This window comes from Okeania sp. KiyG1, from assembly GCF_014132355.1.
In the GTDB taxonomy this organism is placed as follows: Bacteria; Cyanobacteriota; Cyanobacteriia; order Cyanobacteriales; family Microcoleaceae; genus Okeania.
Genome location: NZ_BLZO01000070.1, coordinates 1 through 57,671, shown reverse-complemented (window position 1 = coordinate 57,671; position 57,671 = coordinate 1). Strand labels below are relative to the sequence as shown.

The 57,671-nt window shown below is 38.2% G+C and carries 49 protein-coding genes, 1 tRNA gene and 1 pseudogene (1 of these 51 running past the window's edge); 31 read left to right on the top strand and 20 right to left on the bottom strand.

Going from position 1 to position 57,671, the window contains the following annotated elements; genetic code table 11:
• The 5 genes from SAGCYANO_RS14800 to SAGCYANO_RS14780 form a co-directional block, all read left to right on the top strand.
• Nucleotides 1–93 carry the end of a hypothetical protein gene (locus tag SAGCYANO_RS14800; RefSeq protein WP_202220778.1) on the top strand. Its footprint begins 612 nt before the window's first position, so 93 of the gene's 705 nt are visible here — the last part of the coding sequence; its start codon lies off the left edge, out of view; the stop codon is at nt 91–93.
• A 153-nt stretch (nt 94–246) separates the two neighbouring features.
• Nucleotides 247–1,296, top strand: coding sequence for a hypothetical protein (locus tag SAGCYANO_RS14795; RefSeq protein WP_237396178.1), 1,050 nt, complete (start codon nt 247–249; stop codon nt 1,294–1,296).
• A gap of 27 nt (nt 1,297–1,323) precedes the next feature.
• On the top strand, nt 1,324–1,590 hold the full coding sequence (locus tag SAGCYANO_RS14790) for a DUF4031 domain-containing protein (RefSeq protein ID WP_255502564.1): 267 nt from the start codon (nt 1,324–1,326) through the stop codon (nt 1,588–1,590).
• Between the two features lie 69 nt (nt 1,591–1,659).
• Nucleotides 1,660–1,791: a hypothetical protein gene (locus tag SAGCYANO_RS47580; RefSeq protein WP_255502563.1), complete on the top strand. Its 132-nt coding sequence runs from the start codon at nt 1,660–1,662 to the stop codon at nt 1,789–1,791.
• Between the two features lie 89 nt (nt 1,792–1,880).
• Nucleotides 1,881–2,594 carry a hypothetical protein gene (locus tag SAGCYANO_RS14780; RefSeq protein ID WP_237396177.1) on the top strand — a complete coding sequence of 238 codons (714 nt, stop codon included), beginning with the start codon at nt 1,881–1,883 and terminating at the stop codon, nt 2,592–2,594.
• A gap of 666 nt (nt 2,595–3,260) precedes the next feature.
• Here SAGCYANO_RS14780 and SAGCYANO_RS14775 read toward each other — a convergent pair.
• A tRNA-Val gene (locus SAGCYANO_RS14775) sits at nt 3,261–3,334 on the bottom strand.
• 655 nt (nt 3,335–3,989) lie between these two features.
• On the opposite strand from SAGCYANO_RS14775, the gene arsB reads away from it, so the two are divergent.
• The 7 genes from arsB to arsJ all read left to right on the top strand — a co-directional run bounded on the left by arsB (nt 3,990) and on the right by arsJ (nt 10,277).
• Nucleotides 3,990–5,222, top strand: a complete 1,233-nt coding sequence (arsB, locus tag SAGCYANO_RS14770) for an ACR3 family arsenite efflux transporter (protein WP_202220773.1) — start codon at nt 3,990–3,992, stop codon at nt 5,220–5,222.
• A gap of 148 nt (nt 5,223–5,370) precedes the next feature.
• On the top strand, nt 5,371–5,994 hold the full coding sequence (arsH, locus tag SAGCYANO_RS14765) for an arsenical resistance protein ArsH (RefSeq protein ID WP_202220772.1): 624 nt from the start codon (nt 5,371–5,373) through the stop codon (nt 5,992–5,994).
• A gap of 2 nt (nt 5,995–5,996) precedes the next feature.
• Nucleotides 5,997–6,446, top strand: coding sequence for a dual specificity protein phosphatase family protein (locus SAGCYANO_RS14760; RefSeq protein WP_202220771.1), 450 nt, complete (start codon nt 5,997–5,999; stop codon nt 6,444–6,446).
• 411 nt (nt 6,447–6,857) lie between these two features.
• Nucleotides 6,858–7,868 carry an ArsJ-associated glyceraldehyde-3-phosphate dehydrogenase gene (locus SAGCYANO_RS14755; RefSeq protein WP_202220770.1) on the top strand — a complete coding sequence of 337 codons (1,011 nt, stop codon included), beginning with the start codon at nt 6,858–6,860 and terminating at the stop codon, nt 7,866–7,868.
• 391 nt (nt 7,869–8,259) lie between these two features.
• Nucleotides 8,260–8,454: a hypothetical protein gene (locus SAGCYANO_RS14750; RefSeq protein ID WP_202220769.1), complete on the top strand. Its 195-nt coding sequence runs from the start codon at nt 8,260–8,262 to the stop codon at nt 8,452–8,454.
• A 2-nt stretch (nt 8,455–8,456) separates the two neighbouring features.
• Complete coding sequence (locus SAGCYANO_RS50325; protein WP_202220768.1) at nt 8,457–8,906, top strand: PIN domain-containing protein; 450 nt, start codon at nt 8,457–8,459, stop codon at nt 8,904–8,906.
• Between the two features lie 114 nt (nt 8,907–9,020).
• Complete coding sequence (arsJ, locus tag SAGCYANO_RS14740) at nt 9,021–10,277, top strand: organoarsenical effux MFS transporter ArsJ (protein ID WP_202220767.1); 1,257 nt, start codon at nt 9,021–9,023, stop codon at nt 10,275–10,277.
• A gap of 507 nt (nt 10,278–10,784) precedes the next feature.
• Here the strand turns inward: arsJ and SAGCYANO_RS14735 are convergent.
• The 3 genes from SAGCYANO_RS14735 to SAGCYANO_RS47575 form a co-directional block, all read right to left on the bottom strand.
• On the bottom strand, nt 10,785–11,036 hold the full coding sequence (locus tag SAGCYANO_RS14735) for a hypothetical protein (RefSeq protein ID WP_202220766.1): 252 nt from the start codon (nt 11,034–11,036) through the stop codon (nt 10,785–10,787).
• Between the two features lie 186 nt (nt 11,037–11,222).
• The gene (locus tag SAGCYANO_RS14730; RefSeq protein ID WP_202220765.1) at nt 11,223–12,143 is read right to left on the bottom strand and encodes an FAD-dependent oxidoreductase; all 921 of its coding nucleotides are present in this window, start codon (nt 12,141–12,143) and stop codon (nt 11,223–11,225) included.
• On the bottom strand, nt 12,143–12,427 hold the full coding sequence (locus tag SAGCYANO_RS47575; RefSeq protein ID WP_202220764.1) for an FAD-dependent oxidoreductase: 285 nt from the start codon (nt 12,425–12,427) through the stop codon (nt 12,143–12,145). The genes SAGCYANO_RS14730 and SAGCYANO_RS47575 overlap by 1 nt, the downstream gene beginning before the upstream one ends.
• A 600-nt stretch (nt 12,428–13,027) precedes the next feature.
• Between SAGCYANO_RS47575 and SAGCYANO_RS14720 the strand changes: the two genes are divergently transcribed.
• Entirely contained in the window at nt 13,028–13,819 is a 792-nt protein-coding gene (locus SAGCYANO_RS14720; protein WP_202220763.1) for an aspartyl/asparaginyl beta-hydroxylase domain-containing protein, read from the top strand.
• Between the two features lie 694 nt (nt 13,820–14,513).
• Nucleotides 14,514–16,055, top strand: a complete 1,542-nt coding sequence (locus SAGCYANO_RS14715; RefSeq protein ID WP_202220802.1) for a GMC family oxidoreductase N-terminal domain-containing protein — start codon at nt 14,514–14,516, stop codon at nt 16,053–16,055.
• A 678-nt stretch (nt 16,056–16,733) separates the two neighbouring features.
• Here the strand turns inward: SAGCYANO_RS14715 and SAGCYANO_RS14710 are convergent.
• Together SAGCYANO_RS14710 and SAGCYANO_RS14705 are read right to left on the bottom strand one after the other, a co-directional pair.
• Nucleotides 16,734–18,464 (bottom strand): calcium-binding protein, encoded by a 1,731-nt coding sequence (locus SAGCYANO_RS14710; protein WP_202220762.1) that lies wholly within the window; start codon nt 18,462–18,464, stop codon nt 16,734–16,736.
• Nucleotides 18,465–19,520: 1,056 nt separating this feature from the next.
• Entirely contained in the window at nt 19,521–20,558 is a 1,038-nt protein-coding gene (locus tag SAGCYANO_RS14705; RefSeq protein WP_202220801.1) for a DMT family transporter, read from the bottom strand.
• A gap of 515 nt (nt 20,559–21,073) precedes the next feature.
• Here SAGCYANO_RS14705 and sppA point away from each other — a divergent pair.
• The 3 genes and pseudogenes from sppA (at nt 21,074) to SAGCYANO_RS14690 (ending at nt 23,371) form a co-directional block, all read left to right on the top strand.
• The gene (gene sppA, locus SAGCYANO_RS14700; protein WP_202220761.1) at nt 21,074–21,892 is read left to right on the top strand and encodes a signal peptide peptidase SppA; all 819 of its coding nucleotides are present in this window, start codon (nt 21,074–21,076) and stop codon (nt 21,890–21,892) included.
• A gap of 38 nt (nt 21,893–21,930) precedes the next feature.
• A pseudogene (gene aroH / locus SAGCYANO_RS14695) lies at nt 21,931–22,307 on the top strand (chorismate mutase).
• 605 nt (nt 22,308–22,912) lie between these two features.
• Nucleotides 22,913–23,371 (top strand): hypothetical protein, encoded by a 459-nt coding sequence (locus SAGCYANO_RS14690; RefSeq protein ID WP_202220760.1) that lies wholly within the window; start codon nt 22,913–22,915, stop codon nt 23,369–23,371.
• A gap of 91 nt (nt 23,372–23,462) precedes the next feature.
• Here SAGCYANO_RS14690 and SAGCYANO_RS14685 read toward each other — a convergent pair whose 3' ends face one another.
• The 3 genes from SAGCYANO_RS14685 to upp form a co-directional block, all read right to left on the bottom strand.
• Nucleotides 23,463–23,747, bottom strand: coding sequence for a YggT family protein (locus SAGCYANO_RS14685; RefSeq protein ID WP_202220759.1), 285 nt, complete (start codon nt 23,745–23,747; stop codon nt 23,463–23,465).
• A 127-nt stretch (nt 23,748–23,874) separates the two neighbouring features.
• The gene (locus SAGCYANO_RS14680) at nt 23,875–24,198 is read right to left on the bottom strand and encodes a hypothetical protein (protein WP_202220758.1); all 324 of its coding nucleotides are present in this window, start codon (nt 24,196–24,198) and stop codon (nt 23,875–23,877) included.
• 911 nt (nt 24,199–25,109) lie between these two features.
• Nucleotides 25,110–25,760 carry a uracil phosphoribosyltransferase gene (gene upp, locus SAGCYANO_RS14675; RefSeq protein WP_202220757.1) on the bottom strand — a complete coding sequence of 217 codons (651 nt, stop codon included), beginning with the start codon at nt 25,758–25,760 and terminating at the stop codon, nt 25,110–25,112.
• An 878-nt stretch (nt 25,761–26,638) separates the two neighbouring features.
• Here upp and SAGCYANO_RS14665 point away from each other — a divergent pair.
• Entirely contained in the window at nt 26,639–27,820 is a 1,182-nt protein-coding gene (locus SAGCYANO_RS14665; RefSeq protein ID WP_202220756.1) for a trypsin-like peptidase domain-containing protein, read from the top strand.
• Nucleotides 27,821–28,111: 291 nt separating this feature from the next.
• The gene (locus SAGCYANO_RS14660; RefSeq protein ID WP_202220755.1) at nt 28,112–28,834 is read left to right on the top strand and encodes a PPC domain-containing protein; all 723 of its coding nucleotides are present in this window, start codon (nt 28,112–28,114) and stop codon (nt 28,832–28,834) included.
• A 100-nt stretch (nt 28,835–28,934) separates the two neighbouring features.
• Here SAGCYANO_RS14660 and SAGCYANO_RS14655 read toward each other — a convergent pair whose 3' ends face one another.
• A complete protein-coding gene (locus SAGCYANO_RS14655) occupies nt 28,935–29,123 on the bottom strand; it encodes a hypothetical protein (protein ID WP_375339933.1) in 189 nt (62 codons plus the stop codon).
• A gap of 56 nt (nt 29,124–29,179) precedes the next feature.
• A complete protein-coding gene (locus tag SAGCYANO_RS14650; protein WP_202220754.1) occupies nt 29,180–30,208 on the bottom strand; it encodes a succinate dehydrogenase/fumarate reductase iron-sulfur subunit in 1,029 nt (342 codons plus the stop codon).
• A 630-nt stretch (nt 30,209–30,838) separates the two neighbouring features.
• Between SAGCYANO_RS14650 and SAGCYANO_RS14645 the strand changes: the two genes are divergently transcribed.
• The gene (locus SAGCYANO_RS14645; protein WP_202220753.1) at nt 30,839–31,111 is read left to right on the top strand and encodes a hypothetical protein; all 273 of its coding nucleotides are present in this window, start codon (nt 30,839–30,841) and stop codon (nt 31,109–31,111) included.
• 741 nt (nt 31,112–31,852) lie between these two features.
• Here SAGCYANO_RS14645 and SAGCYANO_RS47570 read toward each other — a convergent pair.
• A complete protein-coding gene (locus SAGCYANO_RS47570) occupies nt 31,853–31,978 on the bottom strand; it encodes a hypothetical protein (RefSeq protein ID WP_255502458.1) in 126 nt (41 codons plus the stop codon).
• Between the two features lie 619 nt (nt 31,979–32,597).
• Between SAGCYANO_RS47570 and SAGCYANO_RS14640 the strand changes: the two genes are divergently transcribed.
• The 4 genes from SAGCYANO_RS14640 (at nt 32,598) to SAGCYANO_RS14625 (ending at nt 35,823) form a co-directional block, all read left to right on the top strand.
• Complete coding sequence (locus SAGCYANO_RS14640; protein ID WP_202220752.1) at nt 32,598–33,131, top strand: RDD family protein; 534 nt, start codon at nt 32,598–32,600, stop codon at nt 33,129–33,131.
• A 33-nt stretch (nt 33,132–33,164) separates the two neighbouring features.
• A complete protein-coding gene (rpmG, locus tag SAGCYANO_RS14635; RefSeq protein WP_202220751.1) occupies nt 33,165–33,353 on the top strand; it encodes a 50S ribosomal protein L33 in 189 nt (62 codons plus the stop codon).
• Between the two features lie 74 nt (nt 33,354–33,427).
• Nucleotides 33,428–33,646 (top strand): 30S ribosomal protein S18, encoded by a 219-nt coding sequence (gene rpsR, locus SAGCYANO_RS14630; protein ID WP_202220750.1) that lies wholly within the window; start codon nt 33,428–33,430, stop codon nt 33,644–33,646.
• A gap of 158 nt (nt 33,647–33,804) precedes the next feature.
• A complete protein-coding gene (locus SAGCYANO_RS14625; protein ID WP_202220749.1) occupies nt 33,805–35,823 on the top strand; it encodes a ribonuclease catalytic domain-containing protein in 2,019 nt (672 codons plus the stop codon).
• Nucleotides 35,824–36,395: 572 nt separating this feature from the next.
• Here the strand turns inward: SAGCYANO_RS14625 and SAGCYANO_RS14620 are convergent.
• Nucleotides 36,396–36,611 (bottom strand): hypothetical protein, encoded by a 216-nt coding sequence (locus SAGCYANO_RS14620; protein ID WP_202220748.1) that lies wholly within the window; start codon nt 36,609–36,611, stop codon nt 36,396–36,398.
• Nucleotides 36,612–37,284: 673 nt separating this feature from the next.
• On the opposite strand from SAGCYANO_RS14620, the gene ppsA reads away from it, so the two are divergent.
• Complete coding sequence (ppsA, locus tag SAGCYANO_RS14615) at nt 37,285–39,726, top strand: phosphoenolpyruvate synthase (protein WP_202220747.1); 2,442 nt, start codon at nt 37,285–37,287, stop codon at nt 39,724–39,726.
• 193 nt (nt 39,727–39,919) lie between these two features.
• On the opposite strand, the gene SAGCYANO_RS14610 is transcribed toward ppsA, so the two are convergent.
• Entirely contained in the window at nt 39,920–40,186 is a 267-nt protein-coding gene (locus SAGCYANO_RS14610) for a hypothetical protein (protein ID WP_202220746.1), read from the bottom strand.
• A gap of 149 nt (nt 40,187–40,335) precedes the next feature.
• Between SAGCYANO_RS14610 and SAGCYANO_RS14605 the strand changes: the two genes are divergently transcribed.
• Nucleotides 40,336–42,162, top strand: a complete 1,827-nt coding sequence (locus SAGCYANO_RS14605; protein ID WP_202220745.1) for an AAA family ATPase — start codon at nt 40,336–40,338, stop codon at nt 42,160–42,162.
• Nucleotides 42,163–42,254: 92 nt separating this feature from the next.
• Here the strand turns inward: SAGCYANO_RS14605 and SAGCYANO_RS14600 are convergent, their stop codons facing one another.
• Nucleotides 42,255–43,370 (bottom strand): D-alanine--D-alanine ligase family protein, encoded by a 1,116-nt coding sequence (locus tag SAGCYANO_RS14600; RefSeq protein WP_202220744.1) that lies wholly within the window; start codon nt 43,368–43,370, stop codon nt 42,255–42,257.
• 766 nt (nt 43,371–44,136) lie between these two features.
• Here SAGCYANO_RS14600 and SAGCYANO_RS14595 point away from each other — a divergent pair.
• The 4 genes from SAGCYANO_RS14595 to SAGCYANO_RS14580 all read left to right on the top strand — a co-directional run bounded on the left by SAGCYANO_RS14595 (nt 44,137) and on the right by SAGCYANO_RS14580 (nt 49,175).
• Nucleotides 44,137–44,514 carry a hypothetical protein gene (locus SAGCYANO_RS14595; RefSeq protein WP_237396176.1) on the top strand — a complete coding sequence of 126 codons (378 nt, stop codon included), beginning with the start codon at nt 44,137–44,139 and terminating at the stop codon, nt 44,512–44,514.
• A gap of 390 nt (nt 44,515–44,904) precedes the next feature.
• Nucleotides 44,905–45,528, top strand: a complete 624-nt coding sequence (locus SAGCYANO_RS14590; RefSeq protein WP_307785898.1) for a tryptophan-rich sensory protein — start codon at nt 44,905–44,907, stop codon at nt 45,526–45,528.
• Between the two features lie 353 nt (nt 45,529–45,881).
• Nucleotides 45,882–46,568 (top strand): lecithin retinol acyltransferase family protein, encoded by a 687-nt coding sequence (locus SAGCYANO_RS14585; protein ID WP_202220743.1) that lies wholly within the window; start codon nt 45,882–45,884, stop codon nt 46,566–46,568.
• Nucleotides 46,569–47,222: 654 nt separating this feature from the next.
• Nucleotides 47,223–49,175 (top strand): NHLP bacteriocin system secretion protein, encoded by a 1,953-nt coding sequence (locus SAGCYANO_RS14580; protein WP_202220742.1) that lies wholly within the window; start codon nt 47,223–47,225, stop codon nt 49,173–49,175.
• A gap of 610 nt (nt 49,176–49,785) precedes the next feature.
• Here SAGCYANO_RS14580 and SAGCYANO_RS14575 read toward each other — a convergent pair.
• From SAGCYANO_RS14575 to ovoA, 5 genes are all read right to left on the bottom strand, one after another.
• Nucleotides 49,786–50,514: a class I SAM-dependent methyltransferase gene (locus SAGCYANO_RS14575; RefSeq protein WP_202220741.1), complete on the bottom strand. Its 729-nt coding sequence runs from the start codon at nt 50,512–50,514 to the stop codon at nt 49,786–49,788.
• 223 nt (nt 50,515–50,737) lie between these two features.
• Nucleotides 50,738–51,532 (bottom strand): class I SAM-dependent methyltransferase, encoded by a 795-nt coding sequence (locus SAGCYANO_RS14570; protein WP_202220740.1) that lies wholly within the window; start codon nt 51,530–51,532, stop codon nt 50,738–50,740.
• Nucleotides 51,533–51,689: 157 nt separating this feature from the next.
• A complete protein-coding gene (locus tag SAGCYANO_RS14565; protein ID WP_202220739.1) occupies nt 51,690–52,484 on the bottom strand; it encodes a hypothetical protein in 795 nt (264 codons plus the stop codon).
• A gap of 524 nt (nt 52,485–53,008) precedes the next feature.
• The gene (locus SAGCYANO_RS14560) at nt 53,009–53,935 is read right to left on the bottom strand and encodes a putative 4-mercaptohistidine N1-methyltransferase (RefSeq protein ID WP_202220738.1); all 927 of its coding nucleotides are present in this window, start codon (nt 53,933–53,935) and stop codon (nt 53,009–53,011) included.
• Between the two features lies 1 nt (nt 53,936).
• Nucleotides 53,937–55,163 (bottom strand): 5-histidylcysteine sulfoxide synthase, encoded by a 1,227-nt coding sequence (ovoA, locus tag SAGCYANO_RS14555; RefSeq protein WP_237396175.1) that lies wholly within the window; start codon nt 55,161–55,163, stop codon nt 53,937–53,939.
• Nucleotides 55,164–55,949: 786 nt separating this feature from the next.
• On the opposite strand from ovoA, the gene SAGCYANO_RS14550 reads away from it, so the two are divergent.
• Nucleotides 55,950–57,302, top strand: coding sequence for a cytochrome 450 (locus SAGCYANO_RS14550; RefSeq protein WP_202220736.1), 1,353 nt, complete (start codon nt 55,950–55,952; stop codon nt 57,300–57,302).
• The last annotated feature ends 369 nt before the right edge of the window (nt 57,303–57,671 follow it).

Below are 57,671 nucleotides of genomic sequence, written 5' to 3'. Positions count from 1 at the left end.
TTCTTGGCTTCTATGTCTCAATACCCGCTTAGCTACAATTTTAACAATAAACTTATTAAAGCTTTAGCTAAACATCGTTCCCGCCACAAGTAATTTTTGATTAATTCTCTCTAGGAGATCCGCTGTTAGGATCTCCTATCCTTTTTGAACGGTAGTTACTGCGATTACCCCAGTAAAAATACAGTCATCTGGGTTCACAAAATCAAACGAACCCAGAAACTGAATATTTTATTGACCATGAGAAACATGAGAAAATTAAAGTTCGTAGGAAATTTTTGGGAGTTGACGGCTACTTACAGCTCTGACAATGAATTAATTTCACTAGAAGGTGAGTCTTTGGTGGCAGAGAATTTAGATTTTTTTGTAGGTACTGAATCACTGAATAGTGACTGGGAGAAGTTCTTCCCGGCGATTTCCTATATAGAATATTTTGAAGTAGAGATAGACCGAAAATGCTTAGAAATGTATGAAGCTGCTAAGTATCCGCAGAAGGCGCGTAAGGTCTTAGTGGAACCATCTCCTGAGAAACAAGCGAAGGGAAAGTCTGAAGAGCGTGAATTAGTCCACAAAACTTTTATTAGCGATGATGGGATTGAGATTATCATTAACACTGAAACTGGAGAAAGCTTTTGCTCTATAAAAGGTTACGCGAGATTGTCAGGCGTAACCCAGGGAGCTATCTCTAAGCGAGTTGTTAAACTTCAGGGGGTTTCCTCAGTCAAAGTAAAAATGGTTGAAGTCCAAACTCCAGGGGGGATTCAAAGGGTTTCCTTAATCCCGGAAAAAATCATTGCAGAATGGATACCTAATGACAACCCAAAATTAACTACTGCAATGCTGATCGCTGGTACTCGCGTCTTCTTCCATCAATTAGCTGGATATCAGATTCGCTCAACTGCTATGGCAGATTCTCAAGATCCTCCTAAGGAAAAGGTACAGGAGAAAAGCAATAACAATCCTCCTGCACCTAGTAAGAGCGCACCTGAAGTATTACACCATGCAATGCTTTTATCATACCCCGTTCAAGAGTATATCGCTGAGACAAGATATTTAAAACCTATCTTAGATTCAACGATTCACCGCTTTCACTTAATCAATTCAAAACGAATTGTCAAAGGCGAGAAACTCGTTGATACTACGATAACTTCGTCAGAGGCGATCGCTTGTTTTAACCGAGGAGTAGTCGGTGGAATATTCCCAAAAACAAACACTGCTAAACGCCACCAAGTAATGAGTTTGCTAGGTTGGGAGTTCATCAAGCTTAATGGGTGCTATTGCTATAGATTTAAAGGATAGTTGCGAACAAAACAATAAAGGACGATTATGATTTACGTTGATGATTATAATGGCAGATTTCGGAATATGGTAATGTGTCATATGAGTAGTGACACATCTACAGAAGAGCTAATTGAATTTGCAGCCAAGATAGGTCTCAAAGAAGAGTGGATCCAAGTTCGTGGTACTTGGCACGAGCATTTTGATGTCTCACAGTCAAAGAAAAAGTTAGCTATCAAACATGGAGCTATTCCTATTAACTCCAGGGGTCTCGTTAAAATGATGAAAGAGCTGAAGAAGAACAAAGAAAGCTAATACTGTAATCAAAATGATTTAATAGAAATAACGTTTATCTAGTGTGTCTTGTACGCACTAGATTTTTTTGTGCAACAAGTTATTTATACAGTTTATTTATACAAAAATGGTGTTGCTGAATTAAAGCATGATTTGGGAAAAGAGCGATCGCCTAAAAATGTTATACTTGCTGTACGGAAGAAAGAAATTTACCCACAATGAATATGAGTTTGACTGAGAGCAAATGTAATTCTGGAGTGAAGCATATTATTTTCTACTCTAGTGGAGCGGCTAGTTATGTTGCAGCAAAAATGGTTGTAGAAAAATATGGAAAAGACAATTGCCTGCTAGTCTTTGCAGACACAAACATTGAAGATGAGGACAATTACAGGTTTCTATACGATGGAGCGTTTTTTCTAGAAACAGAATTAGTCGTTCTAAAAAACAAAAAAACTCCGTGGGATATATACGAAGAAAAAAGATTTGTTAATCATAGAGTCTCTAATTGCTCTATGGAGCTTAAAATCAAACCTTGTCGTAAGTTTGTTTCTTCAAATTTTTCTGCCACTGAATGCGTATTGTATTTTGGGATAGATTTCAATGAATACCATAGGACTGAGAAAATAACCAAGAATTGGGAGCCTTATAGCGTAGATTATCCTTTGTGTTGGGGTGATTGGGTAGATCGAAATCAAATTTTTCAGACGATAAAAGACGATGGTTTAAAGCCGCCAAGGCTCTACGAATATGGTTTTTCTCATGCAAATTGCGGGGGTTTCTGCTCGAAAGCAGGGAAGAAGCAGTTTAGGAAATTGCTAAATCATTTCCCTGAAAGATATATGTATCACGAGAAAAGAGAAAATCAGTTTCTTGAGCTGATCTCCAAACAAAGTGGTTGCATCATAAGGGAGAAAGGAGGTACATTGACTCTCAAGCAATTTAGGGAAAGAATTGAATCTGAATCAATGCAGTCTAACTCATCAGACGATTTTATAGGGGGATGTGGTTGCTTTATTGAAGATTGATTTGTTAAAAAAAAAGATTGGCTTATAAGCCAATCTTAAGCTACATTACCCACCTAGACAAAAAAAACGGAAGACAGGACTTGAACCTGTATCGCCTCGCTTATGCAAGGATTCTTGCTTAGAAGACTCCCGAACCGTAGTATTCTCCTGTTTGTTTTCGCGTTTTGTATAAGGTGCGTGCAAGTTCTCAGAATTACCGTTGCATCGTACAAGCAATCTTGACTAACCTATTTTGTCGAGGATTTAACTAGAGTGAGGCTACCTCGGTCGCTACGTTATGATCCCTCTAGCTGGCATGGCCACCTAATCCTGTTTAATGGCCAAAAGCTCAAAGCAGGAAGCTGAACACTTTTAAGTATACTAGAAATTTTACAAAATGCCAACTTTTGTATTTTACTCGTGGTTGTATGCGTAATATTATTTGTTATACAAATTATTTATATAACTTTGTTTAAGAAAAGATATTACACCTAAAGTTAATATTGATAATCATAAGTGGCCAGCACGAAGAAGTAGGGCGAATATGGCCATCTTCATGACAAATATTTTATTTCTATATCAAATTGGCAGTATACTGGCAGAAGAAAATCAGTGATTATTGATTAGCTCAGTCGAGCTTTAGCGAGTGTTAGAGCAACACCTTTACTGGTGGGGGTTGCAGGACTATGGACGTAACAGGACTCGAACCTGTGACCCCTACCATGTCAAGGTAGTGCTCTAACCAACTGAGCTATACGTCCAAATTTGGATTTGGTATACCCTATGCTTCAAGTATACCAATCCGAGACCAAATGTCTAAATTTTATGAGTGACATATAAATAATACATATATTTTATTAACAAATACATACGAATATCTTATACTCATACATTTTCTCCTAGCAGGGGTATTGCAGGAGAGATTGAACTATCCGACCACAACCTAGGCTATAGGTATAGCTTTTGACTTGATAGGAAATTGCATAAGTTTGTACTTACCTCCACTTTTTTAGTTATACTTGAATTGTCTCAAATATCAATTTTTTTTGAAATATAACAGATATAGCACTACCAGAATTGGTTAGGACATTTTTTAATCCTGTTCACGGAGCATTTCCGCACGAAAAAACCCTTTTACAGTTTGCTATTCCCTGTTCCCTATTCCCATTTCGCGTAGCACTATATAAAAAATATGAACAAAAATACTGCTGAAAAATTTCAAGCAGCAAGATCGTCATCATTGGAGTAGCAGTAATGCTCAATGTCTGTAGCGTCAGCAGTCTACTCTCTTACTAAAAAACTTGCTAAATAATTCAATACCACCGATCAACCAAATATCCCAGTAAATGCAATCTTATTCAACCTAAATATGTATAAAGTTCTCACAAAACGAACAGAATATTAATTACACAAATTATGAGTACAAATTCATCACAAGTAAACACATCTGCTGTGCAAGCAGGGGGTCAACTTAGCTTCTTTGAAAAATATCTCACCGTTTGGGTAGCTTTGTGTATCCTCACAGGTATTGCACTAGGGAAAATATTTCCTGGTGTTGCCAGTGCATTAGATGCCATGAGTATTTATCAAGTATCCATACCCATTGCTATCTGTTTATTTTTTATGATGTATCCCATCATGGTAAAAATAGACTTTACCCAAACCAGAAATGCAGCTCATGCTCCCAGACCCGTCATCTTAACATTAATCATTAACTGGGTAATTAAACCTTTTACCATGGTAGCGTTTGCGCAAATTTTCCTCGGTTGGCTATTCCGTCCACTATTAACAGGTACAGAAATATTGCGCGGTACAGAAGTAGCTTTGGCAGACTCCTACATTGCTGGAACAATATTACTTGGTATTGCACCCTGTACGGCAATGGTATTAATGTGGGGTTATCTTTCCTACAGCAACCAGGGACATACATTAGTAATGGTGGCGATTAATTCCTTGACAATGTTATTTTTGTATGCTCCACTTGGACGGTGGTTACTGTCAGCTAATAATTTAACTGTGCCTTGGGAAACTATTGTTTTATCGGTGCTAATTTATGTGGGTTTACCTCTAGCTGCTGGAATGTATAGCCGTTACTGGATTTTCAAAAATAAAGGAAAAGCATGGTTTGAGCGTAAGTTTCTCAAGTATTTAAGTCCGGTTTCTACTGCTGCTTTGTTGATAACTTTAGTTTTATTGTTTGCTTTTAAGGGAGAATTAATTGTAGAAAATCCCTTTCATATTTTGTTGATAGCAGTACCACTATTTCTCCAGACTAATTTTATTTTCTTGATTACTTATGTAGCAGCTTTGAAAATGAAATTACATTATGAAGATGCTGCTCCTGCTGCTTTAATTGGAGCTAGTAATCATTTTGAAGTAGCGATCGCCACTTCAGTTACTCTATTTGGTTTGAATTCTGGGGCAGCTTTAGCAACAGTAGTGGGAGTATTAATAGAAGTACCAGTAATGTTGATGTTGGTAGAATTTTGTAAACGCACAGCTTTTTGGTTCCCTCGCCAACCAGAAAAGGCAACATTAATTGACCCTCGTTGTTATGCGACTCCATTGGTAGGGAGTAGGGGAGTGGGGAGTGGGGGAGTAGGGGAGTGGGGAGTGGGGAGTGGGGGAGTAGGGGAGTGGGGGGAGTAGGGGAGTAGAGGAGTGGGGGAGAAATCTAAATTTATATTTATGAATATATTGAAACTGCCAACTTAAAATTTGTTCTTGACAACCTACCACCTAAAATCTAAAACCTACCACCTAAATAAAGCATACACTTTGATAACAGAATTCAGAAATGACAAATTTTGACCATCCTCCAAGAATTTTATTCCTATATGGGTCTCTGCGCGAACGTTCCTACAGTCGTTTGTTAGCAGAAGAAGCTGCTCGGATAATTACAGAAATGGGAGCGGAAGTGAAATTTTTTCATCCCCACGATCTACCTTTACGAGGACGAGTAGAAGATTCTCATCCAAAAGTTCAAGAGTTGCTAGAACTGAGTCAATGGTCTGAAGGGCAAGTCTGGACATCGCCAGAAATGCACGGTAATATTACAGGCATTCTCAAAAATCAAATTGACTGGATTCCTTTAAGTATTGGTTCAGTGCGTCCAACTCAAGGAAAAACTTTGGCAGTTATGCAAGTGAGCGGGGGTTCTCAGTCTTTTAATGCAGTTAATACCCTACGAATTTTGGGCAGATGGATGCGAATGTTTACTATTCCAAATCAGTCTTCTGTAGCGAAAGCTTATCAGGAATTTAATGAAGATGGGACAATGAAAGATTCAGCGTATCGCGATCGCGTTGTTGATGTTATGGAGGAATTATACAAGTTTACATTATTATTGCGAGATAAAATTGATTATTTGACAGACCGCTATAGCGAACGTAAAAGTTTGGAGAATAACAGGAAAAACTAACAATGGAACAAGAAACGAATCAACCAATAACAGAAAACTTGTGGTGGGTGATTCCAGATAAACTAGCAGGAGTTCGCAAACCAACTGAAGAAGAGTTACCAGAATTACAGAAACTAGGTATCGGTGCAATAATCTCTTTGATGGATGACCCCTCTAACTTAGAGCTTTACAAACAGGCAAACTTACCTTACTTGTGGTTGCCTATCAAAGGAGGAACTGCACCAAGTCGGGAACAAATTAAACAACTACAGGATTTTATTGATAGTCAAAACAATGGTGTTATAATTCATTGCAGCAATGGCAAAAGACGAACAGCTACTGCTCTTGCGGGGTATTTGATTATTTCTGGTTCATCTTATGATGAGGCAATGGAAATTATTTCAACTGCAAACCCAGAAATTGATTTACGGGAATCTCAAAGTAGCTTTTTACAGACTTTGGCAAAAAATTAACTTGTTTAAGAGGTTAAAAAGCTGGATACTATCATGCAATTTGCCCCTACAGATAGTGTATTATCTAATAATTTGCCTAAGTCCTGAGCTAGTTAAGAAAAAAGAAAATTTGGTGTTGGTGCATTGTAATGGTAGTGCTTTGTAATTATTTTTATTATGAGACACTACAGTGGGAGCATCTTCCTCCCGTACTATGCTATTCACTATTGCTATTTCATTAATTGATAATTGATAATTGATAATGGATAATTGATAATTACCTCTGGTTAAAACTGTTGTTGATTGAATATAAGGAAATATTATTTCTTTATTTCCCCTTAAAAGGGGAGGCTTTAAACCAGAATTATTTAATTATTAATTATTAATTATTCGGTAAAACTATCGAAAATTTAAAGGAGGAAAAATATAGCAATGCGTATCGGAATAAATGGATTTGGTCGCATGGGAAGGTTGGCACTGCGTGCGGCTTGGGAATGGCCAGAAGTAGAGTTCGTTCACATTAATGAAATCAAAGGAGGTACGGCAGCAGCAGCACATTTACTTAAGTTTGATTCTGTACATGGCAGGTGGTCGCCGGAAGTAGAAGCAACAGACGAACAGGTAATAATTGATGGTAAACCTCTCAGTTTCAGTGAATATTCTCAACCAGGTGAGGTGCCTTGGGAAAAATTTGGTGTCGATCTTGTGTTGGAATGTTCTGGCAAGTTTAGGACTCCAAGCACTCTTGAACCTTACTTTCAGCATGGTGTCAAAAAGGTAATTGTGGCAGCACCAGTTAAAGAAGAAGCTTTAAATGTAGTCATGGGTGTTAACGATAATCTCTATGAACCTGAAAAACATCACTTACTCACGGCAGCTTCTTGTACCACTAATTGTTTAGCTCCAGTGGTAAAAGTGATTCACGAAGGATTGGGAATTAAACATGGAGTTATTACTACTATCCATGACAATACTAATACTCAAGTTATTGTTGATGCACCTCATAAAGATTTGCGTCGCGCTAGAGCTACAAGTCTTTCACTGATTCCGACTACAACTGGTTCGGCAACAGCGATCACATTAATTTACCCAGAACTTAAGGGTAAGTTGAATGGTTTAGCGGTGCGGGTTCCTTTGTTAAATGCTTCTTTGACAGATTGTGTGTTTGAAGTGGTTCGCCCTACTTCGGTGGCAGAAATTAACAGTTTGCTAAAAACTGCATCCGAACAAGAACCACTGAAAGGAATTTTGGGTTATGAAGAACGTCCTTTAGTTTCCATTGACTATAAAGATGACCCCCGGTCTTCTATTATTGATGCTCTTTCAACAATGGTAGTAGATGAAACTCAAGTGAAAATTTTGGCTTGGTATGACAATGAATGGGGTTATGCTAATCGTATGGTAGAGTTAGCTCGAAAAGTTGCTCTGAGAGAGAGGGAGTAGGGAGTAGGGAGCAGGGAGTAGGGAGTAGGGAGTAGGGAGTAGGGAGTAGGGGAGTAGGGGAGTAGGGGAGTAGAAAAACAACCGTACCTCAGTAACTTGAGAAACACTATAAATCAATACGGTTTCCTAGGTCATGCTGCGCAAACAGATAATACCAAAACTCATAAATCGATCTATAGACTTATGTATTTTCCTTCTTCCTTCTTTCTTCTTTCTTCTTCCTTCTTCAAAAAACCCTTAACTGAACTGTATTGCACTATAAATCAAATAAATAAGGAGAAAAATATGGCTGAAGTTTCTATTACGATGAAAGATATTTTTAAGCAGAGAGTAATTCCAATTATAGAGAATTTCCTTGCTACTGATAATTTGTTTGAAAATTTAGAAAGAGATGAAACGCAATATATTCGATACTTTTCTGAGAAATTGTTCTCTAAAAGAATTACAAGAAATGACTGAGGAAATACTTAGTGATAGAATCAGACGTATATTGGGAGGACAAGTATTATTTAGATTACTGAGTGATTTAACACCTAAAGAAATAGAAGAGTTTGATGCAGCAATGCGAGATTTGAGGAAAATGTAGTAATGACATATTTATTAGATACAAATATTCTAACTCCTCTTATTAAACAAGATTCTAGACTATTGGTTCGCCTTGATGATGTTAATTATAGAAGAGAAAAACTCTTTATCAGTTGTATTACGTATTTTGAAAGTAAGGGGGGCTTATTAGCAATTAATTCCCAAAAAAAGTTAGCTATTTTGGATAATTTGTGTAAAAGTAATATCAATATTTTGTTTTTAGACAGAATAGAAATAATTAATATCGCCTCTGGTATTTATGCAAATTTAAGGAACAAAGGAACCCCTATACAATTTCCTGATATTCTGATTGCAGCTACCGCAATTCATCATAATCTGGTTTTGGTTTCTAATGATTCTGATATAGCATTTCCCAGTAAGCGTGAGGTACACTTCTGGAGATCCCCCCTAACCCCCCTTGAGAAGGGGGGAACTGGAAGTCCCCCTTTATAAGGGGGATTTAGGGGGATCATTAATGTACCTCACCAGGCTGAAAACTGCTATATGTTAAGAATCGAAGGTTTAATGTTAGAAAATTGGTTACAATAGTTTAAAGTAATAAAAATCATGGCTTCTACTACAAGTGCTAGTATAAAAAATTATGCCCTAGTCACCCTTGCTTACTGGGGTTTCACCATCACTGATGGTGCTTTGCGAATGTTGGTGCTACTCTACTTCTACAACATAGGTTATACTCCCTTGGAAATAGCCTTTTTGTTCCTATTTTATGAAATTTTTGGCATCTTGGCTAATTTTTTTGGTGGTTGGATCGGTTCTCAATTTGGATTAAGAGTCACTCTTTACAGTGGTCTTGGGTTACAGGTTTTTGCCCTAATTATGCTTTCTTATGTAAATCCAAGTTGGGTACAATGGTTAGCTGTATTTTATGTCATGGTAGCACAAGCATTTTCGGGAATCGCTAAAGATTTAACGAAAATGAGTTCTAAAAGTGCTATTCGGTTAGTTATTCCCCAAGATGCTCAATCATCTCTATTCAAGTGGGTGGCAGTGTTAACTGGTTCTAAGAATGCTCTGAAAGGAGTTGGTTTTTTTGTAGGTAGTGCGCTGCTGTCATTATTTGGATTTGTCAATGCTCTGTGGATAATGGCGGGAGGGTTGTTTTTAATTTTGTTCACTGGTTTAATGTTGCCAAAGGGTATGGGCAAAATTAAGCAGAAGGTGAAATTTAAACAACTTTTTTCTAAAAGTCAGGAAATTAATATTCTTTCTGCGGCCCGTTTCTTTTTATTTGGTTCGCGAGATGTTTGGTTTGTAGTAGGATTACCTGTTTTTCTGCAAGGTACTTTGGGTTGGTCGTTTTATGAAGTTGGTGGATTTATGGCTTCTTGGGTTATTGGTTATGGTATTATTCAATCTTTAGCACCAACACTTATACAAAAATTTGGTTCTGGTGAGCCACCACAATCAAAAACTATTCAATTTTGGACGTTTACATTAACTGGTATTCCCGGCGCGATCGCTATTGCATTACAATCAGGTTTACCTGCTAATTGGGTTATTGTTAGTGGACTGATGCTGTTTGGTGTAGTGTTTGCTTTTAATTCTGCGGTTCATTCCTACCTGGTATTGGCATTTACAGATGATGATAAAGTAGCTTTAAATGTTGGCTTCTATTATATGGCTAATTCTGGTGGTCGTCTTGCAGGTACCGTTTTATCTGGGTTGGTTTATCAGATATTTGGTTTAGTTGGTTGTCTGTGGGTATCGATGTTGTTTGTGTTGGGAGCAGCTTTAGTTTCTTTGAAGTTACCCGATCCTCAACCGAGTCAAGCTATTGCTTGGAAAGCTGGTGGGGGAGATTAATCAGTTATCAGTTATCAGTTATCAGTTATCAGTGAAACACAAGTGAGTAGGTTGGGTTAAGCGAGAGCGCAACCCAACAAAAACCAAGATAATCAAGCAAGAAGTAGGTTAAGTATAACGAAGTGACACACAGGGATAATAATGATGTTGGGTTTCGTTGCTGGATAATTTTCGGTTTCGTTTTCTTCTCCTCCTGATATATTCTTTATTTCCCTTGTTTTCCCTCCTGACTCCTGACTCCTCCCTAATTATTTATAACTGTTCATCCAGACATGATATAATAGTATCTATTCTTGTAATGGGTAGTGGTAAACAAGTAATGATTTTTCTGGTCTACCTTCTGACAATTAAAGGGATGTAGCAATTAATATCCTTACATATTAGAGTGAGTTGTTGGGAATTAAGCTAAAAACATGGCTAAAACTTTTATCAGTCAAAGCTCATAGTGTTTTTAAATCCTAAAATCATACAAACCTTATATAGTAAGTATTTGAGCATTTTCACTTTTTATTTCTCAACAACTCTATTTAGGGCTACCGTTGTAATGATACCTTCTTTAGTCATTTTAGGTAGAATATCGTTTTGAATCAAAGACTGAGCATAAATCTTAGCTTTTGATATATCTTGAGCAGGAAAAGAACGAGAATCATAGTGAGTACACTCTAAAACAAACTCCCTAGAAGATCGGGAACCTGCAAGAGAATACAAAGAAAAAACAACACCACCATAAGTCCATTTATCAACTATTTGTTTATTCATAAAACTTTTTAATTGACTACATAAATTATTATACTTAAAAAAATATATAGCAATTCCCAAAAAGCGTGAGGTACAAAATTCCTGATTTTAGGGAACAGGGAACAGGGAATAGGGAATAGGATAAAAATAAAAATTTATAGATGTACCTTACGACTATGGGAAACGCTATATCAGCGCAAAGTAGCACTAAATTTCAGTACCTCTCGCTTCTTCAGCTTGAACGGTATCAGGTGTTAAATGTCGCCATCTAAACCTTTGAGAAAATTGATGTGATTTCCCTTCCACAATATCCGCTGCAATTTCTCCTAATAAAGGTGCCATTTTAAACCCATGTCCGCTGCCACCGCTACTCACAGAAAGACCTTTAATTTCTGGATGTTTATCTATCCAGAAGTGTCCGTCAAGGGTATCAGTATATAAACATCTACGAGTATACACCAAAGGTGCATCTACCAATTCGGGGAAAGTCATCTTCACAAAAGACCGCATCTTCTCTACCTCATCATCCTTAATTCGGCGATCGCTATTTTCGGGATGAAGAGGTACACCACTAGAATGTTTAGCTATTTTGACAACACCATATTTAGGCAAAAAAGGAAAACCATACCAACCAGAATTAGAAATATCGGCTGCAAAAACACTCAAATAGGGCGACGAAAAGTATTTAGGGTTTTGAGGTTTTAACCAAAAAACAGGATGACCAGTCGTTTTCATGTAAGGTTGTAGTTCTGGCAAAAGATAGGGAGTATTCGCACCTGCTGCTACCAGCGCATGACCACATTTAAAAGTATTTCCCTCTCTAGTTTTGATTCCTTGCAACTTCCCATTTTCCACAATAAAACTTTCTGCGGTTTGCCCTTGGTAAATTTCAACACCTAAAGAACAAGCATACTCAGTTAGTTTTTCTACTACCAGTGAAGATTCTACATAACCTGCTTTCGGATTAAAATTAGCATCTATGTAAACCGAGTTATTCACCATTGGAAAACGTTCTTTAATACTTTCAGCATTCATTCTGTCTGGAGAATAACCACTTTCAACGAGATTTTGGTAACTAAATTTTTCAAAGCTATGGCGATCGCTTTCTATTTTATCTTTACACAGCATTAAAAAAACCTACTTCGTGATATAATTCTTCCCCAAAAAAAATCATTCCATTCTTTCCAGCGGTCAATACATATTTCTGCCATGCGGAAATATTCTTTATCAGTACCATATTCCATACGGACAACTTTAGTAATATCAGTAGAAGCTGCTAGATGATGGGGAATGGTATCTGGGTTAATAACTGCCACTTTATATTTTCTTTTGGCTAATTCTACAACAGCAGTAATACCAAAGATGCCGCTACCTACAATTAGAAAATCATATTTTGTATTGGGATTTTTCATTAGTTTCTATAAACTTAAAGATATCTGGATTTTCAACTGATTCTGTTGGAAATATCAATTGTATAATTTTTCTATGTTTGGAATTCAATTAAATTAACTTAAAAATTTCTCCCTCTACTCGATCATTTTTTATGTCAGCTTACAAAAGTTATAGGATATTTTTCTATTTTATCAATATCTAAAAAAACTTTTTAAAATCCGTTGTTTCTGTAACCTGAAAAAATCTACCTAATTGTTTCATTACAAAATCTGGCGTTGCTGATTCTGGATATGATTTTGCCCCCTAGCCCCCCAAAATTGGGGGGAATAAAACTCTAAAAGTCCCCCTTGATCCCCCTCCCGTCCCCCGCAGGATCGGGGAAGCCAGATGTTGCTGCGCTTTTTGTTGAACGGGGATTTAGGGGCTTGACCAGAATCAAACATATGTAGATAATCGTAGGTTTATAAGAACGGATACCAAAAGACGCAGTGCTATAGACAATTTTTTAAAAAAGTTTTAATTATTCTCGACTTCCAAAATATGAGTTTGTGTACTATATTAACTTGGATTGGTTAAATAAAAACTATCCAAACAGCTTAAATTCAAGCAAAAAAAAATCTATGGTGAATCTCTCTTTAGAAACAATCAGGGCAAAATTTAGGAGAATATTAATATATGGTATTGGAGTTAAACTTCTTGCATATTATGAAAAGTTAATTCCTAAATATTCCTTGATTGGTGATACAGCATTTTTTGATTCTAAACAATTTGACTGGACCACTGAGGTAGAAGCAAATTGGGTATTGATTCGGAAAGAATTAGATGAACTCCTCAAATACCGAGATAGTTTACCAAATTTCCAAGACATTTCTCCAGACCAAGCTGATTATACTAGCCCAGATGATTTATGGAAAACATTTTTTATGTATGGGTATGGTATTAAATCAGAAAAAAATTGTCAAAGATGCCCAGAAACAACCCGTTTAATCGAAAAAATTCCGGGGATGAAAACAGCATTCTTTTCTATTTTATTACCTGGTAAACATATTCCCGAACATCGAGGTCCTTACAAAGGAGTTGTTCGTTATTTATTGGCATTAAAAGTACCTGAACCAAAAGAAAAATGTCGCATTCGGGTGGGTGATGAAACACGTCATTGGGAAGAAGGAAAAAGTATGATGTTTGATGATTCTTTTCCCCATGAAGCTTGGAATGAAACTGATGGTGTCCGTGTAGTTTTATTCTTAGACATAATGAGACCAATGCGTTTCCCTCTTTCAGTTTTTAATGAATTATTTATGAAACTAATCGCAATTTCTCCCTATATTCAAGATGCTAATGTTAATCAGAAAAATTGGGCAGACCGTTTAGAAAAATTGTTTGCACAGGAACCTGAAAAAGAGAAAGTTTAAAGTTGAAGAAGGCAGAAGAAGGAAGAAGGAAGAAGGAAGAAGGAAGAAGGAAAAATATTGCTTTGTCTGAGTTTTAATCTCTCGATCTGTCCTAACCTTTCCTTCTATTATTATTATTTATTGATGCTCTAAGCTAAATTAGAAACTTGATAGTATTGTTTTTTAATTCAGAGGTTAAGTAAGGCGATCGCTATTTTTTTGCTAGAGGTAAACTTTAAATTTTCAGCTTTTTTATATTGATAATATTTACTCCCCTTTTTGTTCTAGAAAGGACTTACGCACCAGACTCTAGAAATGGGGAGGGCGAATACCATTCGCCCCTACAAATGGTACTTTAAAAGTAAATTTGTGTAAGTCCTGCTAGGTATAAAATTTTTTGTATCTCAAATAACAAACAATTTATTAGAAATTATTCATATATATTAGTGCGAGCATCTTGCTCGCGTCAAGTGAGACGGGGACTTACGCACCAAGCGCCATATATATAGCAACCGCCAAGGCGGTTAGGACAATTAGTGCGAGGATATTGCTCGCGTCATAAATCATCATAATCACCCGATGTCCTAACTATAGTAGCGCCATATATAGTAGGGGCGAATGGCATTCGCCCCTACTGATAGCGTATTGTCTAATAATTTGCCTAAATCCTGATTTAATCAAAAACAAAACTAAAAAAATATATTTGGAGAGAGTAGTGGGTTACGATTTTGACGCAATAATTATTGGCAGTGGTGCAGGAGGAGGAACAATTGCCCATACTCTAGCAAAAGCTGGTAAACAAGTTCTCCTAGTGGAACGTGGCCCTAGATTTAGTGATGTTGAAGCTTTTCAAGATGAGCAACGAATGCTGATTAATAAAGAAGCTTTTGACGATCGCCAAATTCAAGTCAATGGACGTAACGCCCAACTTCACATCGCAGGAATATTAGGTGGTGGTACATCCCTATATGGAGGAGTACTCATGCGCCCAAGTCCCTACGATTTCCATCCAGGTAAATTTTATGACAAATGGCTACCCCGTCATCTCTGGGATTGGCCGATCGCCTATGATGATATGGCTCCCTACTTCGACCAGGCAGAAGCTTTATTTAATGTCGCCGGGGATAAACCACACAAAATGTTAAATATTGGTACGCCAAGTAATGGTTATCCGGCCACTGTTCCAGCACTCGAACCAATTAACCAACAATTAGAAAAAGGTATAAAAGCTGCGGGACTAACTCCATTTCATCTTGCCTTCGGTATAAACTTCGATACTTGTCTACGTTGTTCTAAATGTCCTGGTTTCTACTGTCCCAATGAATCTCGTGCTTCTACAGTGATGCGTACTATTGATAAGGCAGTTACTAATTATAACCTCAAAGTTCAAACTCTGACAGAGGCAGAATATTTAGTTACTAATACCAGGCAAAAAGTTACTGCTATTCGCCTTCGTTGTCGCAAAACTGGCACAGTTGAAGAACTCACAGCTAAAACTTATATTCTGTCTGCTGGAGCATTGGGTAGTCCAGTTATTCTGATGAAATCTGGTTTAACAGGGCGTAGCGGACAAGTAGGGCGGAATTATATGTATCATTGTGGTGCTTTAGTGGCGGGATTATTCAAACAATCTACTGGTGGGGCGGATAAATTTATTAAACAGTTAGGGTTTACAGACCTCTATCTTGGTTCCAAAGAATTTCCACATAAATTAGGGTTAGCTCAAACTGTACCTATTCCCGGACTTCTTTCTCTACAAGAAAATTTTCCCGTGCCAATACCTCAACCTATCGCCGAATTTCTGTTGAAGCGGATGTTGGTAATAACTGGTATTGTGGAAGATTTACCCCAACAGGAAAATCGGATAGAAGTTGGTAAGGATGGGAAAATTCGTCTGTTCCACAAATTTCATTCCTATGATGTTTTCCGTTCTCGGTATTACATGACCAAGTTAAAACGGGTTTTTCGGTCAGCAGGAGCGGTATTATGTTTTGGGGCAATGGGTCATAAGGATGATATTCATACGTCCCACCAAGTAGGTACAACTCGCTTTGGTAAAGATCCAAATACATCTGTGCTTGACCAAGACTGTCGTTTACATGACCATGAAAATGTCTTTGTTGTAGATGGTGGTTTTATGCCGAATGCTTTGGGTGTTAGTCCAGCTCTGACTATTGCAGCTAATGCTCTGAGAGTTGCAGATACTATATTACCGAAAAGCAACGTTGAGAGCAAGCGTGTTTTAACCGGGGGATGAAAACAAGCGAGTCGTTTAGACAAGACTTCTTTAGTTGTCCTGTGCTATTATCTGGATATACAAAAGTTTAGACAAAAGTAAGCAGCAAAGCATGGGTTAAACTTAAGTCGACTGTGTAGGGGCACCGCGGAAATTGTCCCCAAAGAGTATATCTTTGGTCAGCGCTCGAAAAAACGAAGCAACATGGATTTATCCTGTTGCGTAGTATCAACTTAGAATCCCCTCGGCAACAGCTGCGGGGAGTAGTCAAAAAAAGCCATAATTTGAATTTGTGGCTTCATGGCGATCGCATTTCCCTAACTAGGGTTTGCGCTCAAAAGTCTTATGGGTTAGGGTAGGAGACAGGAGACAGGAGACAACCCACCCTCGCCCCTCCCCTCCCAGGAGCGGAAGACAGGAGGAACGGGGAATTATAGAGGAGGTAGTCGGAAAAATTGTCCCTTGATTTGTCTGCCATAATCCTCCCAAAATACTAGCATGCATGAGCTTTTTCCACTGAAAAGCTGACACTTTTTCAGATAAAAAAAAGCTACAACCAATATCAGTTAATGCTTTGATGTTTAATCAGCAAGTCCTATTTATTCCTATATTCCCTGTTGCCTGTTGCCAGATGAGCTGTTGCCTGTTGCCTATAGCAATAAAACTTTGTACCTCATCCACTAGAAGACTGCTGTAAGATTATACAAAGATGAGGTCACCCTGATTAAATGATCCATTTGTAAACTCAGCAATTAAGTCATTATTAGCACTTAAGAATATTGCGGTGTTATCGGAGTTGAAGAAGTAGTCTCCCGAATTACCAGTCAGTTCAATAGTATCTTGACCCGTTTCAAAATCTTGGATATCTGCAAAGTCGCTACTACCATTGAAGGAGTAGAAAACATTGCTTCCATCACCTAGAACAATAGTATCTCGACCATTATTTCCGTTGATGATATCAATCTCACCTGCACCGGGGTTAGCACTGTTTAGATCGACCCCTGTTAAACGGTCTCGACCTCGACCACCGAAAATGCGGTCATTTCCAGCACCACCAACAAGAGTATCCCTTCCGCCTTCACCCCGGAGTTCGTTCTCTTCGGCATCACCGACTAAGTCATCACCTTGAGAGGTTCCAGTAATATCGACAAAGTTAACAACATTAAAGTCAAGATTTCCTAGTCCAGGAAGATTTTGAACAGTGAAGGTTTCGTTCGCCAAGTTAGCCACAAAAGAAGTTTGACCGCTAATTCCAGTCGAACCATCAATGGCGTTATCTTGTCCTTGCGCCCCAATAATAGTTTCTATTTCTAGAATATTGTCTGTACCTGCACTACCTTTGTTGATGACACCTCCGCGTTCTAGGGTGACAGCTTGACCTAAATCGCTATAATCAACGGTATCATCACCGCCTTGACCATCAAAGGTATCATCTCCCTGGCTGCCTCCAAAGACGTTATTACTCTCATTTCCAACAATATTATCATCGTTGGAAGTTCCAGTGGCATTCACAAAGTTGATAATCTCAAAGGTTTGATTACCCAATTGCGGAATATTCTCAACGGTAAAAGTTTCCTGAGATAAGTCAATATCAAAAGAGGTGACTCCACTGGTTCCCGTCGAACCGTCAATGGCGTTTTCTTGTCCAGTTGCACCAATAATAGTTTCGAGATTGAGAATTTGGTCAGTTCCTGCCGTTCCTTTATTTATTATGCCTGCGCGTTCCAGGGTAATAGCTTGACCTAAATTGCTATAATCTGCGGTATCGTTACCACTTCCCCCATCAAGGGTATCATTTCCTTGGCTTCCACTGAAGAGGTTGTCACTACTGTTTCCGACAATGGTATCGGTGTTGGAAGTGCCAATGACGTTAACAAAGTTTTCCACCGTGAAATTAACATTTCCTAAACCGGGAATACCTGTCACGGTGAGACTTTGTGCCGATAAATCAATATCAAAGGCAGATGTTGCGCCACCGGAAACAGTACCATCAATAACGTTATCTTGGCCTGTAGCACCAACAATGACCTCAATATTCTCAATTTGGTCTGTTCCCGCATTGCCTTTGTCAACCACGCCAACGGCTTGCAGGGTAATGATTTCCCCTAAATCTGCGTAGTTAGCGGTGTCAATGCCATCTCCACCATTGACAGTATCGTTTCCACGACTCCCAATCAGGTCATCATTTCCATTACCACCTCGGAGTAAATCTTGTCCGCCCCCTCCATCAAGCTGGTCGTTGCCGTTTCCACCTCGCAGGGTATCACTTCCTCCGTTCCCATCTAAGGAGTCATTGCCGCCATTTCCTCTAATCAGATCATCACCTGCTCGGCCTCTGATATTGTCATTTCCACCTCTGCCTAAAATTTCATCACCAACAGCAGTTCCGCGAAGGGTTTCACCAGCACTTGTACCAACAATAGTTGCCATAATTAAATTGATCGAAATCTAACTCTACTCATCTTCTAAAGAATATAATAAGTAATAAATAAAAAGTGCTTTGGTTAAAAAAATCAGCCGTATCGCTTACTTCAATTGGATTGGATTCATAGTCTTCAACAATTAATAATTAATAATTAATAATTAATAATTATCTCTCCTTGAAAAGAAGAGGATTGACTCAAAGGAAACATTTTTCTCTCTTGGTCTGATGGATATGGCGAGGTCTCCTCCTCTTAATCTTCTCCTTGCTCTGGCAGAACTCTGGGATTTGAAATATTCAGTAAAATTACTTATAAGTATTTGATAAGTATTTGAATTGAAGAAAAAATCATGGTATTTACGGGCATTTTTATGAATATTCTATCAAGTAATTCAGAGTTAGTAGGTGCTTATTTAAAGATTCAGTAAAGTTATGAATAAACCCTTGTTATTTAGGTAATGTCTATTTCATTAATTGATAATTGATAATTACCTCGGGTTTTAACCGTTACGGAATTGAATATAAGGAAATATTATTTCTTCTCTTGGTTGATTGGATATGGCGAGGGGACCTCGCCATCCCTCAACCGCTTATTTCCCCTTAAAGGGAGGCTTCAAGGCGCGAATTATTTAATTATTAATTATTAATTATTAATTATTCGGTAACTATATAAACCACAGATTTTTAAATTACTAAAAGTCAAGCTACTATAAATTTCAGGAAGGAGAAAAATTTTGAATAATCAAGTAAGCAAAAAAATTTACTAAACTGTTTACGGTCATAGACCGTAAACAGTAAATCTTTCTATTTTCCCTACTCCCCTACTCCCCTATGGGTAAGTCCTGAGATAGTTATCTTAGGGCTAAAGTCCAACTACAAACAAGAACTTAATTATCATCTGCTTACAGCGGTTTTCATATTGATGACCTCAAGTCAAAACTAAAATTTTGTAGGGATGATTCGCTTTTGCCGAGCATAACCTAGGAAATAATCCCTACTATGGTCTACCCAAATGAAAAGCACTTTAGTTAAATTTTCTCTGATATTTAAACTCCAACTTGCACTTAAACTTCCGTTGGTTCTTGTTGAGATTGTATCAATATTTTGCCAGAATTAGTATTTGAAATATCTTCTTGTTTTGAACTACTAAAATTCAACTTCTCGGCTAATACATCTCGTTGATTAATCAGATAAATACTAACTAAAGTCAAGCCCACTCCTACTGACTGTAGCGAACTCAAAACTTCTCCTAAAAAGAAATTGCCAAACAATAAAGCAAAAATTGGAGTTAGAAAAGTTAAAGCACTTAAACTGGTAAGATTTCCAGAAGAAGCAAAATAAAAGAATAAACCATAAGCGATCGCACTGCCAAAAATAGTCGCATAACCCATAGCTATCCAACCATACCCATCAATATTTACCCACTGTCCAGACTCAAACCCTGCGGAAATAGCAAGTAATGGAACACCACCTAAAATCAAATGCCAACCAGTTGCCATAACTGGGTCATTATATTTGCAAACCCAACGTACTAAAACTGTTCCTACTGCCATAGATAGAGACGCTAATAACATTAACCATTCTCCACTTTGAAACAGTGCATCTATTCCCAGAGACGCTTCTATTGTTTCTGGATGCAGCAAACTCCCGATCCATTCATCAGGTAAACCAATTAAACTAATACCAAAAACACCAATACCTAACCCTAACCAACCCCAAAATCTAATTCTCTCTTGAAATAACCACAATGATAAAATAGCTACTGCCAGAGGTTGGGAGTCAATCATCACCGAACCCAAACCAGCACCTGTTCTGACTAACCCTTGAGCCAAAAACCCCTGAAACAAAGCACCATCTACCAAGGCAAATAATAAAATCCACAACCAAGCTATTTTTCCTTGTGGTTGAGGTCTTCCCTGAATCATTCCTACCAGTAACAATAATATACCTGCTGGCAATATACGCATTGCTGCCATAAAGAATGGTGTTGTCTGAGGAATAACACCTTTCATCGCCACCATTGCAGTTCCCCAGAAGAAAAAGGGAGCAATTAATAACAGTGGTGCAAAGGGGAGTTTTGAGTTAGTCAGTTTTAGCTGCATAGTCATTTCAGTTATCAGTTATCAGTTATCAGTTATCAGTTATCAGTTATCAGTTATCAGTTATCAGTTAGCCTCCTATGGTCGGAGCTACGCTATCAGTACCTCTTGCTGACGAAATACTGAAGTTTACTTTCTCTTGGTCTCATGGATATGGCGAGGAAACCCGCTCTTATCAGAGCCGCTCCGAATGGCGCCATCCCACCCTACGGGAAGCTGTGCTACGACCGCTTTTCCATCCCCTTGTAGAGCTACAGCTCGTGGCCCAGCCAAGGAGAGATTATTGACCCTATTTTTTGGTCATTATTTTAAATATTAATATTAAAACTTTATTTACAAATTGTAACAATTTTTCGTAAAAATATGTACGATTAATTTTGTTTAACTAATAATAAGGCAAAATTTCACAATATTCATTAAATCTTATCTTGATTGACAATTTTAATTTAATATGTTATTAAAAGTAATTCAAATAATTTGTGCTATAATTAAATTTGACTTTTGACTGAATACAAAGTATGATTTGGCCATTTAAGCCTCGGTATCGTAAACAAATTGCCCGAATTGAAATTAGTGGTGTTATCGCGAGCGACACCAGAAAAAGAGTTTTAGAAGCACTGAAAACCGTAGAAGAAAGAAAATTCCCTGGTCTGTTACTGAGAATAGATAGTCCCGGAGGCACTGTTGCTGACTCTCACGAAATTTACAATGCCCTGAAAAATTTGCAAGATAAAGTCAAAATTGTGTCTAGTTTCGGCAATATCTCAGCCTCTGGGGGTGTGTATATTGGCATGGGTTCTCAACATATTGTGTCTAATCCTGGGACAATTACAGGTAGTATTGGGGTGATTTTGCGCGGCAACAATGTAGAACGCCTTTTAGAAAGAGTAGGAGTTTCTTTTAAAGTAGTAAAGTCTGGCCCATATAAAGATATATTAGCCTTCGACCGAGAAATGACAGAACCAGAAAAGCAAATTCTCCAAGACTTGATTGATAATAGTTATCAGCAGTTTGTCAAAATAGTGGCTGAGGCGCGGAATTTAGCTGTAGAAACTGTCAGAAGTTTTGCAGATGGCCGAATATTCACAGGGGAACAAGCACTAGAATTAGGTGTGGTTGACCGTTTAGGTACTGAAGAAGATGCCCGTAAATGGCTTTGTGAACTGATCAAATTAGACCCAGAGAAGACCGAAAGTTGTACCCTTGAAAAACCAAAATCTTTAGTAAGTCGAGTTTTGGGTAATAATCAGGTATCATCAAAACTGTCGGCAGCTCAAAGCTGGGTAGAATTTGAAGTCTCTACCAATGGTTTACCTTTGTGGCTGTATCGACCTTAATTTAAAATAATAAAGTTATTGATTTGGAGGACTTTGGCGTGGTGTGGCGAGTTCAAGCAATTGTGGGGCAACTACTGCCTCAGAAAACTCAAAAGAAGCCATTCAAGAGGCAGTAACGGAACTACTAGATGAACTAGAAAACCATAATCAAATAGATCCAGGCCAAATTATTAGTACGACTTTCTCTGTAACTCGTGACTTAGATGCTATTTTTCCGGCTGCGATCGCCCGCCAACGTCCAAACTGGAATAATGTACCTTTATTAGATGTGCAGCAGATGCACGTTGAAGGTAGTTTAGAGCGTTGTATCAGATTTTTGATTCATGTGAATATGCCAGAAACTCAGGCTCAAAAAATTGTTCATACCTATTTGCGAGGGGCAAAAAAATTGAGACCTGACTGGCAGAAGGCATAAAAAAAATAGCAATAGTCTGCTGCGGATTTTTTTACTACGCAACGTTACGCGAATGCAAATTATATTATTAAGACTGACTATACCCAATATACATCTCTAGAAAAGAGGGAATAGGTGAGTAGGGAGCAGGCAGTAGGCTGAAAGAATTGATTTACATAGTGCTATAGATAATCGATCTGATTTTTTACGCTCGCCAGATGTTTAATATACTCAAAGGTTACTTGAGATGCTTAGTATTACTAGACTCAATTTTTTTTGATAACCTGGGGTTGGTAATTTGAGGTATGATATCATGTCCGGATAAGAACGCGATAGAAGTCCATGACCTTTACGCTCCCCGAAAAAACTTTATCCTTCTACTCCTCTTTCTTCTTCTTTCTCCCTCCTGGGAGGGGTTGGGGGTGGGTTTACTCCTGACTCCCTCCTCCTGGGAGGGGTTGGGGGTGGGTTTACTCCTGACTTCCCCTCCCCTCCACGGTCGGGGTTGGGGGTGGGTTTACTCCTAAGTAGTTAAGATTAATATCATGCAATAATTTACCAACGCCGATAACCTTTAAAAAAATAAGCTAGAGTTATTTATAATTCTCAATCTAAATTTATATTATATGAGAGCGCCATTTTTTGCCAAAATTATTATATCTACCCTTGTTGCCATAGTCACTTGGCTCTGGACTAGCCCTGCTTGGGCAGCAATTCCAGTTAAGCTATACGATCTAGATTACAAAGAATGCCCCCCAAGTTTAGAAAAAGGAATGATTTCTAGTGGTTCTAGTATGACAGCTAATTGTTTTATTATCGGTGGTAAAGCTAAAAATACTTCTGATAAAACTTTGTATGATGCTGATGTATATGGGCGTATTTATGACGCTGATAATAATAATGTTATGGAAAATCGTACAAGACTTGGGTCAATTGAAGAAGTCCCCCCAGGTGTCACTGATTTTGAAATCAGAGTTTCTATACCCGCAAATCTACCTACTCCATTGAGACTTAAACAGTTTAAATCATCTGGCTTTTCTCATAAAGTTCGGTGGCAAACTATAGAAGAATTTGATGGCTTTTAATTCTTAAAGGCAGGTTGAGTTTGAAGAATTAATATCTTTTTTCAATCTGCCTTAAAGTTATTTCAAATGAGAGAAAACTATTTGATAAACACTAATAAGCCGCCAAGCCACTTAGTAATCCTGTCAAAATTTGAGCTACAAACTGGAGAGCAAATATAGCAATTATTGGAGAAAAGTCTATACCTCCCAAGGGCGGAATGATAGAACGAAATATATTTAGATAAGGGTCTGTCAACTGACTCAATACAGAGAATGGTGGATCGTACCAGTTAATGTTGGGGAACCAACTTAATAAAATCCTAATGAACATTAAAACTAAATATATTTGTACAAATGTTCCTAAAGTTTCCGCTAACAGTCCTATAGAGGCATTCATAAGTTTTATTATTCTGAAACTACAAACAATTAATAGATTTTAAAGTATATTTTAGCATAGCTTTGTCTTATTCATCTTTCATCCTGAGCCATCTCTAAAATCTATTTCATAAAATCTAGACTTATTCTTAATAATTTGAGGATTCTTCAGAGAGCGATCGCCCAGTATTAGCCAAGCTGCCATTAACACCATTTATTTGTTGGCGCACTTCATCAATTGCTTGATTTAACTGTGCTATTTTACCTTCCAAGCTTTGACGAGTCTCCTGTATACTTTCTGATTCTTTTGTAGCTTTTTGTGTTTCAGTATCTTGAGTCTCTAATAAATTTTCGGCCTCATCTGCATCATTAGAAACCCTTGCTCCTACTAAAATTCCCAACAATCCACCTACCAAGCCACCGACTGCTGCTCCTGCAATCAAACCACTTGCAAAACCATCTCTATTACTCATATTTAGCAAATAGCTAATTGTTTATATTAATCTTTATCCTCCAACTATAGCATATTCTTAATGGAATGTTAAAAATAAATTAATTTTGATTTATTTCAAGTGGCCAGTAATATCAAATCCAGTTGAATTATATAGTTGGGAGTAGGGGAGTAGGGGAGTAGGGAGTAGGGGAGTGGGGGAGATGAAATCTTGAAGTAATTATAGAATTATCAACAGATATTAAACATCTCCGATACGATTTTGCTAACAAATGCTAACAATGCACAGTAATTAGATTACTGAGGAGGTATCTCCCAATGTCTACAAGAAAACCTGTAGACGCTTTTAAACACTTACTTCGCCTTGGTTATCGGCTCAACAGAAGTTTTAATTACTTGACCATGAAGCGCGGCAACTTATCAGGATAGCGGTTACTTAGTGGCCTGGTTTTGCACCACAAACTACTCTATTTGCCAGATATTAGCATAATCTATACAACTAGATTGGTATAGCTGTATCATTTTATATGAACTTATGTTAATAAATATTAGTAAATCAACAATAGTTAATTAGCCTCCAAAAAAGGGATTAGGGAATAGAGAGAAAGAATTGATAAATAAGAGTGGGATAATTGATTTGATTTTTTATCTACATAATTGGGTTTAAAACCCCGCCTTTTAATTGGGAGTAGGGGAGTAGGGGAGTAGGGAGTAGAGGGAAAGAATTGATAAATAAGAGTGGGATAATTGATTTGATTTTTATCTACATAATTGGGTTTAAAACCCCGCCTTTTAAGGTAAGGGGAAATATTTTTGGAGAGTTGCTCAAATAACCGTTACAAAAATAACTTCTGACTTCTGAGTTCATTAATATTGGAGATATCTATGTATATAACCAGATTCTATGTACAACCCCACCGGATTTGATATAACTTAAGTACCAAAAGTTCGATCGCCAGCATCGCCAAGACCTGGTATAATGTAGCCGACATCATTAACAACCTCATCAATAGTTGCTGTGTAAACAACCAAGTCAGGATAAGTAACACTCAACTTTTGTAGAGCAGGAGGAGCAGCTACTACAGAAATAATTCTGATTGAAGCAACATCAACCCCACGCTCAGTTAATTCAGTCATGGCCTGCATAATTGTGCCACCAGTAGCTAACATTGGGTCGCAAATCAAAACCCGAGCATTAGGGGCCAACTGGGGAGGCAGTTTATTCAAATAACAGCTAGGTTCGAGAGTTTCTTCATTTCTAACTATTCCCAGATGATAGATGGATGCCAAAGGTAAAACAGTTTGTGCCCCTTCTAATAATCCTAGACCAGCTCGAAGAATGGGTATGACTACGACAGGGACTTGAGGATTAACAAAAGTAGCAGGACATTCAGCTAAAGGAGTTTGTACTGTTGTTTCTACTATAGGTAACCAATCTCGAATTGCTTCATAGGTTAACCATCGACCTAATTCTGTCATTGCAGAACGAAATAAAGCAGAGGGTGTATTTATGTCACGAGCTACACCTAACCAATGTTTTATTAAAGGATGGGGTGGGACATAAACACGAAGCTGCATAGTCACGATCGCCTAATTCCAATAAAATACCAATTTATTAATCTTAAACTATCACATAACTATTTGGAGAAGGAAAAAGGAAGAAGGAAAAAGGAAGAAGGAAGAAGGAAGAAGGAATAAGGAATAAGGAAAAAGGAAGAAGGAAGAAGGAAGAAGGAAGAAGGAATAAGGAAGAAGGAAGAAGGAAGAAGGAAGATGTATTTTAGCTCAGAGATGATACTTAATATATTGATATAGTGATTTGTACGTCGCCCTACTGACGGTTCCCCTATCTGAGTTCTGAGTTCTGACTCCTAAGTAGGGTTTGCTGAAAAAAGCAAAGTGTAGAGACCCACCCCTAACCCCTCCCAGGAGGGGAATGTGGGGACCCACCCCTAACCCCTCCCAGGAGGGGAAAGTAGGAGGAATAATTGTTCGAGAGATTTTTCTGTCCCCCTCACCCCAAAATTCTCACTTTTTGAGGGTAAGTGAATTGAAATAGGCGCACTTTTTTCGATTCTCAAAAGGCCAATACCTTTATTTACCGAATAATTAAGGTAAAAATCCTCTCACTCGCCGTGGAGAAACAATGAATTAATTTTCCTTTGATTCAATCCTCTTCCTTTTAGGGAGAGGTAATTATAAATTATAAATTATCAATTATCCATTATTGAACAATGCTTTGAGATTTAGATCGGTAAGCCCTAAGTAGACACATAACTATTTGTAGCAAACATTTGTCAAATTGGTATAGCAGTCGAAGGAAAGATTAAGACAGCTCAAAAGTTTAAAGTTCAGACAATGTAATACAATTCCATCTTTCTTCTTCCTTCTGCTATATAACTCTTTTTTCAAAAAATACTGCGTAATAATATTAAATATAAACTAGACTTGACAAGCAACAAATGAATGCCAAATTTTTGCAAAAAACCACATCGAGAATACTTATTGTAGCAGTAGCAGTTGGTGTAAATTTAACTAATTTTCCTCCAGTTAAGGCTCAAATAAAAGTAGATACAATTCCCAGACCCCTGAATAAAAACCAAAAAGAAACACTACTTTCTCTAAGTGTAGAAGAAAAAACTAATATTCGTGTTTATGAACAAGCTAGTCAAGCAGTAGTTTCCATAGATACAGATAAAACTAATGGTAGTGGTGCCATTATTAGTGCCGACGGAATGGTATTAACAAATGCCCATGTTGTATCTCAAGGCGGTGTGGTTAAAATGACCTTAGCGGATGGTAGAAAAGTTACAGCAGATGTCATAGGTTTTGGTGAAGAAGATTTAGATTTAGCAGTTCTCAAAATTCGAGGAGAAAGAAACCTGCCCACCATTAGAATAGCTCGTCCAGGTTCGACAAAAGTAGGTCAGCGAGCTTTTGCCATCGGGAATCCTTTTGGCAGATTTCAAGGTACTCTTACTGTAGGAATAGTTAGTCGTATAGACCGAGAAAGAGGATTAATCCAAACAGATGCAGCTATTAACCCTGGAAATTCTGGCGGGCCACTATTGAACAGTTCTGGAGAACTTATTGGTGTGAATACTGCTATATTTACTCGTGGTCAATTAGGGGGTAATATTGGCATTGGTTTTGCTATATCTATAGATAGAGTCCCAGAGTTTCTCAGAGCGGTTCGAGAAGGAAGAGCGCCTTTAGTAGCTCAACAGCAAACAGGAATGTTTGATGAGAAGCAGGCTGAAAAGTTAGACCTTAATGGTTTAATAGAAATCAAGGGTAATTTGGACAGTGAATCTAATGTATTGCCTGTAGACAATAGTTACTATGACCTTTACGCTTTTGAGGGTGTTGCAGGTCAAAAGATTTCTATTGATATGAGCAGCAATAAAATAGATTCTTACTTAATTTTGTTAAGTTCAAATGGTCAAGAATTAGCTCAAGATGATGATAGTGGTGGAGAGAAAAATGCCAGAATTGTGATTACGTTACCAGAAAATGGAACTTACAAGTTATTGGCAAATTCTTATGAAGCAGGAGAGTCAGGAGAATATAAGTTGAAAATTGAGTCTGTTTCACCTAGAATTAGACCTTTCTTTGAGCGTGAAAGGAACAACTATAGTAGATAAATTGTCTGAAATTTTATCTACTTATTTATAGGGTTTATCGGGTTTATAGGAATAGAAATTTATAGCAAGTTAAACAAATTGTATTACAGCAAAATCAAACAGTTAATAAATTCAGTACAAGTATTGATTTTGAAATAAAAAAAGATGATTATACTGAAACACTGAAACTCTGTAATTACTCACTAAAATTTACCCTAAACTTTTTCAATTAATAATTATTTGTGATTATTTCCGACTATGCTAGTAGGCTAGGAATGAGAATTTAAGTAGTATATTTATTTGAGGTGATTAATGCGTCAAGGAAGATTTTGGGCGATCGCTGCTTTTGGTCTACTAAGTATTATGGGAAAAACTTTACTTTTCCCTATCCTTATATTTCATCCGTTGGTTGTCAATTCTAGTTATGCTAATGAAATTTTAGTTCAGGATACTCCAACCCAAGAAGAAACTACTCCAACTCCAGAAGAGACTCCAACTCCAGAAGAAACTACTCCAACTCCAGAAGAAACTACCCCTTCTACCCAAGAAGAAACTACCCCCTCTACCCAAGAAGAAACTACTCCAACTCTAGAAGAGACTCCAACTCCAGAAGAAACTACCCCCTCTACCCAGGAAGAAACTACTCCAACTCCAGAAGAAACTACTCCTTCTACCCAAGAACAAGAAGTTGGAAAAGAAATATTACAGCTAGAAGGAACCCTTAGTGATGGAGACTTAGTACTTCCATCTGATGAAAGTATTTATGATGAACATACTTTTGAAGGAACAACAGGTCAAGTAGTAACTGTAATCTTAGAAAGTCCTGACTTTGATACTTATTTAGCAGTATTTAGTCCTACTGGTGAATTACTGGGAGAACATGATGATGTTAGTCAGAAAAATACAAATTCTCAACTAACAATTACTCTAACTGTTACAGGTAAATATCGTGTAATAGTTAATTCTTACGATAAAACAGGTAGGGGTCAGTATAATCTCCAAGTAATTGAATCAGGTCAAACATCAGATTTGTAAATACTAATTTTTTGACTGTTTAATAGCTAATAGCTAATAGCTAAATGTCACTCAAAGATTAGCTATTAGCATATATTAAACTTTATTTTTTACCGTAAACCTAACCAAGAAAAAAATCTTGATGAGTAAATAATTCCAGTAATAACAAAATGAAAAATCCTACCATCGCAAATCTACCATTGATTTTTTCTGCGTAAGTATTCCAACCAAAAGCAGGTTCATTAGACTTGGTAGCTTCAACTTTTTTAGTAGATTCTGATGTAGATTGAGAAGTCAAATTTTCAGACATAATATTGATAAATTTGATTAGCTTTTAAGATTTTTAGTGGAGATAAAATTACTGAATTATTTCAGTAGATTTATTGTCCAATTTTTTACTGATTCAATCAGCGATCGCACAGTTTCCGTCCCCTCAGAAGGTTCAAAAGTCAAAGGAAACTTACCTTTTGCCAACATCCTTAATCCTAATGGACCCAAACTCAATAATCCTTGAATATCTCTAAAATAGTTACCCACTACTTGAATACCAAATTTTCGTTCATCAATCCAACCCCCATCTTTAACCAAATCAATTAATACTTTTCGATGGCGAATAGAACGACTAGCTTGTTGATCTTTACGGTCGAGAATTTCTTGTTTAATTTTACCTATTTGATCCATAGGTGCTACTTCCATTGGACAAACAGAATTACAATAATAACAACGGGTACAACCCCAGACTCCTGCTGTGTCAAGATTATATTCTTCTAATCTTTTATCTATTTGACTGTCACGAGAATCAGCGACCATTCTATAAGCTTTGGCCAAAGCGTGTGGACCAACAAAATCTGGATTAACTTCACGAGCATTACATTCAGAATAACAGGCTCCACAAAGAATACAATTACCTGTTTGATTTAGTTTATCTCGTTCAGTGGGAGTCTGTAAAAATTCTCGTTCTGGAATTTGTCGTGCTTTTGTGCTGATATAAGGTTCAACTGTTTCTAGATTTTGCCAAAAACTGTTCATATCTACTACCAAATCTTTAATTACTGGCATATTTCCCATAGGGGCAATAGTTATTTCTGGAATAGATTTTGCAGTAGTATTAGTAGAATTATTGTTACTATTATTAGCTATTTGTTCTAGTCTATCTACTTCATTTCTAATATTTTCTTTACAAGCTAAAGCTGAACGACCATTTATTTTCATTCCACAACTACCGCAGATAGTATTACGGCAATTTTTACGAAAAGCTAAACTACCATCTTGTTCCCATTTAATCCGATTAAGGCATTCTAAAATTGTATTGCCTGGTTCAACTTCTAAGGTGTAAGTTTGAATTCTAGGAGTAGTATTTTGATGCTGACGAACAATATTAAAGTTGACTTTCATTAGACATCTCCGAAAAATATATAGACTTTTTGTAAAAGTAGGGAATAGGGAATAGGGAAGATTTTTTTAGGAAAAAAACATGGAAAATGATTTTTTTACTTACTTTTACAACTCTAGTTTATAGCAAATCAAGGGCAAGTTTATTTTCTGGAGATGTCTATTGATAATAAATTAAAGATATTTTTTACCGAAAAGCGACGTTGAGAGCAAGCGTGTTTTAACCGGAGGATGAAAACAAGCGAGTCGTTTAGACTAGACAACTTTAGTTGTCCTTTGCTATTATCTGGATATACAAATGTTTAGACAAAAGTAAGCAGAAAGCTGTAGGGGCGTTAACGATAGTTATGCGAAGCAAACGGCCGTTCGCCCCTACTTAAGCTGACTGTGTAGGGGCATCTTGACTTGTCCCCAAAGAATATATCTTTGGTCAGAATCATGAGAAACGAAGCAACAAGGATTTATCCTGTTGTATAGTATCAACTTAGAATCCCCTCGGTTTCAGCCAGGGGAGAAGTCAATAAATTAAACCAATTTTATGTGAGGCTGCACAGAATTGGGTGTTAGGTCGTAGGTCGTAGGTCGTAGGTGTTAGGTCTTATACCAATTTTATGTAAAGTGGCACAAAATTAGGTGTTGAGTGTTATACCAATTTTATTTTGTCTTAGGTGGCACTTAATGAAGTCAGAAGTCAGAAGTCAACCCACCCCTAACCCCTCCCTGGAGGGAAGTAGGGGCGAATGGCCATTCGCCCCTACTGAAGTTATTTTTGTAGCGGGTATTTTGAGCAACCCTCCAAAAATATTTCGCCTTAAAAGGCATGGTTGCGTGGCCCAATCCTGTTTGATAATTATGAAATTTACTAACTTCAGCACTTATGCAAAGGCACTACATATAGTAGATTAAAACTATAGCACTATGGTATATATAGTGGTTTTGTTGGAAAAATGCTTCAATAATTGATAAGTAAGTTCTGAACTTTTCTATCTGGAGCTACACTCAATTGTGATTAGTATATTCTTCTATGCAACTTCTTAGAAATTTGGAATCAGTTGTGTTTTTTTAGATAAAACAAGATTAGCATTAACTATTAGTTTTTCTGTTCCGATATTATTTTTGTTTTGCTATGTTTCTATTAGACATCTCCACAAAAGAGGAAACAGGGAACAGGAAGGAGAAATAATTGATAATTTATGGATAATAATTGATTTGATTTTTGATGTTTGGAGATTTATATTAGCTTTTCGGTAGTAGATGTTAGGTTTTAAGCTTTAACTTGTGGGTGAAAAAAATTTACTTAAAATCTATTATTTGTAATATTTACCGAATAATTAATAATTAAATAATTCAACCATTTAGGTTAAACGCCTCCCCTTTCAAGGGAAAAAAATAAATTTTTTCGGAGTAGGTCAATCCTCTTCCTTTTAGGGAGAGATAATTATCCATTATCCATTATCCATTATCCATTATCCATTAATGAAACAATAGGGTTGAAAAATCCACATTTTACCTACGTTATCCGCAATTATTGGAGTTTAATTCCCATAAAATAGAAGCATTAACCTATCTTCTACAACCTTTTTCAAGATCGTGACTATACATATTGACATCCTCCCGACGCTGCTCTCACGAGACAGCGGGGGATTCCTAAACCTCGCGGTTCAGGACTTTCTGCTTCCTAGCACCTGCCTCCGAGGCCAAACCTCTTTCTGGTCTTACGGTCGCTCCACAGACTGACACTGCTAGCCCAGCAGCCTTACTTAAGATTAACACACTATTGGCATGCGCCGCAAAATTGATTGGTTTTCATGGCCTAGCTCCCCTTCGGGAGAGCGCGGGTCTTCAACCAACGTTGAGATCACAAAATAAGAGTTCAAGAATTTAGAATTTAGAATGCGCGAATTTAGAATTACCTCTCCTTGAAAAGAAGAGGATTGACTAATCATGAAAACTTTTATTTATTATCCCCTTAAAAGGGGAGGCGCATACCCACAATATTTCGGTAATTTCAGTTATAGGTCAGTTATCAGTTATCAGTACCTCTAGCTGTTTGCGCAGCATGACCTAGGAAAGCAAAGTGAATTGAAATATGGAATATGCTCTTTTTTTTACCCCCTTAAAAGGGGATGCTTTAGACCATAATTTTTCGGTAAAAATTTAGATTGAATTAGATTGAATTTCATATTCAAGTTATTAAGTAGTTATTAACTTAGCCATCAAATTAGCCCTACCCATAGCTACCAGTAATAACTTATGTATATTAGCTTCTATCTGAAAAACCCGGAAAAATTGACAAATAAAAAGCATGATAAAATTATAGAACAGTAACAAAAACCAATAAAACAGTTACATATTCTCCTAACCAGACCAAAAAATAATTAAGGTCTATCTTATGAGCGATAATATTATACCCCAATTACCAAAAGCACCTCTATCCCGTCGTGCAGCAGCATTCAGTATAGATGCTGTAGTAGTTTGGTTTTTGAGTACCATAATTAGCAATAATTGGTTCACGTTTATTTTATTTTTTATGGTACTTTGGATAATAACACGAGTGCTAGTTGTCCATAAAAACCATGGTCAGAGTATAGGGCACTATGCTCTAGATATGAAAGTTTTAGATACTAGATACCAAAGAAATCCAGGTATCCTAGAGCTATCAAAGCGAGAAGGAATTTTAGCATTATCTGGTGCATTGGCCATGTTAGGCATTAGTAATTTAACATCAGGAAATGCTGCTGTATTACTACTAATAATGCCTTTATTTTTGGACTTTACAGTAGCTTTGGTAGATATTGAAAGGTATCAACAAGCTTTCCATGACAGAATAGCTCAGACAATAGTAGTAGGGACAATGCGTGGTTACTCCCTAGATATTAAGGTAAGATGGCTAGTTGACGAAGCCAAGCGCTATGTGAGAAGATAGTAATTTGTGTCTAACATTCATGGAAACTGAAAAATGGCTAAAGGAGTCAGAATTGTTATTACACTAGAATGCACAGAATGTAGAACTAATTCTAGTAAACGTTCACAAGGTGTGTCTAGGTATACAACAACTAAAAACCGTAGGAATACAACCTCAAGATTAGAATTGAAGAAATTCTGTACTCACTGTAATAAACATACAGTTCACAAAGAAATTAAGTAAAAATTCAGTGAGTATTAAAAATAGTAAGTAAATAGTTAAAACGTAAACAAAAAATAACTAACAAATAATTAGAAATGGCGAATTACTTCCGCAAAAGAGTATCACCAATTAAACCAGGAGATCCAATCGACTATAAAGATGTGGAACTACTCAAGAAATATATTACAGAAAGAGGTAAAATTCTGCCAAGAAGAATAACTGGTTTAACTTCAAAACAGCAAAGAGATTTAACGAAAAGTATTAAAAGAGCTAGATTAGTAGCTTTATTACCCTACGTTAATCGGGAAACTTGAAGATAAAATGTTTGAGATTTGAGATTTTGGGAAAATCTGAAAAAGTTAAAAAGCATTCCGTCAGGAAATGCTTATAAAAGCCAAAGTCAAAAAATCTCAAACTAAAAAATACCACAACCTAGTCAAAGGCAGTTGAAAATTTATAGGGATATATAAATGTGGAGAAGGGAAAATTAATTGAATTTAGATTGCATGGAGAACGGCGACTAGCTATCACAGAACGTCCAGACGGTAAAAAAAACTGGGTCGTGGTCGAAGAAAATGGTCAATCTCACAGCATACCTCCAAAACAAATCAGTTATGAAGTAGCAGGAGAAGGTTACAAATCATCAGAAATTCCCAAATTTCTTCAGGAAGTAGAAACTTATATAGACCCTTCAAGTATAGAATTAGCATGGGAACTACTGGTAGAAGAATCAGAAACAGTAAATCCAGAAGAAATGGCCTTACTGCTATTTTCAGAACAAACACCAGCCCAATGTTATGCAGCGTATATATTACTATCAGACGATAAACTCTACTTTAAGCAAAAAGGCGATCGCTACGAACCCCGACCTGTAGCTCAAGTAGGAGAAATCAAACATCAGCAAGAAGTCCAAAAACAAAAACAACAAGAACTAGAAAACTTTTTACTCCGGGTGCGTAACCGACTAGCAGGAGAAGAGGTAGAGTGGCAACCAAGCGATTATAACCGCCTAGATGTAATAGAAAAATTGGCGACTTATGGAGAAGAAGCTTCTAATCGTACCCAGGCAATGGATACTTTGGGACTCTTAGAATTACCAGAAACTCCAGAAGCAGCATTTCAACTATTAATGGATCTAGGTATATGGAGCGAACATGAAAATCTATTTCTGCGACGTAGTCAGATTCCAAAACATTTTTCTACCAAGGTACTAGAAGTGGCTCAAAGCTGCCTGCAATTTCCCCCGCCAGATCCAGATACAAACCGTTTGGATTTAACTCATCTAAAGGTCTATACCATAGACGATGAAAGCACAAAAGAAATAGATGATGGCCTCAGTATCGAATTTTTAGAAGATGATCGACAAAAGATATGGGTACATATTGCCGACCCCACTCGTTTACTTACTCCTGGTGATGAGTTAGACCTAGACGCAAGGCGAAGAACTACTACATTATATTTACCCACTGGTATGATTCCGATGTTCCCGTCAGAGTTGGCCACAGGGCCAATGAGTCTGATTCAGGGACAAATTTGCAGCGCCTTGAGTTTTGGCATTATTTTAGATGAAAGTGGAGGAGTTGTAGACTACAGCATTCATGCTAGCTTAATCAAACCAACCTACCGCCTGACTTATGATGATGTAGATGAGATGTTACAGTTAAAGATTCAGCTAGAGCCAGAAATTCACGCCCTCGACCAGTGGGCTAAACAAAGATTTCAGTGGCGACAGTCACAAGGTTCTATTAGTATCTATATGCCAGAGTCAGTGATTAAAGTTGAAGGTGAGGAAGTAAAAGTAGAGGTATTGGACGACTCACCATCAAGACAGCTAGTGGCAGAGATGATGATTATGGCAGGAGAGGTTGGGGCAAAATATGGTCAAAAGCATGATATTCCACTTCCTTATCGCAGTCAACCTCAACCGGAACTTCCACCAGAGGCTGAACTAATATTATTGCCTGCTGGACCAGTTCGGTCTTGTGCGATGCGTAGATGTATGCCTAAAAGTGAAATGGGCATTATACCAGCTCGTCACGCTAGTTTGGCCTTAGAAACTTACGTTCAGATTACTTCTCCGATTCGGCGTTATAGCGATCTATTGGCTCACTTTCAAATTAAAGCTCATTTACGAGGAGAGGAGTTACCTTTTAGTCGAGACCAGATGCAAGAAATAGTAATGAGTTTAGTTCCTGCTGTGAAAGAAGCTTCTAGTGTGGAAAGGTGTACTAACCGTTACTGGGGACTGGAATATTTGCGACGTAATTCTGATGAGGTTTGGCAAGCGTTGATAATTAGGTGGTTGAAAGAAGAAATTAATTTAGGGTTGGTGTTATTGGAAGAGTTGGGGTTAGAGTTGGCGATGCGGTTTGGTCGGTCTGTCAATGTGGGCGATCGCATAGAGGTGAAGGTTGCTCATGCGGACCCTCGTAAAGATGAGGTGATATTCCAGGAAGTAATTACGACTGTAGCAGAGGCGGCGGCAAATTAGATTCTTGATTATCCAGGAGTAGGGGAGTAGGGGAGTAGGGGAGTAGGGGAGTAGGGGAGTGGGGAGCATTTTTCTACTTTTTTCTCTATTCTATTTCTGAATTTCCGGCGTTGCATAAATGCGGGATTATTTTAATAGTTTTGTGGAATGGGCATCTTGTCCGTTCGCGTTCCTGATATTTTCACCGCACTCCTACCCTTACCCATAAGACTTTTTCCGCAAACCCTAATTATGATGATTTATAACGCGAGCAAGATGCTCGCACTAATTGTTCTAACTAACCTGACCAAAAAATAAGGTCTCAAGACTCCCTTTTCAAGGGGATGAAAAAAAATCAAGTTCAATATTTCAAGCCTCTAACTTTCCTGCGGAATGCTGCGCAAATAGGCAGAGAGAGGTACTGATAACTGATAACTGATAACTGATAACTGAAATGACGGTTGCTATATTTTTGAGATTAAAATCAATATTTTTACAGATATATAAAGGTTATTTAATACCTTTTATGTAAGTAAAAACGCCAAAAAAACTTAATATAGCAGTCGAAGGAAAGGTTAGGACAGATCGACAACTTAAAACCCAGACAAAGCAATATTTTTCCTTCTTCCCTCTTCCTCTCTTGGTGCGCATTCCCTCTGTTGGTCAGCGTTCCGCAAGCGAGCTGTCGTCGTCGCGGGGTCTGACCGCTTGCGTCTGACGCGGACGCGGGGTCGCACCGCTTCTTTCTTCTTCCTTCTGCTATATATGAACTTAACTATAGTTGGGATTAAAAAAAAGGGATTAACCATCGTTATTTGATTTCTATTTAAGCTTAATTATAGGTCTCAGTAATGTATCTACCTCAGATGAGTCGTAGTCAAACCCCCTCTATAAGAATTATTGGCGTTGCTGATTCTGGGTATGATGCAAGCCCCCCTAGCCCCCCAATTTTGGGGGGAATAAAACTCTAAAAGTCCCCCTTGATCCCCCTCCCGTCCCCCTTGAAAAGGGGGAAGCCAGATGTTGCTGCGCTTTTTGTTGAACGGGGGATGCGCGGGTGCTTGACCAGAGCCAAACAACCGCGCATTCATACTTCAATTCAGCAACGCCGAATCATTAAAGCACTTAATCTTTTGTAATAAGTACCTCTACACTACTCCTATCAACAATTTTTTACTTTTGGTAACTAAGGTGCATACCTCAGAAAAGTTGTCGGTTATACAGAATTTAATTAATATATAAATATAGAGAAAAAGTTTTTAACAAAATTTCTCTAATAAGATAGATGGATAATACACAACTATAAATCAAGAAATAATTGTTAGCAATCGATGTGATATAGATTGTCGATCATTAACAATAAATAACTTTTTCAAGGGAAAAATATAGTGATTTGCCTTGAATATAAATTTGTGACAAAAATTGTATCCAAGCTGTACCGTAACGTGATGAAACAGCTTAATTTTAGGGGAAATAAAAGCAATGCTAAAAACATTAACAATTAAAAACAAGACTTTTACTGCTAAAGAGAAAAGCTTAGTATTGTGGTTTGATGAAGTTAGTATTAATGACATTTCTTTAGTAGGAGGTAAAAACGCATCTTTAGGAGAAATGATGCAACAACTTACCCCCAAAAATATCAATATTCCTAATGGTTTCGCTACCACTGCTTACGCTTATCGTTACTTCATCAAATCTGCTGGTTTAGAAGTCAAACTACGCCAACTATTTGCCGACCTTGATGTTGAAGATATGAAAAATTTGCAACAACGGGGCAAAAAAGCACGAGCATTGATAATGAATACACCCTTTTCAGCAGAACTCGAAAAAGTGATCGCTCTTAGCTACGAAACTCTTTGTTATCTCTACGGTCAAGACACAGATGTTGCTGTGCGTTCCAGTGCCACTGCTGAAGACTTACCAGATGCCAGTTTTGCCGGACAACAGGAAACTTACCTCCATATTCACGGGGTCAAAAGTGTACTCAAAGCGGCTCATAAGTGTTTCGCATCAATATTCACCGACCGCGCCATTTCTTATCGCACTATCAAAGGTTTCGACCACTTCGATGTCGCTCTCTCAGTTGGCATTCAAAAAATGGTGCGTTCCGACCTTGCTACCTCTGGTGTGATGTTTTCCATAGATACCGAAACTGGGTTCAAAAATGCTGCCCTAATTACAGCAGCTTATGGTTTAGGGGAAAATGTGGTACAAGGTGCAGTTAACCCCGATGAATACTTAGTATTTAAACCAACTCTTAGGGAAGGTTTCCGTACTATTCTCAACAAACGCCTGGGCACTAAAGCTCTGAAAATGGTTTATGATGGCGGTAATTCCATTAAAAACGTACCTGTACCAGAGCGACAGCAACAACAGTTTGCTCTGAGTGATGATGAAATTCTGCAACTTGCCCATTGGGCGATAATTATTGAAGACCATTATTCCCAAGTGCGCGGTAGTTACACGCCGATGGATATTGAGTGGGCAAAAGATGGCATCACCGAGAGTTTATATATAGTTCAGGCGCGACCAGAAACAGTGCAATCTCAAAAATCTGGTAATCTGCTGCGTAGTTATCAGTTGCAGGAGAAAGGGAAAGTGTTGTTAACAGGTCGTTCTGTGGGTCAGGCGATCGGTGAAGGTAAAGTACGCATAATTCTGGATAAGGATAACATTTATGAATTTCAACCAGGGGAGGTATTAGTAACCAACAAAACTGACCCTGACTGGGAACCCATTATGAAAAAGGCTAGCGCTATAGTTACGAACCAAGGTGGGCGTACTTGTCATGCTGCAATTATTGCACGGGAGATGGGTATTCCGGCGATTGTTGGTTGCGAAAATGCTACGAAACTATTGTACAATAGTAAGGCGGTTACTGTTGACTGTGCTGAGGGAGAAGTGGGGATAGTTTATGATGGGTTGTTGCCGTTTGAGGTTGTGGAAACGGTATTGGATGATTTGCCAGAAACTCGCACTCAGATTTTGATGAATGTGGGCAACCCAGAGGAGGCTTTTCGGTTATCGGCACTTCCTGTTGATGGTGTGGGTTTGGCTAGATTGGAGTTTATAATTGCTAATCAGATTGGGGTGCATCCTTTAGCATTGTTGCATTTTGACGAAGTGGAAGATGAGGGGGAAAAAGCAGAAATTGCTGAGTTGACTATGGGATATGAAAATAAGGCAGATTTCTTCGTCGATCGCCTAGCTTATGGAATGGGAGCGATCGCTGCTGCTTTTTATCCGAAACCTGTTATTGTGCGGATGAGCGATTTTAAGAGTAATGAATATGCTAATTTATTGGGAGGGAAACAGTTTGAACCTGATGAGGAAAATCCGATGATTGGTTGGCGGGGTGCGTCTCGTTATTATCATCCTAAATATCGGGATGCTTTTGGTTTGGAATGTCTGGCGCTGAAGCGAGTGCGGGATAAAATGGGATTGGCAAATGTAATTCCGATGATTCCGTTTTGTCGTACTCCTCAAGAAGGAATGAAGGTTTTAGGGGAGATGGCTAAGTATGGTTTGGAGAGGGGTGAGAATGGTTTGCAGGTTTATGTGATGTGTGAGTTACCGAGTAATGTGATTTTAATGGAACAGTTTGCTGAAGTGTTTGATGGATTTTCTATTGGGTCGAATGATTTGACTCAGTTGGTGTTGGGTTTAGACCGAGATTCGGCATTGGTAGCAGATATTTTTGATGAACGCCATGATGCTGTGAGGCGAATGATTAAGATTGCGATTACTATTGCTCATGAGTGTGGGCGTAAGATTGGTATTTGTGGTCAGGCGCCGAGTGATTATCCTGAGTTTGCGAAGTTGTTGGTGGAGTTGGGGATTGATTCTATTAGTTTGAATCCTGATTCTGTGTTGAAGACTCGGGTTGAGGTGGCGAAGTTGGAGAAGTTAAGTAGGGTTTGCTGAAAAAGTCTTTTTTAGGAGTAGGGGAGCGGGGGAGTAGGGGAGTAGGGGAGAATAGAATTTATAGAGGAGGTAGTCGGATATATTTATCCCTTGATTTTTCTGTAATCCCCCCTGCCTTTTATGCATAGAATCTGACCAGGAACACCACCCCAGAGCCAAGCTGAAATCCAAACATTCACATCTAAAACAACTCTCATTTCTTAAACTTATCTTCCTGTCGCACTTCTTTTACGATTTCACTAATTTCCTGGAGAGAAGGTTGATTTGGGTCTGGTCCTAATTCTTCAATGTGCCGAAACCAATCATTTAAGTCTTGGGGTTGCTGAATTTTTTGGAATATTATTGAGTCTTCTGCAATGGAAACTTTATATCTATCCCCTGGTTTAATCTGGTGTTTAATTTTTGGTGGCAGTTCTAGTTGACCATCTGCTGTAATGCTAACAATAATATCTGTATCCATAATTAATGGCTCCTAATATTTCTGGGAAATATAGTACATACCAAGTTTATAGCAGTTTATTCAATTAGCAAAATTTCCTTAATTTTTTAGTAAAGAGGTATGAAAATAAAGGTATAATATAACATAACCTAAATTTTAAAGATCTATAGATGTATCTGCGCGAGTGTTTTATTGAAAATGTCGGACCGATTAGTAAGCTAGATATTTCCTTAAGCTTAGATGATTCGGGAAATCCAAAACCGTTAATTTTGGTAGGTAAAAATGGAACGGGAAAAACCATTTTATTAGCTTATATTCTTGATGCACTAGCAGAGTTAGCAAAGAAGAAGTTTCGCGACATCGTCATAGGACAGCACTTTAAGTACAGTTACTTTTTAAAAGTAGTTAGTGATGGAGATATATACTCTTTATCTGGTGGAAGTCTTAGTTTTCTAGAATTCTCGGACGCAGATAATAAGTTTTATTATGTAGAAAAACTTGGTGGAGTAGATATAAATCGATATTCCGAGAAGGTAAAAAATAAATTGAAGCTAGTACATTCAATTTCAATTAATGAATCCGATGAGAAAGGAGTTGAAGGAGATGAAAAGCAAATTGAAACTTTTTTCCAAACTGGAGCAGTTTGTTTTTTCCCATCATCTCGCCATGAGCGTCCTCATTGGTTAAATTATAAAGCAGTAGAAGATCGACTTCTGTTTAGCAACTATGAAAAGATATCAGGAGAACTTAGAAAACCATTAATTGTTGAACGATCCGCAAAGAATAATCAACAGTGGTTGATGGATGTATTACTTGACTCGCTTGTAGACTTAGAGTTTGTTGAGCAAACAGATACTCCCCTCCTAACTTCAGTGAAACGACATCTGCATTCTAGCCATTCAAAAAAGGAACTTAAAATGGGAATACAGAATGTTGAGCAACTGCTTCGTAAAGTTATTGAGGATGAAAAAGCTACATTAGTGTTGAACCATCGAAATTATGAATATGGACGAATTGCAATTAGTTTGGGAAATGGAGTAATAGTTCCATCATTGAACCACCTTTCAGGAGGACAAGCTTTACTCTTCAATCTCTTTGCGACAATTATCCGCTATGCAGATATGGCAGATATTCAAAAAAGTATTAGTCTAAGTGAAATTAAGGGAATTATTTTAATAGATGAAATTGATGCTCATCTACATACAGATTTACAATACAAAGTTCTTCCTCAGCTAGTTAAATTATTTCCAAAAGTACAATTTATTGTCACTTCACATTCGCCACTTTTTCTACTTGGTATGGAGCGTGAGTTTGGCGCTGATGGTATTCAAATTTTGGAAATGCCTACAGGTAAACAAATTACTACCGAAAGATTTGAGGAGTTTCAGAAATCTTTTGAGTTCTATAGTCAGACAAAGAGTTTTGAGGATGCAGTTGAAGAGAAGGTTTTAGAAGACTCTAAACCTTTAGTATTAACAGAAGGAAAAACAGATGTTGAATATATAAAAACAGCCTTGGAATTGTTAGGAAATCAAGATTTATTAGAGCAATTAGAAATTGATGAAGTTGGCAAGGAAGGAAAAGATGGTGGAGACACAAACTTGAATGCTGCAAAAAAAATTCTGGTGAATAATCAAAGTCATTTTACTAGAAAGGTATTGCTTCTTTATGACTGTGATACAGAAAAAAAAGGTGAAAATTTTGATTCTATATTCATTCGTTGTATACCTGAGAATACTGAGAATGGCAAAGTAAAAAAAGGTATTGAAAATCTTTTCCCAGCCGAATTGTTTGAAGAGAGGTTTTACAAAAAAAATCCAAACACAGGTGGTTATGGTGAGGATAAAGGTGAAATATTTAACAAGGGGGAATTCTGTGAATATATCTGTCAAACAAGACGTGAAAAAGATGATTTTCTTAAGTTTGAAGAACTGCTAATACCAATTATTAAGGAGTTTCTTTCTTTCCACTTAATTAAGACTGAGAAAGATATTTAAAGATAAATGTTGGGTTTCGCTTTCGCTCAACCCAACCTACATCAAAGTGTTAACTATCTATAAGCAATTTTCCCTTCTGCCTTCTGCCTTCTTCAATGAGAATGTCTTTCTAATGCTAACTGAATTAAACAGTCTACTAACTCAGAAAAAGGAATTCCACTAGCTTTCCAGAGCATAGGATACATACTTGTCGCAGTAAAACCAGGCATTGTATTAATTTCATTAATCAAAATTTCCCCTGTTTTCTCTACATAGAAAAAATCTACCCTAGCTAAACCCGCAGCATCCACAGCTAAAAATGCTTGAGTTGCCATTTCTTGAATTTGAGTAGCGATCGCTTCACTGACTCGCGCTGGAATAAATAAATCTGCTTTTCCTTCTGTATACTTAGTTTCATAATCATAAAAATCACTGTCAAAAGTAATCTCTCCCACCACAGAAGCTTTCGGGACATCATTTCCCAGCACCGCACATTCCAACTCTCTAGCTTCCACACCTGCTTCAACAATAATTCGACGGTCATAACTAGCGGCATTATCCAAGGCAGTTTCCAATTCCGAGCGCGACCGCACCTTAGCAATACCCACTGATGAGCCTAAATTTGCAGGTTTAACAAAACAGGGATATTCTAAAGCTGCCTCAATATCATCACACAATTTGGGAAACACACAAGGATTAGACCAAATCTGCGATCGTGTCACTGCCTGATATTTTACCTGGGGCAAACCTACTTGAGCAAAAGCCATTTTCATCGCGATCTTATCCATACCCATTGCTGACCCCAAAACCCCAGACCCCACAAACGGAACCTGCATTAACTTCAGTAGACCCTGTATGGTACCATCTTCGCCATTGGGACCGTGAAGCACTGGAAACCACACATCTATCTGAGCTGCTTGAGGAGGAGTTTGCCAGAGGTTAGACGAGCTTTGAGAAGCAATAGAGGAGGTTGTTTCAGTCTCGGAATTATCATTCTGATTTCCATCTATAAGCGGCAATGATGGTAGGTTGCCAGACTCCAACACTTGTTGAGAAAAATCAGTTGGTTGCCAACGACCATCTTTTTGAATGTAAATTGGCATCAGTTCGTATTTGTCTGTATTTTGACCTTGAGTTAAAGCAGTAGCGATCGCTTTTGCCGAATTAAGGGATACTTCATGTTCCCCGGAACAACCACCAAATAATAAACCTACTCGTAATTTTGTCATTATTTAGATTCCTTTAAGAGAATTTTATTGCTGATAGATTATTATACTCAGGTTAATCAGTTATTATCAGAAAAATTCAGGAAAGTTTGGGAACAAATTGCGAGGAAAGCAGTCGTTACTATGGGATTGTTTTCCTAGGTCATGCTCCGCAAACGTAAATCTCTGCCGACGCTTTAGATTTAATTTTACCAAAAAATAGGGTCTAAAACTTCCCCTTTTAAGAGGATGAAAAAAATATTCGATTCAGTATTTTCAAGCCTCTTGCTCCAGAGGTCGGTACTGATAACTGAAATGACCTACCTACTTAACAGTTGGTGCCAAAATTGTAATACAAAATTCAAAAAAGATAGTTACATCTTAATTTGTGATTTATTAATGCAATAAAAAAACTAAATTCCATGTTTTTCTTTGTTGAAATTGTTGATTTTTAGCTTAATAATCAGCAATTTATGAAATATGTAAATCTAAGCCATTATCTATTAATTGATTAACTGATTATTTGATGTCAAATCAATAGGCCATTTCTACAATTAATAATTAATAATTAATAATTAATAATTAACAATTACCTCTCCTTGAAAAGAAGAGGATTGACGCAAAAGGGAAAATTAATTCATTGTTTCTCCTTTAAAGGAGAGGCTTTAAACCTTAATTATTCGGTAAGAAATAAATTATTCAAAATTTAAGATTATATTCATGGGAGTCAACAGTGTAGATGTGATATATAAAATTAGACAGTCGATAATCATATATTTAGGAGTTAATAATGATGACTAAGGACGAATTTAAGATATTGACACAACAACGTAATGCTAAACTTGCTGCAGTTCTAATCGAGATAATTGATGGTGAATGGAATCGAGTTAGTAGGCAACTAGATGCTCTTGATACTGATTCTAATGATGTTACTAAAGCAGCAATTTTAGTGGGACAATTTCAAATATTAGATAAATTGAGGTTAGCTTTATCTGAAGGTAGCCTAAGTTCTGATTATGAAATAGAAGCTATATGGCGTTCAAAATTAATTCAGCGTGTTATTGAAGGTTTTAATTTAGATTTAGATACTCACACTCCACCCCGTCAATATAAGAGTATAGCACAACAACTGGCAGAAGCTTGTGGACTAGAAGTAATTAGAGATTAATTCTACAAATATAGATGTTATAATTTGATTAAGATTAACTAATTATTTAAACAAGTAGCCCGGTTAGTTGTAGAGGTAACAACTTCCGGGCTAAGTTATAATTTGGCTTAACTAGCTATCAGCTATTATCTATGAGCCTAAAAATTTGCGCATATAATTAGGTATCTGTTTGCGGAGCATTCCGTCAGGAAACGCTTTTTAATCGGATTTATTAATAAGAGTAAAGATAATTATGGAAACTAATACTAACAAATTTAATTCAAACATTATTCGGCAGTGGGCTAATTTAATAGGGATTATTGCTGCTTTTTTCTGAATGTTTATGTTAATCTTGCTCCTCCTGGTGGCAAAACTATTGGCGAAATTTCTAATACTGTATTTCAGGATGTTTTGATTATTCCGGCTAGTTATGCTTTTGCAATTTGGGGATTAATTTATTTAGGTTTAATTAGTTTTGGAATTTATCAAGTATTACCAGTACAAAGAGAAAATCCAATTTTACAGAGATGTGGATATTTTTTAGTGGGTGCAAGTCTGGCACAAATAGTTTGGGTATTTTTATTTCAATTTGAATTATTTACTCTTTCCGTTTTGGCAATGTTAGGAATTTTAGGCTGTTTAATTTGCCTATATCTAAATTTAGGAATTAGTTATGAAAGAGTGTCAAAAAAAGATAAATGGTTAGTTCATTATCCCATCAGTATATATTTTGCTTGGATTAGTGTCGCAACGATTGTGAATATAGCAAGCGCCCTCCATTATTTAGGCTGGAATAGTACAGGACAAGTTGCCATAGTTTGGACAATAGTTATGTTAATAATTGGAGCAATTATTGCAGCAATTATTAATATACAAAAGCAAGATATTGCTTATCCTCTGGTATTTGTTTGGGCACTTATAGCTATTGTAATTCGTCATTTAGATATGCCAGTAATTGCAGTTACTGCTGGAATTTTAGCTTTAGGGTTAGTGGTTTTAGTTTGTGTAAAACTTGTCTCAATTAGATTAAAATAAAATTAGGTGAAAAAGCGTTTCCTGACGGAATGCTCCTTTATTAATGGATAATGGATAATGGATAATTGATAATTACCTCTGGTTAAAACCGAGAGGATTGAATATAAGGAAATATTTTTCTTCTCTTGGTCGATTGGATATGGCGAGGAGACTTCGCCATCCCACCCTACGGGAAGCTGCGCTACGACCGCTTTTTCCCCTTAAAAGGGAGGCTTTAAACCAGAATGATTTAATAATTAATAATTAATAATTAATAATTCGATAAACAGATACCATTATCTATGTACTACCTTTTTAAGCTAATAGCTAATAGCTGATAGCTAGTTAAATTAAGTAAAATTTGAAAAAATAATATGGCAAGAGGAGACCAAATATATACTCTTAGAGAGTTTCTAAATATAGATGGTGTTTACGAACATCATGGCATTGACTGTGGTGATGGAACAGTTATTCATTATCGCAAAGGTACAGAAACTATTGAAAGAACTTCTAAAGAATATTTTACTGATAGAAGAAAAGTTTATGTGAAACGTTACCCAGTTCGTTATATTGCTGATACAGTCATTCAAAGAGCAGAAAGTAGATTAGGAGAAAGAAAATATAATATTATTAAAAATAATTGCGAACATTTTGCGACTTGGTGCATAACTGGAGTTAGTCACAGTCAACAGGTAAAAAACTTTATTCCTCTGCTTTATAACATTAATGTTGAACAAATATCAGAACCAATTAAGCAAGCAATTTTAGGAGTAAAAACTGACGTAGATACTGCTGAATTGGTCAACAAAGCTTTAGCGGATATAAAAATAGCTTGGGAAAATATTCAACCAGAATATAAACAAGTTAGACAGGAAATAAATACCTGGCAAAAAGTAGCACATGCCGCAGTAAAACAAGACCGGGAAGATTTAGCTCGTGCTGCTCTAATGCGTAAGAAAAAACATCAACAACGTGCTGATGAATTAGAATCTAGTTTGCAGAAATTGGCAACTATGACAGAGACACTTTTAAGAAGTCAAAATTTAATTGAAAATAAATAATTGAAGATTTACCTAATAATTAAGGTTTAAAGCCTCTACTTTAAAGGAGAAAAAAGAATAAATGGGAATTACATAGTCAGTGGCCAAAACAATAGTAAGAGTGATTTTTCGGCTTTTGGTTCGGTGAAAATCCTCACTTTTGTAACTACCGCTTCTTCTAAGCTCATGCTTTTAATAGACATAAAAAACCTAAAACCAATATCAGTCAATGCTTTGATATTTAATCAGCAAGCCCTAATTATTAATTATTAATTATTCGGTAATAATTAGGGTTTGCTTATGGAAGTCTTTTGGTCAGGGGAGGACTCAGGACTCAGGATAAATGGGAATTATAGAGGAGATAGTAGGAAGAATCGTTCCTTGATTTTTCTGTCCAACTCTTGACCAAAATCCTAAATTTTTGAACCATTACCACCTAAAACCTCGCACTTTTTGATACTTAAAAAGGCTAAAACCTTTATATGTAAAGACTTTTATATTTAATCAGCAAGCCCTAATTAATTATTAATTATTAATTATTAATAATTAATTATTGAAAGCGCTTCCCGTTGTTATGAGGTACAATAAATGGATTTCTCTTTTTACTTATTTACTTTTTGAATAATATCTCAGCTCATGTAAAAAAAGTCATGGGAAGTTCATCTAAAGTTATTAATGTCTGAAAAACAGCGCCGTATATTCCGCAAAGAATCTTTAGAACGGCTTTCTTCCCCAGAACGACTAGACCAATTAATGCAAGTAGTTACTCTCAAAGATTGGCTACCTTTAGCAACATTAGGTAGTCTAGTAATTCTGGGTTTATTATGGAGTATTTTCGGCAAAATACCTATTACTATTAGTGGAAAAGGAGTATTAATTCGCCCCCGACAAGTAATAGAATTTCAGTCAGCGATCGCTGGTAGATTACAATCTTTAAATATACAAGATGGGCAGTGCATAAAAAAAAATTATGTACTGGCAACTATCGATCCATCTCAGCTCAAAAAACAATTAGAATTACAACAAAATAAACTAACTCAACTAGAATCTCAAGCTCAAAATACTCAACAATTACAAAATCAACGAACTCAACTCGAAATAGAAGCTTTAGCAGGGAAAAAAAACAGTTTAGAACAACGCTTGAAAGATACTCAGGCAATAGCGCCAATACTGCAAAACGATACATTAAATGCCATCCGAGAACAACGTCAGACTTTAGAAAAACGTTTGTCAGACCTAGAAACAGTAACTCCCGCATTAAAAGAGAAAAAATTAGAAGCGATCGCCAAACAAAAAACTAGCTTACAACAGCGTTTACAAGATACTAAAGCACTAACTCCCGAGCTACAAGAAAAACAACTAGCAGCACTTGCCGAACAAAAAATTGCCCTGGAACAAAAGTTAGAAAATACCAAAGCTTTAACCCCTATTTTGCTTAATCAAAATGAAATAGCATTGCAACAGAAACGAGAAAGTCTACTGCAACGTTTACAAGATGCACGAGAGTTAGCTCCTACTTTTGAAGAGAGACTAAAAAGACGTCAAGACTTATATGAACAGGGAGCCATTTCTGAAGATACTCTACTGCAAAGCAAACAAGAATATCAACAAAATCTGCAAAATATTACAGAAATAGAAGCAGAGCTAAAACAACTAGAAGTAGAGCGAACAGAAGCTATAGAAAAATATGCACAAAACCTCAATAATATCAAAGAAATTGAGACTGAATTAGCAGAATTAAAAGTGCAGGAAGCACAAGTTAATCAACAATATTTAGACAACCTCAATACTATTAGAGAAATTGAAACTCAAATCCAAGAATTAGATTTACAAACAACCGAAACAGACGAACAATTTTTAGATAATCTCAACAGAATTAATGAAATTAAAGCAGAATTACAAGAACTCAAACTACGAGAAACAGAAACAAAGCAAAAATTTTTAGAAAATCAGAATACAATAACTCAAATAAAAGCAGATTTACAAGATTTAGATACTCAGAGAAAACGTTTAGAACAAGAAAATTTAGAAGCAGTTAATACACGCCAAAATCAAATAGAAGAAGTTAAACGAGAAATTGCTCAATTAGAAAAACAAATTGCTGATAATAGCAAAATTCTTAGTCCTGTAGATGGATGTATTTTGGAAATACAAACTACTCTCGGACAATTTGTAAATCCAGGTACTACTCTAGGTAAAATTAATATCAAAGGAAAATCAGGAGAACTACAAGCAGTCAGTTATTTTGCTATTTCAGATGGCAAACGCATCACACCAGAGATGGAAATTTTAATCACTCCCGATACCGTAAAACGGGAAAGATTTGGCGGAATTATCGGCAAAATTATTTCTGTATCTGATTTTCCAGTAACAAAAGAAGGTGCAAACTTTGTAGTAGGAAATCCCGAAATAGTAGAAAATATTATCGGCGAAAGTGGGGGAAAAATTGAAGCGATCGCTCAACTAAAATTAGACCCCAATACCTTTAGTGGTTATCAATGGTCTTCTTCAAAAGGACCCCAACAAAAATTAACTGCTGGTACAACCACAACAACACGAGTACGAGTAGAAGAAAGAGCGCCTATTACTTTTGTTTTACCAATTTTAAGGGAGTGGAGTGGGATTTGATTGTTAAGGAAGAAGGAAGAAGCAAGAGGGAAGAAGGAAGAAGAAGAGAAAGTTTTTCGCTCGCGTAAATGGAACGTTGGTAATACTCTATAGGCATCGCTATCTTTGGTAGCGTGATATAGCTTGGTTAAATCCAGACTTTTTCCGCACTTGAAAAAATGCTGACGACAATAATAGTTAGCCAGGTTGTACAAGTTTTTTGATTTAAAGGCTAACTCATCACACACCCGCCAATATTGATGTGTTCGGTTAATAATATGTCTGTCAACCAGTCGCATTCACCCGCTATAATTTATTAGAGTTATTACCTGTTTAAGGTAACAACACTTTTCTTATAATAGCAACTACGCTTTTACAATTTTCATTCAACAGTTAATAACCCCAGTCTAGCAAAAATTTCACAAGCTCCTTCAAGTTAGATTTTACTGCTGTATGCAAAACAGAGCGATCGCTTTAGTCTCTAGCATTAACATTAGCACCGTTAAAAATTAACAGTTGGGCGACCTCTGTCTGGCGACACTCTATAACTTAATGCAACAGAGGAGCGCCCTGTTTGTTTTTGACAAGATTAACATTAGCGCTATTAGCAATTAATCGCTTTGCGTTATTTTCACTCATCTGCAGTGTTTTGGGCAATTACGCAAACATAGTCTTCACTATAATGATAGGGAGGAATGGGATCATTCCCCGGTTGAACAGGCCAATCTCCTTCTTCATGAAACGAGAACATATCTAAAACAGACCAGTTTGAGAACAGCCTAGTGAAAAAATCCTGGGCTTGGCGATCAGACCAATTTACCAATCCAGTATAGGTAAATTCTTCCCCTGAATCCCTGAAAGTTCGTTTGATGTTGGTAAGAACATCAAGGTAAATCAGTCCACCCTGTCTGAGAGCTTTTTTAGCCTTACAGGCCACGACTTCAATCTGTTCCGCACTTAGGAGATGTAAAACACATGCACATAACACACAGTCATAGGATTCCTTGTCAAAAGGATACAGGGTTAGATCGCCAGTGATAAATCTGACATTTTCCAGAGATTCTTGGCGAGCACGGTAAAGTAATGCTTGTTCTCCGGCAACATCAATTCCGGTAACATGATATCCTCTCCGAGCTAAAGCAATGGTATTCCTACCATCGCCACATCCTAGGTCTAAGACTGTAGTCAGATCGCCACAGGATTCAAGCATATTATAGAACTTGAGAAGCTGTTCTTGAGGATCTCCGTAGGCAGACTCAGACTGCTCTTGGTAACGATCCTCCTGAAACCATTGTCTAATTTTGCTATAGGGAATTTCTTGCATGGGTTTACTCTTCTTAGTTTGCTCAATCGCGCGCAATTTTACTGAGAAATTTTACAAGAGGATATAGCATTTCTCAAATTTATGTGGTATAGCACAATCGCCTATTTGTCCGGAGCGATTTTTCGCACAGCGTGGAGGGTAGACTAGCAAGTAACTTAGGCGAAATAGAGTTACCCCTCCCCGTTAGCGAGCAACCCAACGCAGTCGGGCTAGCAATCTCCGACAGCAGATCACACAAAGAATGAGAACTGCTATAACTCTAATTCTTCACAGCTTCAATAAATATTAAAGCCTCTTCAAACTTGAGAACATCGGTTTGAGCATACTTAGTTGTCAATTTAGTTATGCCCGCTTCCAGTTCCTCATCATTAAAATAGCTAAAAGTGGACCAAAAGCGGTTTCGGATCATTTCCAACCATTTATTTTTAGCAATTTGGACGGGGTAGTAGTAGGTTTGATAAGAAACTGAGAAGCCAGTTTCTTCCATATATTTGGCTAAAATATCTACTGTATGTGCCCGTGTTTGTTTTAGCCACTGTTCCAATGCTGCTTGAAAAAATGGGTAGTGGACGATCTCAGGTCTTGTTACCGTTAGCAGGATGCCACCTTGGTGCAATTGCCGATATATTCCACTGTATAATTCAGGTAAGTCTGCTGGAGGGATATGGTGTATAACTCCGTTCATCAGTATCTTATTATATCGGATGGTGCGATCTTGCACGAAACTCTGCGCGTCAGAGCAATGCATCGCGATACCGGGCAAAGTTTGAGCTAAATTTAACATAGATTGACTTGGCTCGACAGCGAGGATGTTTTTAGTTAACCCCGCTTTGGTGTAGAGCGCACTGGTAAATACCCCAGTACCGCATCCCAGGTCTATAGCTTGGTCTGTTGGTTGCAAGCGCAGATGATGCAACACACGATCTAATTGCCACCTTTGATAGTCAGAACCATCTTCAGTGAAAAAGGATTCGTTGTAAGAAGTGCTCACATTGGCATAGTGTATAGAAGTTTGAGAATTGAAATCTTTGTGATTTTGTTTCTTCATTTTCATTACGTTCCAGCAACTTCAGAGGTTTTCACCCACACGGTTCATCGAGAAATTGGCACTACCAAGAGTAGGTCTTTAACTTTATGCTCCCACTCGGGGAGATTATTGCTCGTCGAGTGGGAGGTTATCGCACTCTGTCAAGTGTTGCCTTTCTTTGCAGCTACGCTGGCAAACTTGCTGCCACAATGCTGAAAAGATTCAGACTCCGATACTGCTCGCAGATTATCTGGGCGTATTGCTTGGAGTAAAATGGTCCGTTATTATAAGCATGACCTTCACCTACAGAATACCGCGATAGCTCTGGGAATGAATTTGCTATTACTTCCTCCTGGCGATCGCTCTGTGGAGCAACGACTACATGATACACTTCCAAATTATCGTGTTGATCCAAATAGCGGGAAAATAGACCATTCAATTCCCCTAAAATTAACTGCTCCTGTTCAGAAACTTCCTCATCAACGTTTATTAAGGCAGTGATCACATCTTTTAATTGGGATACCTGCTTGTCCGGTGGACTAGTAGCTAGATAGTCAGAAAAGTCTTGACGCAACTTAACATAGTTTACCTTGTTGCTACCTGCTCTGTTACTTGTTAACTCGTCCCAGTCAAAATTGATGTTCCAATTGTTGGCAAAAGTCTGGACAAACTCTTTTTCTCGCGGTTCTAGAACTTCATCAATCAGAGCAATCTGACCGAGAATCTTGATAATTGTTTTTGCCCCAGATGGCTTCAGAAATGACTTAGCCAAATTTCCCGCTTCTTCTTTGTCCTGCTGAAACGCTTGTTTTAAGAGCGTCCATAATCCTTTTTTTCTCTCTGCTTCAACCCATAGTTTTAACCCGATCAGGATGGACATGACTGCAAAACCAATAAATAAAACATAGGAGAACAGACCCTGCCACTGTCCATCAATTAAAAAGTTCAACGCCAATATTACGTCTGGCACCAAACCCATAAGATATCCAGTGACCGAGACACTTTCAGCAACTGCTCGTTCGTGTTTTCGCGTCCAAATTTTATTCGCAAGAAGGTATAATTTTACCGCTATTATGCCTAATGACGCAAAGGCTAAAACGTAGACAACCTGTTTAAAAATCTCTATCATGACTTAACTTCCATGTTAAGGACTATTTAAAATTGCTTTCCCGCTACTTACGGACTGAATCTGCAAGCTCAACCTATAAAAGTCTTATGGGGAAAGGCTTTCAGAAAAATTAGCCATCACTTTAGCATACTAAATTGAGAAGAGCCAGCGTTGCTTTAAATCTTTGCTAGAATTGTACTAATAAGGCCTTAGCAGGACTTACACAAAATAGCAGCAAAAAATAGGCTCAAATATAGACAAGGAGAGGTTTTTACGTCTAAAATGTATAAATCCTTTATGATCGAGGCTTTTAGCCATTTTTAGGGTTTTGACGTAATTCCCTTGTCTAGACTGGCTTTCAAGCAGTTTTTCTGCCAAAAAATGTCTAAGTACCATTAGGCACCACGCCGTTTCCACATACTGACCAGGGTTACTACATACTGAAACTTGCGGCCATGCTCCCGGATGAGAAACGGCATATCCCGCGTTTCCAGAAGTTCAAAATCCCCGTCTAACTCTGCCTGTAATGCAGCGAAAGAAGACTCTCCATCACGCCCGCCAAGCCAGGCATCCCGTGGTGTGAAGCGCTCGTCCCAGGTGAATGGAGTTGCCAGCACCAGTACTCCACCCGATCGTACCAGCCCACGGACACCACACAACCGCCCTAGAAACGCCCGAGGGCTAGCTAAACGACAGAGAAGGTTAGCAGCTAGTACGGCATCGAACCCAACTAACTCCGGTGGTAAGGCACAGGCATCGGCACGGCGAAAAGTAACACGGCCCCGATCCAGACCTGCAGGAAGTTGGGCTTCAGCAACGCTAGTATTTTCCCCCTCCTCCCGTCGGCGATAGGTCAGTTGGCCTTCACGACGGAGGGTCTCGGCAGCTTCTATAAAGGTAGCACTGAGGTCGATCCCTAACACTGACTGGAATTCCCGCGCCAGGGCGAAAGTTGAGCCACCCACCGCGCAGCCGACATCCAGGGCTTGCCCCATCTCAATGCCCAGACTCAAGCAAGTCTCCAGGGTCAGGGCAGCGATCTGTTGGGGAAATCCCACCGCATCTTTGGGGCCAAAGTTGTAGGGCATTGCCTCATCTGCCGACCCATAATGCAGCATCAGGTTCTCTCCCAGAATTTTATCCCCTTCATAGGCTTCGACCCCGCTGCTCTTGCGAATCAGTACGGCGTCACAGGTGGCATCGCCCTCCTCTGAGCAAGCTAGCCGGAATCCTGCGTGCTGGAAGAAGTGCGGTCGGAAATGAAACCTAGCCCAGCGGGTAGCTTCATCGCCAGTACTGATAAAAGACCCGCCCAGGATCATCTTATGCTCGCCATCGAAGCAAGGAGTGCTGAAGTCGTCGTAGATCCGGTGTACTCGGAACCTCCAGGGGATGAAAGTCATCCTCGCACCAATGCCAGAGGTTGCCGAAGACATCGTAAAATCCATTTGTGTTGGGAGGTAGGGCGTTGACCGGGGTTTCCGACCCCCAGGTCAGATGCAAATTTGCTGACTGAGGCACTGCCTCATCGTCCTCGCGCAGGCGGTGATGTTCATTTTCTGTCAACAGCCTATAAGGCATGGGGCTGTTGTCCTGCTCGGTCTTCCAAGCACAATAAGCCTTGGCCTCGTACCAATTGACTGCTACAGGCCAGGACCAGGGCATATCCACCACCTGGAAGATGGTCCGTAGTCGGTACTGGTGCAGCCCGGCAGGCCCGTCAGCTACCCAGAAGGTAGGCCATTTAGCGTTGCAGTTTTGTCGCCAGGCCCAGCCATGTTCTGTCCAGTATTTCGACTCCTGGTATCCACCAGCAACAACGAACTGATAAAATTCCTGATTAGTCACCAGGTATTTACTAGCTTGGAAACTCCGAACTCTTACCTGTCGCTTACCATATTCGTTGTCCCAGCCAAATAACGGCTCTGCCCAAGGCTTGCCAACCGTAACTGTTCTAGCAGGAACAGGAATTAACTGGTTCTCGATCGCCTGACTTTCTGCAAAAGCTGAAGGGTGGGGAGTAGGCCATGCTTCTGGCTGACGCAAAACTGACAGTGGCAACTCTCGCAGGAGGACGCTGGAGGTTTCGATGTGGATGCGTTCGTGTTCAAATCCCAGGAACAGTGCCCAGGCGGGATTCTCCATGGTGATGGGTTCGTGGCCTTCTTCCAGGGCTGGCATGGTTTCGATCAATTCTCGGACAATCTTGTAGGCCCGTCGCCTGTACTCGACCACCTCACGGACTGATGGCCAATCCATTTCGTTCTTGGACATATCGTCCCAGGACATCTCGTCAACCCCAGTTTCAAACAATTGCTCGAAGTATGGATCGATCGCCTCGCCGATCAGTCCAGCCAGCCGCAGCTTGTTGATGTAAAGTACAGCTGGGTGACACAGGTAGAAGATTAGAGGATGACGCAGTTGGTGATAGGGAGGGTCTAGGAACGCTTGTTCGCCCTGTAGTGCCGACAGCAAAACCTCCGTCATCAGCCAGCCGTTATTGAAGTAGTCTAGAACCTGATGTCGCGTGCAGGTTGCCAGATTTGGCATTGGCAGGGCGTGCAGGACTTCTGTAGGACGGGGCCCAGTCCACCACCACTCCGGGCGCTTTCCTATTAGTGGCTCGGCTTGATTTTCCTCTGCCTTCGGCCTCAGCAAAAGCAGTGTAGTCATCTCTAGATTGGGATTTTTCGTCATATCTTTAATATTATGCTGAAAATACGAAAGATTTCTTTGGTTCAGGGTTTACACAGGCACACTAAATATATATCTTACATTTTTAAGTTCGATTTAAAAGATAATAATTATGAAAAAGTAATCCTAATAATATGTGATTTAATCGGGTGCATCTCATAGCAAGCAAAAACACTTTTTTCTTATCTATTCCCTGTTACCTGTTGCCTTTCGGAGCTGTTGCCTAAAAGCGATAAATTTTTGACTTTATTCTTGCATTCAGATGCAACCATTTAATCAGACTAATAATTAGGTAATTTTTATTGGTATAAATCCTGAAAAATTGAGATAAAAAATAATAAGGCAAAGTACAATAAATATTTATATTAGTAACACGAAGTATCTCTTATACCTATAAAACTATATAAGTTAAATATCTTAATGAGTGGCTTTGGTAGAGCAAGTGTGGCAGCTACATTGCCCCACTAAAAATAGTTAAGATAGGCGTTTGAGTATTTTTGGAGATGTCTATTATATATACGCTATATATAGTCGTAAGTACTGTATTTTATCTGCGAAATGTAGGTGATAAAATTCGCATCAAATGTTAGACTACTTACGACTTATGCCCCCATTTTTTCAACAACCACACAGAGAAATAATATGACTTCAACTACCCCACCAAAACAACAACCAACCTATACAGCATCATTGATAGATATTGGGCTGAATAATTTTCAAATCTGGGCACTTCAACATCCAGAAAATATCTTTAGCAAAGTCTTGCTGCCAATAATTATCTTGATAGAAGGTTTAGCAGCAAATCTTCCTACATACCTAGACCAGAAACGCCTAGTTTTAGGACCCAACTTTTGTTGTGCTGGCCAGGTAGTCATGGGAGAATTTGAAGCTATAGAAACAGCACTGACTTCTCCACAAGCTCGAACATCCCGCCTAGCCACCATCCTACTAGAAGCAAATCATTTGCCTAATCAAGATGTAGGCGGCAGAAACGTTTTCCTACTGGCACTTTCAGACGAAGAAGCAACAGGTAGTAATGACCATGAAGCTTTCCGCAGATGTTTACAGGATTATATTCTCAATGACTCCTCAATAACACGTCAGCAAGATGCGATCGCCAGACAACTTATTGAAAAGTTAGCAGCAGATTATATAGATATGTCTCACGGTCATGGTGAAGCTTTCTTTAGCGAGGATAAGCGGGGTTGGAAACGGTTTCTGATTGAATATCTTCACTATGTTTTATTTAAGCTAGACCCTAATGATAAGAGTACAATGGACTTCCTCACAGATTTACACTATACACGTCAGGGTACACTGCGCTACTTTGCAGGTGTTAGTAGTATCTTAGAAAAGTTCAACATATTTGGGCATGGAAAAATTTCAGAGATGATCGAACAAGCAGCAACCATATATGAAAATTCTCCTGTCTTAGCTAACTTTAACGAACAGAGCGATCAGTATAATGGCATGACAAGACGAGAATTAGCCAAAATGATGACATCTATTATGAGTATAGCAGCTTTACAAGGTCCTCTACATCTTGGTCAAACCGCCATGGGCGATCGACCTCTTCCTGCCTACAAAGGTAGAAATACATCTGAAATTAACCCTACTCATTATTGGGATGAACTTGACCTCGACAACCGAGAGTCTGTGCGACTATATATCTTAGAATGTTCCCGTCTCTGGGCACCCGTTATCGCCTCCCATAAAATAGCAACCGATGCTTTTACAGTGACAATAGCTGGCAGATATCGAACTTTTCCTACTGGTACAAAAATATTAATTCCTATCAGCTTAGGATTATTAGACGAGAACTTTTGGGGTCCGACAACCTATCAATTTGATGCCAACCGAGAAAATCTTTGCCCTTTCCACATGGGTTTCCATTCCGTAGGCGATCGTAGTGCTGGACGCATCTGTCCTGGTAAAGATGTAGCATTGAATATGCTTGTGGATGTCACGATCGCTTTAGGTAAGGTACGACGTTAAAAAAACGGTCAGCACTCAGCACTCAGCAGTAAACGTATAGAATCCCCGATCGTATCTTTATAGGCGGTATGTGCTTTTGGCAGAAGTCCGACCCGACGACTGAGGAGTGAAGACCGAAATTCAGGAACGAGAATAGAGGAGGCAAGCAGATGCGACTCACGTCGACGACGTGAGTCGCATCTGCTGGCAACCCTAGCAAGTTGAAATTTGCTTCCATCTCCTCACAGTCCCCACATTCCCCTCCAGGGAGGTTAGGGTGGGTCCCCACAGTCCCACATTCCCCTCCAGGGAGGGGTTAGGGGTGGGTCCCCACACTCCCCACACTCTCCCTATATTTTTAAATAGATCCACTCAGGGGTTCTATAGAAG

Coding starts and splice junctions, on each gene's coding strand:
- sppA (WP_202220761.1), top strand. CDS start 21,074: ATGATTTGGCCATTTAAGCCTCGGTATCGTAAACAAATTGCCCGAATT.
- SAGCYANO_RS14610 (WP_202220746.1), bottom strand. CDS start 40,186: ATGGATACAGATATTATTGTTAGCATTACAGCAGATGGTCAACTAGAA.
- arsB (WP_202220773.1), top strand. CDS start 3,990: ATGAGTACAAATTCATCACAAGTAAACACATCTGCTGTGCAAGCAGGG.
- SAGCYANO_RS14790 (WP_255502564.1), top strand. CDS start 1,324: ATGATTTACGTTGATGATTATAATGGCAGATTTCGGAATATGGTAATG.
- SAGCYANO_RS14655 (WP_375339933.1), bottom strand. CDS start 29,123: ATGTCTGAAAATTTGACTTCTCAATCTACATCAGAATCTACTAAAAAA.
- ppsA (WP_202220747.1), top strand. CDS start 37,285: ATGCTAAAAACATTAACAATTAAAAACAAGACTTTTACTGCTAAAGAG.
- SAGCYANO_RS14560 (WP_202220738.1), bottom strand. CDS start 53,935: ATGATCCTGGGCGGGTCTTTTATCAGTACTGGCGATGAAGCTACCCGC.
- SAGCYANO_RS14730 (WP_202220765.1), bottom strand. CDS start 12,143: ATGCTGTGTAAAGATAAAATAGAAAGCGATCGCCATAGCTTTGAAAAA.
- ovoA (WP_237396175.1), bottom strand. CDS start 55,163: ATGCCAAATCTGGCAACCTGCACGCGACATCAGGTTCTAGACTACTTC.
- SAGCYANO_RS14600 (WP_202220744.1), bottom strand. CDS start 43,370: ATGACAAAATTACGAGTAGGTTTATTATTTGGTGGTTGTTCCGGGGAA.
- arsH (WP_202220772.1), top strand. CDS start 5,371: ATGACAAATTTTGACCATCCTCCAAGAATTTTATTCCTATATGGGTCT.
- SAGCYANO_RS14690 (WP_202220760.1), top strand. CDS start 22,913: ATGAGAGCGCCATTTTTTGCCAAAATTATTATATCTACCCTTGTTGCC.
- SAGCYANO_RS14665 (WP_202220756.1), top strand. CDS start 26,639: ATGAATGCCAAATTTTTGCAAAAAACCACATCGAGAATACTTATTGTA.
- SAGCYANO_RS14720 (WP_202220763.1), top strand. CDS start 13,028: ATGGTGAATCTCTCTTTAGAAACAATCAGGGCAAAATTTAGGAGAATA.
- SAGCYANO_RS14565 (WP_202220739.1), bottom strand. CDS start 52,484: ATGGGTTTGGTGCCAGACGTAATATTGGCGTTGAACTTTTTAATTGAT.
- SAGCYANO_RS14685 (WP_202220759.1), bottom strand. CDS start 23,747: ATGAATGCCTCTATAGGACTGTTAGCGGAAACTTTAGGAACATTTGTA.
- SAGCYANO_RS14570 (WP_202220740.1), bottom strand. CDS start 51,532: ATGAAAATGAAGAAACAAAATCACAAAGATTTCAATTCTCAAACTTCT.
- SAGCYANO_RS14755 (WP_202220770.1), top strand. CDS start 6,858: ATGCGTATCGGAATAAATGGATTTGGTCGCATGGGAAGGTTGGCACTG.
- SAGCYANO_RS14760 (WP_202220771.1), top strand. CDS start 5,997: ATGGAACAAGAAACGAATCAACCAATAACAGAAAACTTGTGGTGGGTG.
- SAGCYANO_RS14795 (WP_237396178.1), top strand. CDS start 247: ATGAGAAAATTAAAGTTCGTAGGAAATTTTTGGGAGTTGACGGCTACT.
- SAGCYANO_RS14620 (WP_202220748.1), bottom strand. CDS start 36,611: ATGGTTAATCCCTTTTTTTTAATCCCAACTATAGTTAAGTTCATATAT.
- rpmG (WP_202220751.1), top strand. CDS start 33,165: ATGGCTAAAGGAGTCAGAATTGTTATTACACTAGAATGCACAGAATGT.
- SAGCYANO_RS14585 (WP_202220743.1), top strand. CDS start 45,882: ATGGCAAGAGGAGACCAAATATATACTCTTAGAGAGTTTCTAAATATA.
- SAGCYANO_RS50325 (WP_202220768.1), top strand. CDS start 8,457: ATGACATATTTATTAGATACAAATATTCTAACTCCTCTTATTAAACAA.
- SAGCYANO_RS14550 (WP_202220736.1), top strand. CDS start 55,950: ATGACTTCAACTACCCCACCAAAACAACAACCAACCTATACAGCATCA.
- SAGCYANO_RS14595 (WP_237396176.1), top strand. CDS start 44,137: ATGATGACTAAGGACGAATTTAAGATATTGACACAACAACGTAATGCT.
- SAGCYANO_RS14750 (WP_202220769.1), top strand. CDS start 8,260: ATGAAACGCAATATATTCGATACTTTTCTGAGAAATTGTTCTCTAAAA.
- SAGCYANO_RS14780 (WP_237396177.1), top strand. CDS start 1,881: ATGGTTGTAGAAAAATATGGAAAAGACAATTGCCTGCTAGTCTTTGCA.
- SAGCYANO_RS14735 (WP_202220766.1), bottom strand. CDS start 11,036: ATGAATAAACAAATAGTTGATAAATGGACTTATGGTGGTGTTGTTTTT.
- SAGCYANO_RS14680 (WP_202220758.1), bottom strand. CDS start 24,198: ATGAGTAATAGAGATGGTTTTGCAAGTGGTTTGATTGCAGGAGCAGCA.
- SAGCYANO_RS14640 (WP_202220752.1), top strand. CDS start 32,598: ATGAGCGATAATATTATACCCCAATTACCAAAAGCACCTCTATCCCGT.
- SAGCYANO_RS47575 (WP_202220764.1), bottom strand. CDS start 12,427: ATGAAAAATCCCAATACAAAATATGATTTTCTAATTGTAGGTAGCGGC.
- SAGCYANO_RS14650 (WP_202220754.1), bottom strand. CDS start 30,208: ATGAAAGTCAACTTTAATATTGTTCGTCAGCATCAAAATACTACTCCT.
- SAGCYANO_RS14605 (WP_202220745.1), top strand. CDS start 40,336: ATGTATCTGCGCGAGTGTTTTATTGAAAATGTCGGACCGATTAGTAAG.
- SAGCYANO_RS14705 (WP_202220801.1), bottom strand. CDS start 20,558: ATGCAGCTAAAACTGACTAACTCAAAACTCCCCTTTGCACCACTGTTA.
- SAGCYANO_RS14660 (WP_202220755.1), top strand. CDS start 28,112: ATGCGTCAAGGAAGATTTTGGGCGATCGCTGCTTTTGGTCTACTAAGT.
- rpsR (WP_202220750.1), top strand. CDS start 33,428: ATGGCGAATTACTTCCGCAAAAGAGTATCACCAATTAAACCAGGAGAT.
- SAGCYANO_RS14580 (WP_202220742.1), top strand. CDS start 47,223: ATGTCTGAAAAACAGCGCCGTATATTCCGCAAAGAATCTTTAGAACGG.
- SAGCYANO_RS14710 (WP_202220762.1), bottom strand. CDS start 18,464: ATGGCAACTATTGTTGGTACAAGTGCTGGTGAAACCCTTCGCGGAACT.
- arsJ (WP_202220767.1), top strand. CDS start 9,021: ATGGCTTCTACTACAAGTGCTAGTATAAAAAATTATGCCCTAGTCACC.